Raw genomic sequence first — 56509 nt, 5'->3', positions numbered from 1 at the left:
AGCGTAACCTGTACATCAACATCAATCGGCACCTCTACGGCCGCGACCACCGTCACCACAGCACCGACAGGGGCTGTTCCTTCCCCTCTTCCATCCATGGTCGGATCAATATGCTGCTGCACCGCCTCCACAATGGAAGGTGCCGGCGCTCTCATTTCGTTACCCAGCAGCACCACCTTGACCGTGCCCGCTCCATCCCATAGCGGAAATGCTCGAGCCTTGCCAACCCCGGGCATCTCTCTTGCCCACAATTCGTATTGATTCCGGTTCGCGCTCGTAATAGGACGGGATATTTTCTCCCGATAGCGGTCATACAAGGCCTCGTCAGATTCCGTATCTTCACCTGGAACCCTGAGCTCAATCAGCTCAGCGGTGACCAAACCTTCAATATATTCAAGCGGGAGCAGTGAACCAAAACGCCGGTTTCCTTCTCTGCCGCTCGTTTCACATTCCAGCAAGTAGAGACCTTCATCCTCGCGGGCAACCACCGAATAATTCAAGGAATCCAAGGAATAGCGGCTGCCAATGGGAACCTCCAGCGGAGCGCCGCCGTTTCCGGTGAATCGTCCCAGAAGCAATGCATGGGTCGCCTCCTTGCGTGTAATTCCCGACCAGGCAATGCTCCGATCCAGGTACTCTCCAGACGCTGTGGCCGCGAATTTATATTGAATAGAGTAGCCCAGCTCGATATACATCTGAGCAAGCTCGGCAGCGGCCGGGGCCAGCGCGTCATAGATAATGCTGCCCTCTCTTTTGTCCATCCCATCCGGAACGCGGTCCAGCATCCGTCCGAGAATGGCTTCAAACGTCTGCTCTTCATACATCCTCCCTCACCTCCCTGGTCATATCAAATGCGCCGAATATGCAGCGAACGGTAAATTCAACCCGCCCCTGATCGCCTGTAAATGTCATGTTCATATTCTCCACCGCCACAATCCGATCATCCTGCAGCAGCGCTTCCTTGATGTGCCGCTCGATTTCAGCGTATGCCCACAGCGGGTCACGCCCGATGACCGAGTGCAGCTCATGACCGTAATCGCTGCTGTAGATGAGATGTGCAAAACGACGGGTTTGCAGGATTTTGCTCACTGCCTGCTTGACCGCCTCCAGTCCATCGATGTGCCCGGATATCGTTCCGGCTTCATGGTCCAGCCTATACGTCAGGCTTGGTTGATCCATAATCTCTACGGTCTCACCGTCCGGTATCATCATGCCGCCTTGCGGGATCATGACGACTTCACCAGCCGATCCAGGACAAGATAAGTCTGGCCGCCTTGGTATCGAAGGAGCACCACGGTATCCCCGGTTTGCAGCCCCTTTCGTATCACCACTTCTTCTCCGGCAATGTTCCGCTTATATTCAGTCAAAGACTCGCCCACAACTAAAAAATCCTCCGTCAGGCTGAAACGCTGATCCACGTTCACCTCCAGAGGATGGGTATTGGTTACCGTGCCGTACAGCACCGTTACCGGATTCGTGCTTCCGACGGCGCTGAGGCTAGCTTTTTTAATAATATCCAGCATTGTTCTTACACCACCTTCATTTTCAGAGACATCGTATGGGCACCGCCGGACAAGCTATGCGAACACTCATCGATCAGATAAGGCTTCAGCCCTTCACCTGGAAGGTTCACGTAAATCGTATATCCAGCCCGAACCCGTGCATCCCCGATTGCATCAATGCTCAGGGTCTGCTCCTCCCGGTTCTTCAGAGCAAGCAGATTGCTCGCCAGCTGATTCAGTTGGGCGGGGTTCATGTTCTCATCGGCAACTTCGTAGAGCTGAAGCAGCCCCCATTTGGCAATGGACTGCCCATCCTTGTGAATGTACACGTCTCGCTTGCCAGTCTCCTTATTGTCGCGGACCACCTTAATCCGGTTATACGTTTCGTTATCAATGCTTGTCTTATACGAGAAATCCGTCATCAGACTTTCTTCCCCAACCGCAAAGTTCAGCCGCATTTCGTTGATGTTCTTCAAGGTAAGGGCACCAAAATGGTCATAAAACATATAATATTGCTTTGTCGCCATCAGCGTTGCATCAAGCGCCTTGCTGATCATATCGATCAGCTTCGTATCCGCCTCAAGCAACGCTGGTATCGTATGACCGGTATTCGCCAGCTGCCCTACCTTCAATTGATAATCCTTGGCGATTTTGCGGATGATGTCTTCGACCCTCGTATTGGTGAACCGGTACGTATCTTTATTAGAAAGATAACGGAGCTGGTCATAAGCCAGCAGTTTCATCTGGCCGTCCGCCCCCCATTCCTTGGAGAACACATAACCGTAGAACAAATCCTGTCCATCCTTCCGGAACCGCACGATATCTCCGTTGTTAACTGCGAACGTTGTGCTCTGTGCCAAGCCGTCATTCACAATGGTAAAGTCGAGGCTTGCAGGCTTCGCCTGGCGGGCTGTCTTCCAGGTTATGTCCGTTACAATCTGCCCGATATCCCAGACGTTTCCGTTTTTGTTATCCACCATGAACTCGATCATCAGGATAGGCCTCCTCGTTATGGAATTCGGAGCACTCGTCCGATGGCCAGCTTGCGGACTTCATGGTCCTTGATTCCATTCAGCTTCTGGATTTCCGTATGGCGTGAGCCGCTGCCCAGCAGCTTTTGCGCAATGCTCCAGAGTGTGTCGCCTTTGACAACCGTATAGGTAGCAGGCTTTTGGCGATCATCTGGGCGGCTGTTCGTTTTGGCGGCTGCGGGCTGGGCATTCTTGACTGGCACTACCTTCTTCGCTCCATAAAATCTATAACGCTTAAGCGTGATTGAGAACTCCACATCCTCCGGCGAGCCGGACATCGTATTCCAATCAAAGCTCTCGATGGACGCCGCCATGTTGAGGGCGAAGGTCTTCGTTCCGTCCGCCTGTGTACCGCCCGCTGCCTGGGCCGGATCAGGAACAAGGCCGGTCACAACCAACCGCACGGGCCTACGCGTCTCCATCCAGCCTTTAATCGTATTGATGTAATCGATCGGAGGCAGCAGCTCATCCGTATGGACAAAAGGGTACATGCGACCGGGAAAAAAGCTTTTAAACGAAATTTCCGTCAGCTTTGGATACAGGATCGTATTGATCTCGCCCAGACCGACAATCGTATACCCCTTCCCGTTTCCGCCTTCCTTCACTTCAATCCGCTCCGGATTGACAGGAAAACGAAAAACCTCCTCCTGATTGTTAAAGCTCAGAAACAACCCATACTCACTCATGCTACAGATACACCCCTTCCGCACTGGAGACAAATTCTTCTTCCAGCGTCCGGTTAATTCTGGAGATAATCGTATCCAGATCGGCACCGGAGTTAATATCGCCTGTTGTCATTTGAACTGTCGGCGTCAGTGTAATCATATTGCTGATCGCTTGAATCTCAGCCAAGTCTCGCATCACCTTCAGATCCTCGCTCGCCACGTCCACCGTTTTGTTCACTTTGTCGACCGTATCAATGCTGCCTCCCATAGGCGCTACCGGCATCGGCGTCGTTGGCATGGACGGCATGGAAGGAGAGGGAGATGGTGCGGAATAGGCGACATCTAGCCCTGTAGTGCCCATATTATGCTGATTGAGAATATCTTCGAAATCGTTCCCCACATCAGGGATGAATTGCTGCTTGAAATTGTCCATTGAGAAATTCTCAATAAAGTCCTGTCCCTTATCTCTAAAATCGGTAAAATCCGCCCTGTACTCGATCTCGGCAATCTCCTTGGTGTCCACGCCCAGAATACGGCCAAAGAAGCCGGCTACCGCATTAACTCCCTTAATAATTCCGTTAATGAGACCGATGACGGCGTTCACTGTGCTCTGCGCGAGATCCACGATGAATCCGAAGACGTTGCTGAATACCTGCTTGAGACCTTGAGTTACTATACTCCAGACACCAAAAGCGGAAATAGCGGCTGTAATTAAGCTAATTAGAAGCATAATTGGATTTGCTTTAATAACCATATTCAAAATCCTCATAGCAGCAGCGGCAAGCCTTGTTGCATTTGCTACAATGTTCGTATAAACGGCTACTAACGCTTGTGCTGCAGCATAGCCAAATGCAGCAATCCTCCCAAAAATGAAGCCAGCATTTAATGTTGCTATTAACACTCCAACAAAAGTTAACACAGGCAACAAACCAAAGAAGATGCTAATCAGATTCCAGATCACCGTACCCACGCCTAGAATTGCGCCTTTAACAAACTCCCACGCTGGCGGAACCAATTGGGCAACCCATAGGAATAACTCAGAGATAAACATCAGCCCAATAGATAAAGCATCAATAAAAGGCTGAAAGGTCCCGTTCTCAAAAGCCTCATTCAGCATCTGCAGGATCGGAGTCAGCGCCGCAAGTGCTCCGGTTCCGATCTGAATGAATGAGTTATTCACATTGCCAAGCAGCGTCTGCCATTGATTGACTGGTGAATCCAGCATGGTGTTCAACCCTTCCTGGGTCATGCCTGCCCGATTCAACAGCTCATCCATCGAGGCCAGGAAGGACTCAAAATTGCCTTTAGCATCGACAATCTCGCTGTTGAATTGTGCAATTTCTCCTGCCGGGATGTGAAATTCCTTTGCCAACGAATCGGTGTTCCCTCGCATAGCATTCATAATGGCTGCAGCGGCATCGGCCGAGCTTTTCCCTCCCGGCGACAGTGTGCTGAGCCTTGCTGCAAAATTGTTCAGCTCCGCAATCTGATCAGAGTTTTGCGTCATGGACATAAAGGATAACGAATTCTTTAAAGATTGGGTCACATCTGCGCCTGTTTTCAACGCCTCCCGTTTAACCTGATCGAACATAGCTGAACTTACTTCGACATCACCGATATGAATGTTAAACAACTCTCGGAACTCATTTTCCTTAGCTGCTGGCACAACGGTCATGGTAGCCGGTCCTACAATCATTCTGTTGGCGTAATCTTCAAATTTCTTGTACATGGCTTGAGATTTCGCTAAAGAACCTAGTAGATTGATCATCCCTTCACCCCCTTTTGCATCAAAATCATCTCGGCTTCCGAACTCGCTCCCGCTTCTCCTTCTCCACCCGCAGTGCAATCATGGCATAGATGGCGGCCCGTTCCCGGACCGACATCGCCATGAGCTGGTGTGGAAGAATGTGCAGCTCGTGGAGGGCGTAGTAAGCGAAATTCGCTTCACCATCGCCCTCTTTAATCAGTTTTTTACTTCATCAACCAATTCGTTGATGTCACGGTCGAATCCGTTCAGTGCTTGCACACGCTCACCCAGTGCAGCAAATTCGCCGGGGAGGAGCATTTTTCGAAGCAGAGCTTCTGCACCCAGCACGCCGTAGGATTTTTGCAGCTCGCTGTTCTTCAGATCCGGATAGATCACACTGGCCACCATCAGCTTGGACATGTACTCATTCGCGTCAATTTCAGGAGTGAACACGCCGTTCTTGCCTTTGATTTTACGGGTGGCTGCTTTGCGGCATTCCTGGTTCTCCTCCTCCGTAATGCTGCGGAGCTTCCATGGTACAGGATGACCTTCGGCATCCTTAAAACGAACAGAGACCACGAATTCCTCCGTGATCTCCGCAGTCGAATGTTCTGCAAAAAACATACTAAAATCGCTCATTGTTGATCCTCCTCTTTATTACTCAGATAATTAAGCCAGCGGACTAAACGGTGTCTCCATCCGCACATTCTCAAACGTAAAGGCCACTTCTTCCTCCAGCGCCTCCGCTTCAGTGTCGAGAGACGCCATAATCACACTGTCCAGGTTAACCCCTTCCAAAATCACCGTTTGGCGTCCGGCATCCGAGCCCGGATCCTCGTTGCGTACTTCAATCATGAAATAAGCATCCTTGCCGGTCTGCATATATTCCAGCATCAATTCACGGAAAAGGGATGTCACATAATAGATGGTCATCGTACCGGTGCCCTTCCATCCGATCGCTTTATGCTGAACGCCGCGATGGCCCATCGTTTTGAGCTCGGCCTTCTCTTTTTCCACCGTAGCCTCCAGTGTTTTAATGTAGAACATTTCTTCCATGCGATCGCCAATCTTGATGAATGCCTTGCCTTCTTGTCCGGAAATGGTGTCACTTGCGCGCAAAAATGCCATCTTAGACCACCTTCACTTTCATGTATACTTTTTCAATTGCATCGACAGGCTGAACCTGAATATCCACGAACAGCACATCGCCTTTCGTACCAGGCGTCACCACAATATCCTCATTCGCATCAAAATTCTGAATTGCCCCGATATTCTGGAGCGATGCAAAATAGGCTGCACACTCCGCCCAAAACAGGGTACGGCCATCCACATTGTTGTCTACTTTGCCGATGTAGGACTGCTCGAAGATCAGCTTCAGATCATTGGCGATGCCATCCAGGACACGGACGACACGGTTTTTGGAAAAATGGCGCGCCTTGGCCGGCTCAAACGACGTAAAGCTGTTAATATCCTGCTCCACGATCGCTTTGCTGCCGCTGAAGCTGAACAGAAACTCACCGTTGGTGAGCGCGGCCTCAATCTCGGAATGACTCAGTCGAACATCGGTATCCACCGCTTCGTCATAAGCGGTATAGGTGAGGGACTCATTCACGTTAGCTGCAGCCGTCGCCCCTGCTACCCAGGCAACTGCTTGAACCTTGTCCACCACGGTGCCATTAGCCAGAACCACACCATTCTTCACACTGATGATGCCTTCATAATCCGCCGCCGGGTAATCAGCCAGCACAGCTTGCACCTTCTTGCCCTCCTGCTCGCGAAGGCGTTTGATGAATGCGGTATACAGCGATTTCAGTGTTGGATCCGCAGACAGAAGCCCGACGGTCTGGAAGTTATGCACCTCAAGCGCTGCCAGGAAATCAACATGATCCTGGTTCGTGACTGTACCGTTCGCACCACCTGATAGTGCAAAACCAGCAGTAGCTGCCAGATCATCTGCATCTGGAGCAAAGGTCACATAAAGATTCGGCTTCAGCTCCTGTGCATCGGATACCAGTTGTTTGTCTACCGATCTACCACTCAGCAGTGTGCTGACCTCGAATTTGCCCGGCTCATCCACCGAGTCTTCAATAACAATCTGAATGTCATTTCCCCGCTCACCGCCATAGCGGGCGGTAACGTTAAGTCCGGCTGCTGCACCCGATGCCTTCACGCCGCTGTTCAACCGGTACAGCAGCAGTGTGCCTGCGCGCTTAAGGGCTTCTTTTACAGACAGCAGCTCCGGTGCAGTGATGTCATAACCCAGTACCTCAACCAGATTGGTTCCCGGGGTAACGGTTAGAATGCGATGCGGGTCGCCCCATGGAAGCGACAAGCCGAGTGCTGCGATCCCTCGCTCTCCGACGCGCCCTAGCGGCTGCTCCTGGGATGAGATTTGTGTGTATACGCCTGGTCTGATTTTGTTAGGTGTTGTCCAAATTCCTCCGGCCATGTTACATGACCTCCTTTTTCAAAAATGTGGTTAGCAGTTCAACTGCTTGTTCTTTCGTGTATTGCTTGTCTTCTTGCAGGATCGCCTTCAGCACATCCTTCTCTTGATTCAAGAACTGCTTGGACTCCATCAGCTGATGTTTGCTGAATGCGGGTGCGGCGTTTTGTGTCTTCTTGCTCATTTCAAATGGCCTCCTTGTTGTAAAATTTGCATCTTCACACCTTCTTCTGTTTGTTCGTTTAACAGTTGAAGAACGTATTCGGTGCGAAAATATCCTTCCCGCTCCGTGCCTCCCTCTCCCTCCGGCCTCTCCCAGGCAACGGATACCGCCCGGCATGGTCGGCCATCCACTGCCAGCACGGTGAGTGCCTCCAGCATCTCGTCCATGATCTCAGCCGCGGACTGACCCACCGCAGGCACATAGCCGATGTGGAAACGAAAACGAGCCGCATATCGTCGCTGCGATACGGGCTCGATTTCGGCTAGCGTTAGCTCGGTATGGAAGTAGGGTGGTTCTGATATAGGAACGGCATCCTTCCTGAATATAAGGGGGATGCCGGGGAATGAACTGTTTAGTCGGAATGCCAGGGCATCCGTGATGTATTGTGTGGGCATGGCAGGCTCCTTTCATTAACTAATCATGTACCAACCAGTTAATCTAAAGTCGCTTCGATTAAATTCTGGGCGACCCGTATAGAATGTTGATTGAATTGAAAATCCGTAATCAGTTAAATTAACTGTGAAATTATACCTACTAGACATATCAGAAAACTCATAGCTTCTGTTTGAAGTAATTTCAAGAAAGTAAGGAACATAAATTCCCTCTGACCCATCGCTATAACTTGATACAAATACACTGAATAATAAAAGAATTTTAGATGGTCTAAAGTCAACCCTGTTAAAGACAAGCGGTGCTCTTCCAGCATTCCCTCTTAATGAGTAGTTTTCGCTACCATTCACTACCTTTTTTTCGGTAGTCAATGGAACTAGCGTCCCTTGAACTCCGAAGATACTGTAACCAGATCTAATATTACTGGGGACAAATGCAGGGTCCCCTATAATTATTGATCCATAACCTCTGCTATTCTTACCTTGTTCATAAAACCCAGTGGAGGGTTCTACAACTAAGTTCCCTACTCCATCACCCTTCGCACTTATAGCTGACTTGTATTCTTCTCTCAACACAGAACGGGAATAGTTAGGCATCCCCCCCGTCAATCCATTTCCGCTCGCATTGCTAAATGTCTTTCCAGCAAGAACATCACCCGGAGTCGCATTCCCCGTCGCCCTAATAACCCCAGCCATTTTCGCCACCAGCTGCGCCCAGGTTTCACTCGTGGATGCCGCTACTCCGATGGAGTTGAGCGCGGCAACCACATTCGCTTTCTGCTCAACTCCAAGCTGCTTTCCCGCGAGCGCCTCGTCATACGCCGCCTTGACAGCCTTCTCGGTTGCGGCCACATCCTCCCGCGTACCGTTCGTGGCATTCGATAACTGCACGATCCCTTTCTCCGTTAGGGATGCATTCGGAATGTCCACATCGACATTCTCCAGTTCCTCTCGTACCTGCCCCACTGCTTCATCGATCTTGTCCCAGTTATCATTCAGCATCGTCTCAATGTTAAAGGTCTCGTTGCCATCGGCAAGCGGGTCTTTCTTCAACAGTCCTAAATTGGGTGTGTGTTCAGCCAATTTCAGGCACCTCCTGCAAATTTGTTTAGTTGTATTTGTCCAAGCTCATCGAGTGTCATGGCACCGTGAACCTCGCGAATAAGCAAGTATTTGAACGCATACTCCACCAACATATGAGCCGGCTTGATCTCCTCGAGCGCTGCCTTCAAATCCTCCAGGTTGGGAGGGATACCAAGCGTGTCCACAAAACGAACGGTGAAGCTCCACTCCTCCGGTTGGAAGGTGACATCGACGGTGCCGCCATCATAAGCCTCGGCCACACTCTTCACAAGGCGTCCCGAGAAGTTCCCTGCTCCGCGGAGCTTTGACTCGATCACGGCCCGGCGCTGCCCTATGGGCTTCGATCGGTCTGTCGGAATACCGAGCTCGGCTTCCCAGCGGTCTAGTCCCCAAGTCGCTGTACGGACAAAGAACTGATCAGCAGCAGCATTCAGTGCCTCATACAGCGCATCCAGTTCGCTTCCTTTCGCATCCATATCCGAACGCATCACCCGGGAGGCTTCGTAATAGGAGGGAAGATAAGATAACAGCTCACGTCCCCGCAAGCTGTTCATATTCGGCCTATTCACTTACGCTCACCGTCCCCAGAACCGCCACCTGACCGGAGCCAATCTCGATGTTTTGCTGCTCGGCGCTTCCGTTGATGACTAGTTCCGAATAGTCCACAATAATCGGAATATCCAGCAGAACAGAAGCAATTCGCGTATACCGAACGAGCGGATCCTTTCGGTTAAAGGCGATCTGCTGCAGATAGGCACGCACGCCATCCTCGATCAACGTTCGGATTTCCTCCAGCGTAGACGGCTGCTCCTGGGTGCGCTGCACCTTGACCGAGATATGGATCTCAATCTCCTCAGCCGGCATTACCGTAACGACCGGGCCTGCCGGAGCCATGCCCTCTCCCTGCCCATCCTGGGTAGGATCAATATGCTGCTGCACTGCTTCCACAATCTCCGGGCTGGCTGCGCGTTTGTCCGTATCGATCAGATACAACCCGACGGTTCCCGGACCCTGCCATAAAGGAACAACCTCAACACCGCCAACGCCGGCAATTTCATTCGCCCATTGCATATACTGGGACTTATTCCCGCTGGTTCCCTGACTGCGAACCTTCGCATAGAATCGCTCCAGCAAGGACTGGTCCGTCTCCGTGTCTGCACCGCTGCGCGTTGGCTCTGGATTGGTCACTGACATAACGCCACCGATGGAAGACATCATCAGCTGAATGACATCGGCGGGTACATTGCCTTGCTTCCCGGGCACAACAGCCCGAATAGGTGCAGTTCCTGTGCCCGAATCCGAGAGTGTTACGGCAGCTGTCGTTACATACTCCACCGAGGACTCACCGGAGACTTCATCTGCAGGTGTAGCCACCGTGGTGCCGGCGGGGATTACGGTTCCCGGTCTGCCCGTAAACAAGACTGTGCCTGAGGAAGCCACAGCCGCACGTCTTGTAACTCCGTGCTCAGCTGCTCTCAGGTCCAGCTCTGGAGAACGGATATCGGCCACATCACTCGCCGCCGTGCTGGCGAAACCGCGCCGCAGCAGCTCCTGCGCCCATAAGGCCGCTTCGGACAGCATAAATGCCACCGGCGCCTGCGCATCCCAAATAAAAGAACCTTCGGATTTGTCGATATCCGAAGGCACCTTCGCTAACATGCGATTCATAATGTTCTCTTCTGTCTGTTCCTGCAAATACATCGGCACATCGGCCATCAGGTCATCACCACACTTTCAATCAATTCCGTTTCATCCCGAACACTCGTAATCCGGCAGCTGAATCGGCAGGCCTCGCCTTCCCATTCAAACTGGAACTGGTCCACACTCTCCGTCCGCGCATCCGCCATCAATGCTTCGGTCACCATCCGCCGAATTTCGCTTTCCAGCAGCGGGCGCCCATGCCCCTTGCCGATCAGGTCCTCAAGCTCGCTGCCATAGTCTCGAGAATAAATGAGATGACGGTAGCGCGGAGTGCGAATCGTTTTCTCACACCAGGTCACCCATGCTTCCTTCTCATCCGAGACAGCCAATTTCCGGGTAGGGGTCATCACGAACTCACCCGCTTCATAATCAAACCGCCAGCTTCGCCCAAATACAGCCCCGCGATCTTCGTTCGTGTCAAGCTCACCCGCATCTTCCCAGATCATATCTTCCGTTTCTGGAAACAGATTAGCCATGTGCACTCACCACCTTACACACCACCACGACATCATTGCCGCCGTTGACACGGACTGCCAGCACACGGTCACCAGGTTGTAGTCCTTGATTCAGCTTCAGTAGGGTATCCTCCAGCTCCGCTTCCTCCAATTCCAGAGAGACTGCTGACTGTCCACCCTCCCAGCTCATGGCTCCTTCTACGGTTCGGCGGGAGAGCGATAACAGACCCGGAAGCTCAGCCACCATATACTCCTGCAGTTCATGCTTGAAATCATCCAGCTTAATTCCCGTCGAGGTTATCGTGCCAAGTACGGCTCCTACCCCGCTGAGCGCTTGACGGGTTTGCTTATGGAAAGAAGAGAACAGGGAAGACGCCAATTGTCCATAGGGGTCTTTATTCAAGATAAAACCTCCTTTTCACATCGTCATAAGTCCCAAGCTCCAGCGTCATGCTTCCAGGATTGCCAAGCTCCCGGCTAACCGAAATAACAAGCAGCTTCATCGTACCAAGCTGAACCGCATCTCCTGCACGTATTGTATTGATGTCCGGGGCGTTTACGGTGATCGTCTCCTGGACTCCCCGAAGCTTGCTTCGAGCCAGCTCACGGGCTGCCGCTGGAGATTTCGCTTCATCATCCTGAATGATGGCTTGCAGCTGTCCATACTTGGCAACGTCCTTCTCCTCAATGGCCATGACCTTCGAAGGAACTTCCTTCCCGCTCTCGCTGGCCGATGTCGCCAGCACCTTCACCTTGGTAGCCGCTCCCTCCAGCGTCCGCCGCTGGGTCGTGTCCGTTAAAGTCTCCAGGACATACACTTCACGATTCGTCCCAAGTTCATACAGCTCCAGTCCCACAGGGAGCATGCGCGGATGATATAGCTTGCCGCCAGCCTTGGCCGTTTCCCGCAAATCAGCGAACATGCTGGCATAAATCGACTGCGTCCGGTAAACGGAGCGGCCAAGCTGCTTTTCGGTATCGGGCAAGTGTGCAATCTTGATATTCCAGTCGGCGGCATACCTTTTAAACCGCTGTGTTGCGGTCTGTTTCGCCGGAAACAAATATTCCTCCTCAGACTTATCCAGATATACAGTTCGGTCATAAAGAGTCAGTGTCATCTTCTTCACACCATTGTTCGCGGTTTCGACTTCCCACACGACGGCTGGATGCAGCAAGGGAACATAATCCTTCATTCCATAAGGAATGCCGCTGATCCGAATCGCCATACCTGGCGAGAGCGGCGGCAAGTCCGGTGTCACCACAAGGTTCACCGTGCCTTGATAAGCTACCTGTTCCAACGAATCCCTTAAACTAATAGACTCCACTAAAGGCGATAAATCATACTTATCTTGCAAAATCACTTTATAGCTCATGGCAGCACCAGCTTCTGACCGGGTCTAATGGCATTCGGATTGTTGCCGATCACCTGCCGGTTGAGCTTGTAGATCTGGCTCCATTTCGAGCTGTCCCCGAGCTCCAGCTTGGCTATTTTGGAGAGAGAGTCCCCCTGTTTGACCGTGTATGACTTGTTCTTCTCCTTCAGATCGACCCGAGGGTTTTTATTGATTCCCGTAGCACTGTCGGTTCTCGCTACTTTCATCTCGCGCCACGTCCTAAGAGTCAGGTCAAAATATACATCCCCGTTCTCCCCGCCGCGAAACGTTGTCTGGTGAGAGGCCACAAACACCGGCACATTGACAGCCGTCTCCGTAATGATAAATTGAAGCGGCGTTTGGGATACCAGAAACTGATTGAGCATATTCATGGCTGTTTGCGGTTTCGGATGTGTATCCTTGCTGCCTTTACAGTACGAATCATCGAACGCTTTCGGGAAAAAAGAAGAGAAGGAAATTTCTTTGATTTTGTCTCCCTGCGGGAAATCAAACTCACCAAAGGTTAGAACCGTCGCGGTTTCATACCCCTTTTGGCGCGAGATCGTCACTTCCTCGGGATTGACCGGGAATAGAAACTCCTTCCCTTTGCCGCTTTTCAACACAAATTCCATCGCCGGCCCCTCCTTTCCGTTTAAAATACGGTAAAGCTCTAGAAGTTTTAATATTTCCAAGTATTAATACGGCATTGCTTGATTCGGCTTCCGGTTCTGAGCCGCTCTATGGAATTCAGTCCTCAGTCGCTGCCCGATCTGTAATATTAATCCTTCCACATCGACCGGGTGATGTTCATGCACCGTTACCTGAACGGCTCCCGACGGCAGATTATAGTTGGTGGTTGTCTCCATTTGGATATCCCTGAAATATCCCGACAATACATTCATCTGCTCTGGACTAATCTGAACGACCTGCGGAGACAGCTGATTGCCGGAATACGCCTGGGTGCGGGCAGGATCGCTGAAGGCCGGAGGACCGAACGATCCCCTGCTTCCGGAATACGAATGGCCGCCAGGCGTGGCATTCCCGTATGTTGGAGCGCCGGGACTGGCGAGCGCATAGCTCGGTGGAGGTGCCGGTACCACGGGCTTCGGAACAGGAGGAGGCTGGGCGATATCCTTTTCTTTTTTGCCAAAGGAGAAGGTTTTGGAGAACCATTTCGTTACATTCTCCTTGCCTGCCTTGAACGTCTCCGTTATCCCGGTGACAGCCCCGCCAATTTTTTCGCCTACATAGCTTCCAACGGCACCGCCTGCAACCGAGCCAACCAAAGTGCCTGCGCCTGGAATAACGGAACCGACCATCCCGCCGATGGTTGCGCCAATGCCTCCACCGATTGCGGAGCCAATCGCCTTATTACGCTCTATGCCAGGCTCTGCCTGTGCAATCGCTTTGGCGTCCGCCAAAAAGCTCAACGGACCCAGGAGGCGTTTGCTGGCACCTTTCAATAGACCAGAAGCTCCCCCGCTTTTGACCGCGGTCTTTGCCGGATTGACCGCTGTCTTAGCGGCACCCGTATTACCGGCAACTACGCCAAGTCCACCGCCGCCGCCACCAAAGAGATTGGAGCCAATCTCCCACGTTTTTTTAGCCACGGTGAGACCTGCCTTTGTCAGATTGCCTACAGTTTCAAGGAAGTCCCCGCCAACCGCCATTCTGCGCAAAGTTTTTCCTTTCCCAACGGGTTTCTTCGGCTTGGTACTAGGGACTTTGTCATTGGTTGGGGTACCTTTGCTTTGGGTTTGCGCGGCTTTGCTTTCAGTTTGTGCGGCTTTAGTTTGGGTTTGTGCAGCTTTTTTGGGGTTGGACTTGCCTTGCCCACCGGTGCCATTATTCAAATCCGGCTTAGCATCGGGGGTATTGCCTTTCTGCGATGGTTTTCTCTTTCCTGGCAGCACTTCCCGAAGAGACTTCGTTTTATCCTTGATCTCACCTATCCCTTTCATCGCAACTGCAGCAAGTAAAACACTTTCAACACCGTTCAACGCTTTATCCATAAATGAGCTGGACTCCTGTCCTCCTCCAATTTGCAGGTTCCCAAGTGCATCGGACAGCCCATGCAAGGCATCGGTGTTCGCCTGAAGAGCATTAACGACAGGGTTAAAGTCCAGTCCCTGAACGACATGGAGGACGTTCACATTTACAAGGGTGTCAATCTGTCTGTGAACATGAAGCTTCACACTGGCCGAGGCGTTAATCACCTCAGATTTCACGCGTTTGATTTTCTCCAGCAGGCCATCCAGCGCTTTCGAAGCACTATCCTTCAGCACGATCTCCGGCGCCATCCGGGTTCTGCCGATCCGCATCACTCGCCCTTCGATGCGTTCGAAGTATCGCTCCATTGCTCTGAGCTCGCGGTTCGCCTTCACCACATTTTTCGGATCGATGACAAGATTCATCCGATAGCTCAATGATTCAGCCATGGATCATTCACCTCCTTTTCAACTTCTGGTTTGACCTGCAGCTGCCAGCTGATCCAATTCCGTCTCGGAAAAGGCCAGCAGCAGCAGTCGTTCGCCCCGTGGCAGACGCCAAAAATCTCCGGGACGGAGATGGTGCCGCGCCCACATGTGGTACAGCATCGTGGTCATTCCCCCGGAGTTGATCAGTTTTTTAGGTCGGAAATCTCAACACCGAAACCGGACAGCTCCAGCACTTTATCGCCGACGGCATCCAGTTCCCCTGCCAGCAGCATGCGGCGAACCGCCTGCTCTCCGCCCGACAGCTTCAACCGGCTGGTAATGCGCGGATCGCCCCATCCGTTCAGCGTCAGTCCTTTCACGGTCAAGCTGCCCGTCGCTTCGGAAATCAGGAGCGCATTAAACGTCTCCGTGTCCACCTTCTCCTCTACCGAGCCCTTCACGCTCCGGCGGACCGTGCAGCGTTCACGAATGCTGTCCACCTTGCTTGAAGTTAATCCATGCAGCGTAATCTGCATGTCCAGCCGCTGGATGCGAACGGTTTCCTCCGGCAGCTTCTCCGCTGCCTCGAACAACTGATCCAGAATTTGTTCTTCGCTTAAATGCTCAAGTTGACTCATGTCTCACTGCTCCTTATGAAAAATATAGAGTTCTTTTATCTGCCTATAGACCCGAGTGACTGTCGTCCCTCATCCGACTGAAGAGAGACGACAACCGCCGGTTAGGGTTCCCCATTTTATGCGTTGAACTGCCTAATTCGCTACAATCGGATCAAGCAGCTCATACCCTTCAAAAGTAAAAGTTGTTTCCTCCTGTATCTCTTCACCAGCGGTCCAATTGGCCAGCTGGATTTTATCCGGCATGCAGCGGATCAGGCGAACGCGTTCATGACCGTATGCTTCCGGGTCGTCCAGCTTCGAAATAATATCGAATTTCGTGAAGCCACGGGCGATCATATCCGAAGTAACCTTGTAACCGCTCATCGTCCCCGTTCCCTTTTTGGAGCCGTTCTTATGCACCGTCCATTCCTGACCGACCAGCTTCAGTTCGCGCTTCTCCAGCTCCACACTGGCCTCCAAGTGATTGATATGCGTCTGCCAGACCCCATCGATATATGCCTGGCCATATGTCCCCGAAATGACTCTTGAAGCATCCAACATGTTGTTTCCTCCTCTACGAAATTAAATATTATTGAACGTAAAAAGTACCGTACAGCTGCTCCATCACATCGGTCAGCTTCACATTCCATTGCAGGAATACCTGATCCGGATCCGGTGTGTTCACAGCCGAGTCGCCATAATACGCCGGGTCAAGAATAACGTCATATCCGTCCGTTTCAATCACCTGACTTAGCGACAATTGACCCAAATACTCCTTGACAGCACCAATAAGCGCTAGTCTTCCTTCTTCCGTATTGTTCACCTTGCCGATATAGGTTTGCTCCGCTGCCTGCTGAAGATCAGCCTGAATCGCATCCATGACGCGAATGGAACGGATTTTTTTCCAAGCGTTGTTTTGGCCTTCGGCCGGGCTAACCAGCGTGTTGATCCCGCGCAGCGCCTTAACTTGGCGTCCGTCAAAGAAGAGCAAGAATACCCCGTTATTCACGGCCGACTCCTGCTCCGAGCGAGTCCAGCGACGGGTAACATCCTCGAATGGTGTCACGGCATACGTTGCTGATTGATTCAAACGCTGCCCTGCAATCAGTCCTGCAACATACGCAGCTGTCAGAGCCGAGCTGTAATCATTTCCGGCTAGACGCACGCCTGTGCCGACATTAATAATTCCTTCATGATTGAGTGCCAGGGATCTAGCTGCTGCCAAATCAGCTGCATTCTTGGCTGTATCGTCCGCTTTGCTTCCGCCAAAAACAGCCATCACGCCGCGGCCTTCACCACGAAGACGCTTCACCCAAGCGGAAAAGCTCTGCAGCAGAGCCATGTCGGCAGCATAGTCAAGTGCAAGCACGTTAAACTCCTGACCTTCCGCTGCATCCTGCATGGCAATATAATCAGCATTGGTCAATCCGCTAATGCCGCTTTCCCCACCGGACAGTCCAGCGCCGCTTACCTCCTCGAGGGACGTGTTGCCGTCCCCTACGACCGAGGCCGTAATCCACTGGTTATTGCTGTCACGATTAACCTGTTCGGCAAGCGATGCGGCTGTACCGTCCGTGCCAGTGTAGGTCCCAAGAAGTTTAGCTCCTTCATATAGCCGAAGCTCCTGTACGGATGGATCAGCCAGCGATGGCTGGACGGTTACTGAGAATTGATTTCCTCTTCTTCCAGGGTACTTCGCCTCCAGCTTGAGTGTATCCTCAGGTTGGCTGGCACTGTTCTGAAGCGTAACGGAAGCCGGGGCTGCGCTGCTGTCTGCAAGACGGTAAGCAAGCAGCTTCTTAGGTCCGCCCAGCAATGCCAGATACAAAGCGTCATAAGCGGTAACACCATTCTCCCTACTGAGGGAATACCTGTCGTCAATCGCCTGCTCGTTTCCAATTTCCACAAACTCCCGCACCGGCCCCCAATCGGCCTTCACGGGTATGATCACTGTACCGCGCGCGCCTCCTTGAATTGCTGAAGCAGCCTGCGCTTTGAAATTCATATACAATCCCGGCAGTACCGGTTTATTAGTGCTTTCCCATGTTCCTCCCGCCATGCTTAGACCACCTTCACTTTCATGAATTGATTAATTTTTTCTTTGACTTCTGCTACCGTATAACGTTCATTGCCGCTCCCATATAGAGCGCCATCTACAACCTCCGGCCGAACGCCAAACAACGCCTTTGCATGCGCCTTCAGTTCCGCGACCTCATAACGGGCATTCAGGGTATCCGATTTCGATTTCACTGTTTTCTTGATCGCCACTCCATGTCCACCTCACTTCATATTGGGATGAATGTGTACACGGCGAATCCACGCCGCATCCTCTACAGCGCGCATTTTTCGCTGCATTAGCTTAAGCTTTACTTGTCCGTCCAGGACAGGATCAGCTTGCAGATTGGCCGTCACGTCCACGACCGTCATATACCGGCGCTCCCCGGCGTCGATCGGAATCATCGCCTTGTCACCAAGCTCCCCGGCGAGCGCTATGGCAGTTTGAAGCTCCATATCCGCCGTGGGCGAAACAACATGGCCAGTAAAGCTTTTTCTCACTTCAACCATGGAGGCTGACGAATTTAACACTTCACAGTCAGTCAACCGCCACATTACCGCATACTCTTCCCGAGATGATGGCCAGCGGGATTGATAGATCTGCCATCGGCTTCCTAGGAATTGTCCTGTCCAAGCCGCCAAATGGCTGAGCCATTCATCCGGCTCCTCGTCAGCCCCTCCCCCATTTACCTCCGGTAAATAGATGCCAAAACGGAGCAATCGAGCAGTTTTCCCCGTCATCGGATCCACCTTGTCTGCCTCCGGCACCCCCAGATAATGAAGTGTGAATGCCTTTCCCTCATCGCTAACGATCCGGCGTCGATGCAGCTCTTGGATCAGCTGTTCAGACCACATATCAAGCTCGTGGAGCATCGGTCTATCCGTATAGAGCAGTAAGCGAATCACTTGCCGATACCCCGCCCAAGCGGATTTCCACACTTCTTCCCCGAGCATGATGACAGCATAATTGCTCTCCATTGTCCCTGCGGGCGGATGCAGATCATACACATGCCCTTCAAGCTCCGGGATGATGCTCGATACCATCTGGCTAATTTCACGTCTCATGGACCCAGCAGCCGAATGTTGGTTGCCTCCACGATTTCCCCATACAACCTCGGCCCCTCCTTTCTCTCCGATATTGGAACCGGGAATGACCAACAGGCTTGACCGCATGAAAAAACCGGCCCTGTTGGCCGGCTGACAGTTCATTACTGTGTTGTTCGGTGCCTCTTGCTTCATTCCCGATGCTATAATCTTACCTTGTTTAAACCCAAGCGGAGACGGTGAAAGGGAGAGGATTCTGCGAAGTTCGGGATGATTATGGGCGGTAAAAAGACGAGTGCCTGATTTCAGCGTGCAGTAACTGCCGTGATGGGCTTGCTGACTGCACAAGGAAGCGAATTGTTCCTGACCCTACCTATGGGACATTCTTTCCGAATGGCTATGATCCGAAGCCGGATTCGTCACCGGAGGCCATTTCCTGTGATTCCATCTCAGTCAGTGCCTGAATACTCTCCATGACAAGTTCCGGGTGCAGCTGCGGAATCATGTGGCCAACTCCCGGATAGAGAATCAGCCTGGAGTGAGGAATGTCCCGATGCAGCCATGTGCTGTGCACCAGGGTCGGGAAGGGATCGGCTTCACCGGCAGCGATGACGACAGGGGCTGCTACTTCGCCATATCGGCTCGATATTTCATCGCAAGCCGGAGCGAACTGGAGCACATCCTCCCGGTTCGCCCGGAATTGTCCGGGCCTGAACCACAAGGCTCGAACCGCTCGGCCGTAAGCCTCGGGAACCCGTTCAGGAGTGAAGGTCGCGTGCATCATGCTTCGGGAGGCTAGATAAGCAAACGGAACGAGAAGCGTATGCAGAAGCAGGCTTCCGAGGATCGGCATCGTTACCAGACGCGACAATCCATCCCCATCGGCAGCAGGATAATTGTCCCTGTACATTCCCCCGCCCACGGTAACCAAGCCTGACACGTCCTCGGGATAATCCAGCGCATAGGTCAGCGCCAACACCCCGCTCCATGAGTGGGCAACCACTATCGAACGCTCGATGCCAAGCTTCCGCAGTGCACCATGCAGCAGTCTTGCCTGGTCTCGTGGCGACATGTTCCGACTCGGCAATCTTTCACTGTATCCATATCCCGGCCGATCAAAGGCCAATGCCCGATAGCCTTGCTTGGCTGCCAATGTCATGACTTCTTTAAAATCCCCACCCCACAGCACCCCGCCATGAAGCAATACAACCGGTTTGCCCTCTCCTTCATCTTGATAATGCAGCCGAATTCCATCCACCTCGACAAACGATCCGGAAGGCGGGTACTTCTTCTCCGCACGGCGCACTGCGATATCACTGCATATATATAGAAGAAACACAACTGCTGCTATCCCCAGCACAACCTCCATTGGGACAACTCCTCCATTCTAATAGGTATTACTTTCGCGTACTAATTAGTATGTCAATTACAAAAGAAAAACGCCAATCGACGTTTCTCCCAGCCTCCAGAGCATAGGCAACTTTCTACAGGATATTCGTTCATTCGTTACTCTCCCCTCGGTTCCTCTGCAGGACGAGGATACAGGCCGTTCCACAGCATGCTTGCCACATCGTCCATCATCACATCCAGCTTAATCTCCTCCCGATGAATGACCGACGTCACCAGCATGCCATGCATGACCGATTGAATGTACACCGATATCGCCTTTGCATCCGGCTCGCCCCACAATCGCCCGCTGCGTTGAAGCTCTGCCAGCATCAGTGCTACCTGATGGTGCAGCTCCTCGAACAGCCCCGCCAGCTTGGACCGGATCCCCGGCTCACGGCTGGATACCAGAAACTCCAGAAACAGAAGCGCGGCATCGGGATTCTCCAGACAGGATGCGCACTGGCCCCGCAGCCAGGAAGAAAGCGCGCGAACCGGATCATCCGCCTCCAGCACGGCCTGGGCCTGCTGTGGAATGAGCCGCTTCTGGGCCGCCATATTGGACTCAAGCAGCGCCACATATAGGTCCTGCTTGCTGGCAAAGTGCCAATACACGGCCCCTTTGGTCATGCCGGCCTCCGCTGCCACTTGGTCGAGCGAGGCTCCGCTGTAACCGAGTCGTGCGAACACCGTACGTGCTGCCTCGATTATTTTGGAGCGGGTATCCCCATGGGACGGCTCCTTCCCCCGATCCCGCATCCATTCTGCAATGTGCGTTCTCATGCGCTCCTTGCTTCCCAGATGGCGTCTGACCGTCGTCCAGTGCACACCCGCCGCGTCCGCAATATCAGCGTAATTGATTTTATCGAGAGGCATCTGCTCGGCTAGTTTTAGCGCCACCTCCATCATTTTCGATTTGGAATCCATAAGGGCCACCATCCTTGATTGTATGATGCAATGTAATAATTACATACTAATAAGTACGTATATATAATATAATTTAGGTCTGGCTTATGTCAATCCGAGGCTATTATCGCCTTATCCGAGTGACAGGAACTGAAATGAAAGGGCATGATGAGCAGCCCCATTATTGACCTGCCCCTACTGCCTGGGCTTCCTCACTCTTTTTCAAGCGGGTGATTGGTTTAACGAGTGTGTCAAGAGACAGCAGTCCGAGCTCGGCCAACACCAGCGCCAGCTTGTAGAACGCCTTGCTCCGAATTTTCACATAGGTGTCCTTGCTTACCGGCGGATCGAAAATATAATTGTACACTTTGTAGTCAAACACATCATCCTGCTTCATGTACCGCTCCCGGATGAGCAGCTGCTCGCGCTCCCCGAGCCGCTCTACAATCGACTCGATCATCTCGCAGTACCGCTGTCTGGCTGCCGGCATGTCTACATTATAGACAGCCACCTGTGCAGTCTGATCCGAGGTTACATTCGTCGGACCATGGAAACGCTCGGTATAGGATGCCGTGATGCTGGCCTCCCTAACCTCGAAGGTAATCGTTTTGTAGATCCGGTATTTTTCAAATATCGCTTCAACGGCACGCTGGGTTTTTCGACGGTCCAGTTCTGGCAACACATGATTCATACGACTTCACTCTCCTGTTCATCATTTGCAGTAACTACCAAGCCCTATTCTTGTCCAACAGCAGTGTTTGTTCCCATTTGGCATCGTTGTCTTTCATGTTTCGTTCGTATGTTTGTTCGTATTTTTCATTAATATACCACTATTTGGTGAAAGCCGTAAAACTCCGTCTCCATCAATTTTGGGTCATATTTCGGAGTCTAGCTTCAATTTCCTTGCCTTTTGGCAATATAACTCTTTTTTGTTTTACCTGTTGGCAAAGACAGGAATTCTGTTTATACTTGAAGCATAGAGGATTTCAGACGGACAAAATGGTGAGGAGTGGCCGGACCGTGGACCAGGAATTTGGTGTATATCTGAAGCAGATCAGGGAAGAGAAGGGCTGGAGCATCAGCAGGCTGGCACAGGCTGCTGAGATCAGCGGCTCCCAAATTTCCAGAATTGAAAACGGGTTAAGAGGCGTGCCCAAGCCGCAAACCCTTCGTAAAATCGCGGATGCGCTGGACGTTCCTTACGAGGAATTGATGAGCCAGGCGGGATATCTGGAAACTGAAGCCGTCCCTGCAGCGGAACTGTCCGTTCCGGTCTGGGCAACGGCCAAGGACAAGCGGGATTTCAAAAAAATGCTGGAGGATGACGGAGAGCTGATGTTTGACGGCATTCCACTCAATCAGGAGGACAAGCAGCGAATCAAGGATGTGCTGACTGGCCTGTTCTGGGAAGCCAAGAAGATGAATAAACGGAAGAAGTAAACCGATGACATTATTGCAAAATTCCGATGCTAAAGGAGCTTTCCGAGCGATTATTAGAATCAATCAACCAATATCATTATTGCAGGTGAACCGGCATGGATGATTATGTACAGGCTTTAATCCGCAAGCTGATCCGAAAATATCATACCAACTGCCCGTTTGAGTTAGCATCCTCTCTGGGAATACATATCCGTTTTGCCGATTTGGGGCAGACGACCAAAGGGCTCTATTTTCGCAAGCTGAGACGGAGATTTATCGTGATCCATAATCAGCTTCCAGCGGAATGGCAGCGTTTTGTGTGCGCCCATGAACTCGGACATGATCGTTTGCACAAAGGAATCAGCCGATTCTTTTTGGAGGAACACTCCTATTTTAGTCCAGGCAAGCTGGAGAGGCAGGCCAATCGCTTCGCCATTGCTCTCTTGACCGCCGACCTTGCAGCATCACCGGGTGAATCCTTGCATGAGTACTACCGACGCGCCGGGGTTCCGCAGGAAATGCTATATTTTTTTTGAAATCAACAGAACATGCGTTCCTGTATAGCTGTTATAATCTGGGGATTGGAAGGCTGGCGCGGTCTCCAGCCTGTTCTATGGATGTATCAGCCCTTCGGCTCGAGAATCGCCACCTGTCTTTTGCCCACCTTGAACCCTTGTATTTTGGTGAAGCGGTCATGTCTTAATTTCTGACTTTTATCGGCGATGACCGCTACTACGGCACGGCCAGGCTCCAGTAAACGATAGACATGCTCAAAAAAATCATGCACAGGATCCGCTCTATCCCCGTTCCAGCTGACGATCTGTCCATAAGGAAGGTCGGTCAGCACAAGGTTTGCCTTATGGGGAAGGTCAAATGGCTCCTGCCAATTCGTAATATCCCCTTGAAAGCAGCGGACCTCCTCAATGGCTGACCGATCCAGCAGCTGCTCCAGGCGGGCAACACTTTGAAGCGCTTCATGGTGCGAGGGCTTATCATAGAGCTGGATCAGCTCCTTGATCTGCTTCTCGCGTCGCTGCATGCCTTCGGGCGTAAGCAAGGACAGATTGTTCCCCGCCAATTCCAGCACGCCGGCGTTCACATCCGAGCCGATGACCTGCTTGAAGCGCTGGCCGTGCAGCAGCCCCGCGACCGTCAACAGGTAGCCGCCCCCGCAGCATGGATCGAATAAGGTATAGGGACCCTCGTTCCCCCTGTCTTCAAGCATGCGTAAACAGCGCTGCACAATCTCGCTGGCAAGCCTCACCGGAAACGAGGTCGTTCCGCGCGCATTGTACAGCACCCGGCCGCTCGCGAAATCCTCGTAGCTGCGCTGTGCCGATTCATATATGTATTCCATTGCCGTTACCTGCCTTTAGTTGATAGTGGATGATTATTGATCCATTGCCGTTTAGATCTGTCTTTACCATTAGTATTATATCCGAGCCGCATATCGCGAGCCAAACAGAAGAAGCAGAAAGCCCGCCCCCACAGGACTGGCTTTCTGCTTCTCACTTAATTGAACCGGACATCGCCGATGCCAAACCACGGATAATAGCTTGCCCCCGCATAAGCACAGCAGACGGCCGCAGCCAGCAAGCCGACCGTCAGCACATCATACCGGGAATACTGAGACGGATAGTAGTACGTTCGCGCCTGACTCCGGTCCCCGTCGAACTGCTTCGCCTCCATCGCCGCAGCCACGCGGTGAGCCCGGCGAATGCTTTGCGCCAGCAGCGGAACTACATATAATCCGGCGCGCACGACCAGCCTGCGCGGGCCGCGAGCCGGCTGTACCCCGCGCACCTTCAGCGCCTGCCGACGAATAAGGAATTCCTCCCACACCATCGGCAGCAGACGGATGGATGCCATGAAGCTGTACGCATACTTGGGCCGAAGCTTAAGCTTCTGCATTAACGCATAGAACAAGTCGACCGATTGCGTTGTGGTTACAAGCAGCAGGCCTTCGGCTGCGAAGGCGATGCCTTTGAACCCGAGGTGCAGACCGCGGTAGAAGCTTTCCTCCGATATTTTGAACAGGCCCCATTGCCACCAGATGGTATCCCCTTTACCGAACAGCATCATCGACGAAGCAGAAGCGAGGAACGCCATCATGAACGGAATGAGAAACAGCAGCATTTTCCAGGGCTGAATGCCGCTTAGAAGCAGCAAGCAAACCGTGAAGATCATCGCTTGATAGATGATGACATCAAGATCATGAGTGAGCACGGTCATGAAGAACAACAGACAGATGACACCCAGCTTCACAACCGGATTCGTCCGATGCAGCCAGGTGTGACGGACAGGTCCCCAGAAGCTCATGAACTCACCTCCGCCAAGGCCATGTCCGATTCTGCCGCATGTAATCTTGGCGACACCTTCTGGGACACCACCCTGCCCTCGCGAATCTCCCATATATGCGTGGCGGCCATCTCAGCGATCTGCAGCTCATGTGTCACCATCAGGATCGCGGTTCCGCTGCGCCGAAGCTGCTCGCACATCTCCAGGATCGCAAACGTATTGCGGGCATCCTGCCCGAAGGTGGGTTCATCCAGCAGCAGAACCGAAGGCTGTCTCGCCATGGCCGTAGCGACACTGAGCCTGCGCTTCTGACCGGTTGACAGCTGATACGGATGCCTTCCTTCCAGCCCATGCAGACCGAAGCGCTCCAGAATGCTGCGAGATGCTTCCTCCGCTTCACTGGCAGGCATACCGTCCACCAGCAAGGAATAAGCAACCTCATCTCCCACACGCTCCGTGACAAACTGAAGCTCCGGATTCTGGAACACAAACCCGATCTGGCGAAGCTGCTGTTCCCTGCGTTTGCGAAGCTTCTTCCGCTTTCCCTTAACCACATGCTCGCCGCCAAGAATGTAGGTCCCTTCAGATGGCAGTAAGCCCATCAGGCTTAGCAGAAGCGAGCTTTTGCCAGCTCCGTTCGGGCCGAGGATCGCCACATAATCACCCGGGAATACCTCCGCATGATCCAATGCGATCACAGGCTGACTGCGCCGCTGGCCTGCGAAGCTCTGCAGCGTGATCTGCGGCTCACGGCTGCAGCGATTCGCGTTCACGCTCGCGTTCGGATTCACGACTTCATTCTCCTGATCCGGACGCCCCCTCCCTTCACCGGAGGAGGCCACCACCGGTTCCAGGGAGGATAACGATCCAGCCGCGCTGCTCGAAGCGATGCGGGGGAACCACTGCTGCCCCGCGCGCGAAGCTGCATAGTCCTCCCACACGCCGGGATACCAGATGCCGTAGGACTTCAGCTCCGATTCATAACGAGCGAACACTTCCTTCGGCGGGCCTTCGCCCAATATCACGCCATCCGGTCCGAACAGCACGATCCGGTCCACATAGTCTGCCATCTCTTCGATCCGGTGCTCCACGATGATCAGGGTACGTCCGGCGGACACTCGCTTCACCGCTTCCCAGATCTGACGCCGGCCTTCCGGATCAAGCAGAGCCGAAGGCTCATCCAGGAACAGCACCTCCGGTTCCAGCAGCAGTGCCGATGCCAGTGCCAGCCGTTGCTTCATTCCTTGTGACAAGTGGCTGATCGGCATATGCAGCTCCTTGAGATGCAGGCCGACCGCATCCAGCGCTTCGCGCATTCTCGCTTTCATCTCGTCCCGGGGGACCGCAAGATTCTCCAGAACGAAAGCCAGCTCCTCATCCACATACGGCATGCAAAACTGCGTGTCCGGATCCTGGAACACGTAAGCCCATGAACGGGGAAGCTGCCGGTTCTCACATTTCATCGGCACCTCGGTCGCCTTCGGAATCATGCCGCTGAGCACCTGCAGCAGCGTCGATTTTCCGCATCCGCTCGGCCCGAGCAGCAGCACTTTTTCACCCGGCGCGGCCTTAAAGGATACATCCTTGAACGTCAGCCGCTCTTCCCCGGGGTATTTCAGCCGGAGCCCCTCCACGGATACTGCCTGCTCCCTAGGCTCTCGAAGCCCTTCCGCCGCCATCGGCTCCCAAGCGGCACTGCGCCCAGTTCCCTGATCAGCCATGGCGCGGATCGTCCAATGCTTCGTAATCCTTCGATGAAGCCGGGCGGAGCAGCGCCGTTACGCCTGTACGCTCAAGCGCCTTCGCCAGCAGCACCATGAGCAGACCGGCGATGACCGCGCCGCTGAGGATACGCATGCCGTATTTGGCAATGAACAGCCAGGATTCCAAATCATCCGTGTAGCTGTAGTAGAAATCGAGCACCATCGAGCCAAGCGCTGCCACAGCTCCTGCCGCTGCAGCAACCCACACGCTGTAGTTCCGGTAGCGGAATGCCGCAAAGACCAGCTCGGCTCCAAGTCCTTGAATCAGCCCGTACATAAGCAGGGTCAGACCCCAGCCGCTGCCAAACAGCACTTCCACGTGCGCGGCCGCCAACTCTGCAATAATCGCGACGCCCGGCTTACGGATCAGCAGAAAAGCAAGCGTTGCCGCTGCAAACCACATCCCGTACAGCAGCTCATCCGCCTGAAACGGCTTGAGCAAGCTATATACCGATCCCCAAAAGTGATACACAATCCCAAACACCAGTGACACCAATACGGTAACCAAAATATCGCTGACTCGCAGTCCTTTCCGGGACTGTAATTCCAAATTTTCTTTAACTGGAACTCCCATAAACCTTCATACCCCTCTCAACCTTTATTTCGTGGCGAACAGGATTGGCAAGATTCGCGCCGGCCGGCTGCTCATTCATTCCAAATCCACACAACAAAAAACCGTCTGGAAAAATGCGCAGACGGAAAATAGGCCCTAGTATAGGCAGGGTCGGATATTCTCTACGCTGGCATTACCCAGTTCAGATTAACGGTCAGCAGCGGGATAACAGCTGCAATCTCAGCCTGATTCACTCAAGCCCCCGTACTCCCTATTCGGTTTTATGCTAATCTAAAAATACACAGCCCATCGCAAATTTGCAAGAACCATTTTACAAATTGACCGATTTATTGATTTCGAATCAAAACTGTGTCAATATCAGATTGTACTTACCATGCGTCTATCAACCGGTGATATGAAACCGCCATCAAGATCCTATAGACACATGCAGGAAAAGGAGAATTTCATGGCTAAACATTTGCTGCGGCTAATGACCGAACTGTCTTCCCGAAAGTGGCTTTCCAAGCTGATGGGGCGCTTCTCTCACAGTGGAGTCAGCCGTTATCTTATACCGACATTCATTCGGGTATATCAAATTCCCGCCCACGAAGCGGAGAAGGAAATTCACGAATACCGCTCGCTGAACGAGTTCTTCTCCCGCAGACTGAAAATCGGCATGCGCTCCATCGATGATACACAGAGCGCCATGGTCAGTCCGGTCGATGCCACCATTACCGCGCAGGGTTTGATTCAGGCAGGCACCATTGTCAATGTGAAGGGGCAAGACTACACGATTGCCGAGCTGCTGAACCACTCCCCGCGAATTGAGCATTATATCAACGGGTATGTATTTGTGCTGTATCTAAGTCCGACGGATTACCACCGCATTCACTCCCCGGTTACCGGCGTGCAGACGGAAAGCGAGCATCTGAAGGGCAAGGTGTACCCGGTCAATGATTTTGCAATGACCCATATCCGGTCCGTGCTGAGCCGGAACGAACGGCTGATTACATACATTGCGCATGAATTCGGCGAGGTCGCTGTTGTGAAGGTTGGCGCGATGAACGTCAGCAGCATTCAATATGTGAGCGACGAGGTCAAGCAGTGGCAGATCGGCGATGAGCTGGCTTACTTCGAATTCGGCTCCACCGTCGTGCTTCTGACCGAAAGCGGCACATTCACGCCACGCGGAGATTTAGAGACCGGCTCAAGGGTCAAAATGGGCGAGCTTCTGGGAGTCCTTCATCCGAATGAAAAAGCAAACTAGTCCCCTGTTCTTGCGTCAGCGTTATTCCCTGCCTGCGTCCTTCTGACGCAGCAGCCTCATGACGATGCGCTGGAACAGCCGGTCCGGCAGCAGAAGCTTCACCCAGGCCGACCACTGGGTCGAACGGGGCAGGCGATAACGAAACTTCGGTTTACGCATAGTGGCAATCCGTGTCACCAGCCTGGCGACCTCCATCGGGTCTCCGGCCTGCTCGGCTGTCCGCTTGGAATAGGCCAGCACGCCGGTTAATACCTCGCGGTACGGGGAATGCTCCCCGCTCTGGATCGCCCCAAAGCTCTTGCGCCAGATCGGGGTGCCATAAGCGCCCGGCTGGACCAGCACCACATCGACACCCCAAGGGGCCAGCTCCATCGACAGGCTTTCACTAAACCCTTCTACCGCGAATTTGGATGCGGCATACGGCCCGTATCCCGGAAAGCCAACCACACCGCTGATGCTGCTGAGCATGATGATTTTGGCGCGCCCGGTTGTACGCAGCAGAGGAAGCATCGCCTGTGTCACCGCCAGCGTGCCAAAAAAGTTCGTCTCCATCTGCCTTCTCCAATCCACAAGCGGCACTTCCTCCACCATGCCCCCGACCGCTTCACCGGCATTATTCACCAGCACGTCGAGACGGCCGTAGGTATCTTCGATGTATGCCGAGGCCTGCTCAATGTGCTCCAGGCGGCAAATGTCCAGCCGCAGCGGATGAATCAACCCGCAAGCCCCTTCCTGTTCCGCACGCAAACGCAGCTCATCTTCTGCCTCCGGTCTCCGAACACCCGCAACTACAATGTATCCGGCTTGGGCCAGCGCCAAGCTGATCAGCATGCCGAAGCCGCTGGAAGCACCTGTGACCAGGGCCACCCGCTGTTCCTCTATCTTTGTCATTCCCCTTCCTCCTTTTGGTTACAGCCAAAAAAAGCGCAGATGATCCCGCAACCGGGTTCAGTCCGGAGCAGGGTGTAATCTGCGCTTTCTGATGCCATGAATCTCTGACAGCGAACGGTGTCGGCGCTTCGTTTAAGCGGTTCAAGCGGAGCGGAGCCCGCAATACCAGCGGGGCCTCGCTCCACCCAGTGCACAAGGACGCCCCAGCGCGCGGGATCCGCACTTCGCCGCCTCATGGCGAAATGACCCAATCGGAATGTTCGAAATTGACGCATCAACGGATTTCGGAAGGGCTTTTCCCCGTGTACTGCTTAAACTGCCGACTGAAGAAAAAGATGTCCCGGTAGCCCAGCGCATCAGCCACCTCGGTCACATTCATCCCCTGATGCAGCAGCAAATGCTGCGCCCGCTCAATGCGCATCCGGATAATATACGACTGCACTGGCGTCCCGATCAGTTCTTTGAACTTGATGGAGAAGTAGCGCGGTGATAATCCGGCTCTGGCAGCCAAATCCTCCACCCGATGCGGGATGCCTGGATGCTGGCGGACATAATTGGCGATTTCGTGGATGGCTTCCGATAGCTGATTGCTCGCTTTTTTTACAACCGGCTCAGCCAGATCGGCACGCAGAAGATGAATCATTAGCTGTTTCAGAATCAGCTGTCCCTCTTCCTCCCCCCCGAAGGGCTTGTCCAGATACAGCCTGACGTACCTTGCCAGCAAATTCTCGAACTCCATCGTCTCGGAGAGCTGCCGGTATGGAGCGGGAACCTCCGTTACCGGCTCCGTAACGTCAAAATGGATATATGTCAAAACCAACGGCTTTTGCGGATTATGCGTCGCGCTCGTATGATCGCCCGGACGAAACAGGAAGCAGCTCCCTTTCCCGACCGTATATGGCTCATCATTCAGCTCGACAATCCCTTCCCCGCTCCAGACATAAAACAAATCGTAATTCTGCATCGGTTTTTCACGCTTTTGCCACTTCCATCCCGGTTCGCAGACGATCTTCGCCAGCGCGGGCTTGATTACAAAAGAAGACGGCGATGCGTTCAGCATCACTCATTCCCCCTCATCTATGTCAAAAAATTGATCCTCCACCATCATACCTGTTTTTCAGCATGTCTGTCCACGCAGCAGCCAGCCGGCGAACCCCCTCTTCAATCTGACTGTCGTTCAGATGGGCAAATGCAAAGCAGGCCGCCGGAGGAGCGAAAGTATAATGATACACGGACGCATTGCGGAACACAACCCCGCGGTCGCGCGCCGCCTGTCTGAACCTGTTATAGGCCTCGCCGGATTTCAGCCAGCTCGCGTATACGAGCAGTCCGGAATCCCCTCGTTCGAGACGAAACACTTCCGGAACCTGCCGGTTCATATGCTCGCAAAAGGCTTCGTACCTCGCCCCGAACACCTTCGTCATTCGCCGCAGATGACGCGCATACCCGCCCGTCTGCATAAACCGGGCCAGCGCCCGCTGCTCCAGGGAAGCCGGGGATATCGGCTCATAGATCGCTTTAGCGGCCACGACGGGCGATACCAAGGCTGGCGGGAGCACGGCATAGCCTAGCCGAAGGCCGTTAAACATCGTTTTCGAGAACGAACCGATGTAGATGACCCTCTGCTCATGATCCAGCACCTTCAGCGGCTCAATCGGCCGCCCTCCCCAGCGGAATTCGCTGTCATAGTCATCCTCGATGACCCAGGCATTGCGTCTGCCAGCCCAGTTCAGGAGCGCCCTTCTTCGTTCAAGCGGCAGCACCTTTCCCGTGGGGTATTGGCGGCTGGGTGATACGACAAGCAGTTTAGCCTCCCATTCCGAAGGCACGAGGCCCTGTGCATCCACAGGTGAAGGCAGCGGAATGCCGCCGCTGGCAGATACCGCTTGATAGATGCCCGGGAATCCGGGATCCTCAAGCACAACAGGCTCCCCCTCATCAACCAGAAGCTGGAATAACAGCATCAGGCCCTGCATCGAGCCGCTGAACACAACGATCTGCTCCGGGTCGGCTTCAATGCCGCGTTTGAATCGCAGATGACCGGCGATCGCCTTTCGCAGTTCCATGTCTCCGGCAGGAGGTGGCCCGCTTTCCAGCAATCGGCCGCCGATGCCGCCTGCAAAGGCTAAAGCGCTGCGCCACTCCGCATAAGGAAACAGCTCCATCGGGATATTCACACTTGTAAAAGAGATCATCCCCTCTTCAAGCCGGTCAGCATCCCCGCTCTCATTCTCATTGTCCCCTGCGGAGATGGCATCCATAAGCCGCTTCCCCCAGACCGATAGCACCGGCTCCCGGGAGGTGGGCAGCATGTCAGAGCGTTTCGTCATCCCTTGGGCGACATACGTTCCGCTGCCAACCCGGGTCTCCACATAGCCTTCTGACAGCAGCATGTCGTAGCTCTGGGCGGCCGCTCCCCTCGATATGCCGTACATCCTGGCGAGCTCGCGCGTAGCCGGAAGGCGGACACCTACCGGCAGATTTCCGCTCAGAATGGCTTCGCGTAGAGCCTGGTAAAGCGCCAGATACTTGTATTTATATTTTGCTACATAGGTTTCAAACGGCAGCCCCAGTTCCATCGAACCCCTCCTGTATCCACAACTGAAATTGGCCTATATAAATCACTGTAAATTGGCGCTTTTGATGTGTCAATCTGAAGCGTATGCTGTTCACATGGGATGAAATCATATATGAGGTGATACGAATGAGAAGAGATGAATTTATGATGGACGACCCGGCGGAGATTGAAGCCTTTATGCATCAGGCGAGCTTCGGCTTTCTCGGCACGGTAGGTGAAGACGGCATTCCACGGGTGACCCCGCTGAACTTTGTGTATGCGAACCAGGCCTTTTATTTTCATGGCAGCCGCATGGGCGAGAAGATGGAGCATCTTCGGCGCACCTCCGCGGTCTGCTTTACTGTGGCGGATGAATATTCTCTGATTCCGTCCTATTATTCCGATCCGGTCCTGGCCTGTCCCGCAACCGCATATTTCAAAAGCGTAACCGCTGTCGGGGAAGCGGTGCTCGTAGATGACCTCGAAGAAAAAGCGCTGGCAATGGAAGCGCTGATGCGTAAGCTTCAGCCGGAAGGCGGCTATGCTACGATTGATGCACAGGACCCGAAGTATGCCAAAAGGCTGAAAGGGGTCGCCGTCATCAAGCTGGTGCCCCATCGGCTGAGCGCAAAATTCAAATTCGGGCAAAATCTGACACCGGAGCGTCTGGAGAGCATCGCGCAGGCGCTCGAAAGCCGGGATCAGGAGCAGGATCGCGAAACCGCAAAACTAATGCGAAAATATTTCACGGGATCGCATTAAAGCGACGCGAATTGATCGTGACGGTTGATGTGCAAGGTGGTATAATGTTAGGCAATGAATCGGAGACATTACATCCAATGTCGTCATAATATCCAATAGAATTGCGGAAGGAAGGAGCCAATTCATGAACCCATTGGCCGGACAATTGAATGAGAAGCTGCAAGCCGGTAACCCGCATGTATTTGACATGCTCTCCACACTCGGCAAGGAGCTCTATTTCCCGAAGGAAGGCATTCTGAGCCAATCCGCTGAGGCAGCAGCCCATGCGAAAAAATATAATGCAACGATTGGAATCGCAACCGAAGGCGGCATTCCTATGCATCTGGGGGTCATTCAGGAGAAGCTGTCGGCTTTCGCTCCGAAGGACCTGTACCCGTACGCCCCTCCAGCCGGCAAGCCGGAGCTGCGCTCTCTATGGCGGGACAAGATGCTGGAAGAGAACCCTTCGCTGCAAGGGAAGAGCTTCGGCAATCCGATTGCAACCAATGCACTGACCCACGGTCTCAGCATCGTCGCTGACCTGTTCGTAGATGAAGGCGATGCCGTCATCTATCCCGACAAGAACTGGGAAAACTATGACCTGACATTCGGCGTCCGCCGCCATGGGGTGAACGTGAATTTCCCTCTTTTCACATCGGAGATGACCTTTAATGCCGCAGGTTTGCGCGACGCCCTTCTGGCCCAGAAGGATAAGGGGAAAGCCGTGGTTATCCTCAACTTCCCGAACAACCCGACAGGCTACACACCTGGGGCAGCCGAGGGAGACGCCATCGTCGCAGCGATCAAGGATGCGGCCGAAGCGGGAATCAATGTCGTTGTGGTTACGGATGATGCGTATTTCGGCCTGTTCTTTGAAGATTCGCTCAAGGAATCGCTGTTTGGCCGCCTGGCCGATCTGCATCCGCGCGTGCTGGCGGTGAAGGTGGATGGAGCCACGAAGGAGGAATTCGTCTGGGGATTCCGTGTCGGCTTCATTACCTATGCTTCGGAGAACAAGGACGTGCTGGATGCCCTGGAGCAGAAGACGCTCGGCATCATCCGCGCAACCATCTCCAGCGGTCCCCACCCTTCGCAGACCTTTGTGCTGGATGCGTTGAAGGCACCGGGATTCAAGGAGCAGAAGGAAGAGAAGCTTCAGATTATGAAAGGCCGCGCCAATAAAGTGAAGGACATTCTGGACAGCGGCAAATATAGCGAAGCATGGGACTACTACCCGTTCAACTCCGGATACTTCATGTGTCTGAAGCTCAAGACGGTCCAGGCTGAAGCGCTCCGCTCCCATCTGATTCACGAGTACGGGATCGGCACCATTGCCTTGGGCGAACATGATCTGCGGATCGCATTCTCTTGCATTGAGGAGCCATATTTGGAGGATCTGTTTGATTTGATTCACCAGGGTGTTCAGGATCTGCAGCAGGCGTAATCACGCAGTGACCGGACACACGCGGTGATGATCGATAGGAGAAGCCGCTCTCTACAAGCCTTGTAGAGAGCGGCTTTCTTGTATACCTGGGACAGGCTCAGGCATTTCACCTAATTTCTTCCGTCAAAAATCAACGCTCGCCCATACCTAAAAACCATTGCATACATACAATACCGTGTACCAACCAACAAGTGAAAGGGGAATGAACAATGGGTGCAGTTGAAGAAGTAAGAGGTTGCGGTGGATACGGTGGCGGCTTCGGATACGGTCATGGCGTAGGAGCCATTCTGGTTCTGTTTATCCTGCTCGTTATCATCACTCGTTCTTTCTGGGTGTAATTGAATCTGCCCATCCGGCCTTTGCCGGCAGATGCATCGCGATGGCATCACGGTCACGCGACTGACGCACAGCGGATGCAGACGGCTGCCTGCAAAGGTAAGGCCGGAACGCTAACGTCCCGGCCTGTCGATACCATAATGTAACGATCAATCTTCATCTTCGTCTTCCCGGCGGTCCCTTCGCAGCGCAGCATGACGAAACATCCACACGAGCGCGAACCCGGCCACGGCCGTACCGAGTGTCAGACCCGGGGCCGCCGCAACGGAAGCGAGCATAGGGAGCCACATCACGAGCGCCCACAGCAGTTGAACCCGAAACAGCAGATATGCTTCATTCAGGCGCCGGGTTCCTTCCGGAAGCGGATATACATGAAGCCAGAACGATTCCCGATGCATTTTCCGGAGCGAGGAAAGCTGCAGCCCCACGATCATCAGACTGGCTAAATATACGACCGTGCCGACCAGACTGTCTCGGCTGATCCATACAAGGAACGTCCCAAGTACACCCACCCGCATCAGAATGCCGAGCATATCACTTCGAGCCAGACTTTTGATCAGCAAGTAGCGGTAGGCTGCGTCTTTCCTCCACGGAACTCCTTTGCCCCAGCTTGATAACCATTTCCGTGCATGAACCCGCTGTTCAAGCTGCGGCACATTGACGAACCAGCTCAGGATCTGCATTACGCGGCTTGCCTGACGGCGCTCGACAGCGATGAGCCGCTCCCAGGGAACAAGATGTCTGACCGGATAAGCCGCTGCTGCAGCGTAGGTCAGTCCAATCAGGGCGATGAATATGAGACCGCGGCCTGACGGCTGCCACAGCCATGCGGCAAGCGCGAGTGCGGCCACGCCCCAGCGAAGGCACCGGAAGCATGCCGCCATGCTCCTGGACACCATCTCCTGCTCTCTCCAGCTGCCATAGCTGGCCAGCAGCTTCAGCCCCGCCAGCACCACGATGGTGAGCAAGAGCGGTTTCGCAGCAGCATCGCTGCGTACATATAGCGGCCACAAAATCATCAAGGCGATCATTAAGCCGATGATTTTGTAAATGACGCCGCGAATCCAGCCCTGGACGAAGTAGCGGCTCATCCTTGCTTCCTGTGGAAGCAGAAACACGGTATCCGCTGGCCTTAGATAAGTGCGAACACTGCTGTTGATGACCAGCGGCGCGAGCACGGCCAGCATGATCCAGCGAATCGGCAGATCCGGCGGCAGATTCATGATGAAGCTTGTGTACCAGGCGGCAAACACAATTAATAAAAACAGAAACACAAACGCTACGCCGCTCTGGATCACATAGCCAAAATAAGGGACAACCTCTCCCCAAAATTGATTGCGCCTCTTGAGATACAGCTCCCGTAAATTCATGCCTGATTCCCGCCTTGGATCAGGATATTAAACAGCTCCTCCAGCGATTTGCCCGGCTTTCCGGCCTGTTCTCCAATCTGCTGCAGCGTCCCTTGAGCTACCACCCTGCCGCGATTCATCACAATAAAGCGGTCACAGTAATTCTCGATCGTCGACAGAATATGAGAGCTGAGCAGCACCGAAGAACCGGCTGCCTTGACCTCCAGCATGAAATCCAGCAGGGAGCGAATGCCGAGCGGGTCGAGCCCCAAGAACGGCTCGTCAATGATATACAGCCCCGGTCTGGCTACAAAAGCACACATGATCATCACCTTTTGCCGCATCCCCTTGGACAGATGGATGGACAGGCTGTCCATCTTCTCCTCCATCCGGAACAGACGGGACAGATGAGCAGCTCTCGCCTCATAATCTTCTCGGGACACGCCGTAGGAGCGGGCGGCAAACTCCACATGCTCGCGGACGGTCATCTCGTCATAGAGCAGCGGCGACTCGGGCACAAACGCCAGGGAGCTGTGATACAGCTCTGTATCCTCCTCCCGGCGTTTGCCCTGCACCTTGATTTCCCCTTTCTGGGGATGCATCAGCCCCAGGATATGCTTCATAGTCGTACTCTTCCCTGCCCCGTTCAGACCGATCAGACCGACCAGCTCGCCAGGCTGAACCTGAAAGGAGATATCGTGCAGCACCGGCCGGTTAATGCTGTAACCGCCGCTCAAGTCCTGAACAGAAAGTACCGGTTGTTCACTCATTATCTTCACCTCTTGTCTTCATTCCTGCGGTATGCCCGTGCCGTGCCGGGCTTATAGACCTGGAAACATCGAATGAAATGCCGCCTATTCGCGCGACTTGTCCTTTAACCACCGCGGCGCACCCTTATTCTTTCTCGTGCGCTCCCGTTCACTTTGCCGCTCTGCGGCCGCCTTGCCGGTGCTCGCCCGGCCCTTGCCGCTGACCGCTGCCGGCTTGCGAGCCTGACGGGCTTTCCCGGAACCCGAGCCGCTGCCTCCTGAACGCTGCGGTGAACCTGATGCAGTTCTGGGCGCTCTTACCTTCCCGGCGTAGAAAGCCCGCTCCTCAATCGTAATTCCAAGCTCCCGATTGAACTTGCGCATAATAAAGGTCTGGCGATCTGTAATCAGTGAGATGACCATCCCGCTTCGTCCCATCCGTCCTGTCCGTCCGGCCCGGTGCGTGTAATGTTCCGCATCCAGCGGCGGGTCGAAGTTGATCACCATGCCCAGCCCCTCGATATCAAGTCCCCGTGCGGCTACGTCACTGGCCACAAGCAGGCGCGTCCGGCCTTCGCGGAAAGCATTCAGCACCCGGCTGCGTGTCAGCTTGTCCGCATCGCCGTAGATAGCGGCAGCATTCAGGCCCAGATAGTTCAGCTTCGCCTCCACCTCGCCAAGATCGTCCGTATTGTTCACAAATACGATAGCCCGTTCCGGGTTATAGTGGCGAACGACTCGGCGGAGCATGTCCAGCTTGTCACGTTCCTCGGACACAAAATAATAGTGCTCCAGTGAGGACGGCGTTTTCATGTCAGGATCAATGCCCACCTCAACCGGGCGATCCATCTCCTGCTTGACGAGATCCGCCGTCTGCTGGCTGACGGTGGCCGATAGAAAGACAAGCTGCCGGTCGCGCAGGGCGCTTTTCAGTATCCGGTCAACATCACCGCCCGCGCCAAGCTGGAACACCTGATCCACTTCGTCAATGACAATCGTTTTTACCAAATGCATTTTCAGCTTGCGGACCTCGATCAGTTCCCGGATGCGGCCTGGCGTACCGATCACCAGCTCCGGATGCTGCTTCAGCTTCTCGATCTGGCGCTTAACCGCAGCCCCCCCGATCAGTCCGAGAACGCCGATGCCCCGAGGCTCTCCGTATCGCTCCGCCTCGCGAACGATCTGCAGCGCCAGCTCCTGGGTCGGTGCCAGAATGACCTTCTGCGTCCCTTTCACCTCCGGATCAATCGTTTGGAGAACAGGCAGCAAATAAGCCAGCGTTTTTCCCGTTCCGGTCTGGGAAGTGGCCAGCACATCCCTGCCCTCAAGGATATGGGGGATGGCTTCGCTCTGAACTGGTGACGGAGACTCGATGCCAAATTCAGCCAACCTTTCGGTGAAGTCCTGTGCGATTCCTAATGTATGGAAATTGGTTGCGTTCATAGATTTCGTCCATCCTTTGTTATTCGTGTACGGTTCACTCTTCCCATTATATGCGAAAACAGGAGCCCTCACCAAATACAACCTGGAGAACGATGACCGGGTTACATAACCTTACGATATTCAGGGGATTAAAATTGGGAATGTTACAGTGTGTGGAGAGAGGTATGAAGGATGTATTCATCTTATACATCTATCGGTTTGTGGAAGCTGAGGCTGCCCGCGCCAAACGGACCGAACGAGAGAACCTGTTCACGTCTCGGTACATTTGGCGCGTCTCGTACAGGTGATTCCTTCGCCGAGGAATCGGCTGATGTCACACGCCTCCGCTGTTACTTTTTGTTCATCCATCTGTGCAATGCCCGATCCAGAAACCGTGGGCACAGCTGATAGAGCTTGATGCCAAATGCGGCCAGACGCGGCAGGTTCAGCTCCTCCTTGCGTTTAAGCACAAGGGTCACCACCCGCCGGGCCACATCATCCGGCTTCAGCATCAGCGCACCCAGATTTTTCATGTATCCGCCTGACGGATCGGCAATCTCCAGAAACGGGGTGTCTATCGGGCCCGGATTTACCGTCGAAATCGTAATTCCGGTGCGGTGGAGCTCCTGCCTCAGCGAATTGCTGAAGCCCAGCAGGGCATGCTTGGTCGCGGAATACGCCGTGGACTTGGAGGTTCCGATTTTACCGGCCATTGAAGCGACGTTGACGATTTGCCCGTCTCCCTGCTCGAGCATGCTTGGAAGAACGGCCTGCGTGCAGCGTACAACCCCTAGATAATTGACATTCATCATATCTTCGAACTCGGTTAACGACATATCCAAAAAAGGGCTGAACTTGCCGTAGCCGGCATTGTTAATCAGTACGTCGATTTTGCCGTGCTTGGCTAGAGCCGCCTTAAATATCGCCTGGACCTGTTCATCATCCCGGACATCCATCATCGCAATCTCGTGCGGCCCGGGCATGCGCTTGCTTACCTCCTGCAGCCGCTCCTCCGAGCGTCCGATAAGGATCACATACGCGCCTTCCGCCGACAACCGTTGCGCAATCAACGCTCCGATTCCGCTTGAAGCGCCCGTAACGGCAACGATTTTGTGTTGTAACATGATTCGGACTCCCTCCATGGTTCCCCTTCATCGGTGTTCGATCTGATTCCTTCTTGTACCAGGCACCACCAGATCAAGGGCCGCTGAACGGATAAATAGATCGTATGTATCTATTTTATGAAATCATGACTTGAATATCCAGTTCTCCGATGCCATCCATGTGGAGTGGAATGCTCAGCGCTTTTTTCTGAATGAGATCCGATGCACTGTCGGCCTTCACGACCTTCGGCGGCGTAATATCAACACTGACACCTTGTCCGGCCAAAATCGTGCTTGCATTGCCGCTGATCATATTGCCCAGCTCGGAGATGGCGCTCTGCCCCATTTCATTCATTTCAGTGAGCACGTAGCCTCCCATCATGACGGACACCAGCCGCAGGGCAACCTCCTCTTGGATACCGAATACAATTTCACCGTTCATCTGTCCGGTCATGCCGATCAGAATCCAGATATGATTCTCCAGATAGCCGATCTCCTTGACGCCCAGATTGCCTGTAGAAGGTGAAACCTGTACCACTTGTTGAATCACGTTTCTTGCGGACTCTATGAAAGGATTAATAACCTCCGCCTTCATTGTCTAATCGCGCCCCTTTCGCCGGGTTATTGGGCAAGGGTTCCTTAAAGCCTGAGAAGTTCATCCCCACTTATGGATACCCCGCACTGAATCATCGTAAAATAACTTGTATGCTTGCTTATTATCCAGACATCATGATAGGTAAGATTTATAAGGTCCTTCATTTCATATGGTCGAATAATTCAGGCCTTTAGTCTTATTCATTTCCATGTCTACTTTACTATTATCGGATGCATTCGCAATCTTTTAATAATAATTATTTGGAAATCGTGATGTTTTTGCTCATTTTGCTGCAAAATCCTCGGTTTCAGGCGATTGATTGCCCCCTTCGGAAGAATAACCTATAATTTAAACAATAAGAGGCACACAACCATAGCGCGGAAGAACGAAATCATGTCAGGAGGAAGGCTATGAATATCAGCCAGTTGGAAACGCTTATCACCATCTCCAAAACGATGAGCTTTCGCAAAGCGGGGGAGCTCCTTAATCTGACGCAGCCGGCCGTATCCGCACAGATCAAAAGTCTGGAGGATGAGTTCAAGACCGTGCTCGTCGACCGCAGCCAGCCGGTCACCCTCACAGATCGGGGCCAGGTGTTTGTGGAACATGCCGAACAAATTCTGAGCATCGTGGATGAGCTGAAGCAGCGGCTGTCAGACCTCGACCAGACGCCGCAGGGACATATTCAATTAGGAACAACCACTTCGATTGCGATTCAAATTTTGCCTCGGGTTCTATCCTATTTTCAAGATCAGTTCCCACATATCAAAACCACTATCCAGTCCATGGCTTCTTCGCAAATTTATCACAGTGTAGAGAACGGCCTGATCGATATCGGCATCGGCTATCTCATTGAACGAAACCCTAACCTGAGCACATCCATACTGTACTACGACACCTTTGAACTCGTGGTGTCTCCGCAGCATCCGCTGGCCAGCATGCCGAAGGTAAACATCAACTCACTGGGCGGCATTCCGCTCATCCTGCTCACCCGGGATACGGTCGGCCGAAGATTCGCCGATGACGTCATGCGGGCGCACGGCATCGAGCCGCAAGTGGTGATGGAGCTGTCGAGCAGCGAGGAGATCAAACGAATGGTCGAGATCAATCTGGGCGCGGCCATTATCTCCAAGCAATCGGTCGCCCCCGAGCTGCGCAATGGCACGCTGCAGATCGTCCCGCTTCCGGAGCTGGAGGTTAGCCATCCGGTGGGCGTGATATACAAGAACAGCCGCTATGTCAGCTCCGCCATGAGACAATTTATCAGTGACCTGAAGGGAATGCCGGAAACCCAGTTTATCAGCAGTGAATGAACATTAGACCAGCCCCTCGGGGGTTGTCCGGCGCATCCGATAGATCAGAGAAAGAGAAAACCATACGATTTAAGGAGGAACACATGAAATTCGATATGCACACTCACCATTTCCGCTGCGGGCATGCCGACGGCACGATCCGGGACTACATCGAAGCCGGCATTGATGCGGGCCTGCAGGTGATCGGCATCTCCGATCATACGCCATACTTTGGCATCCCGGAGGAACAGCCTTTCCCGGGGATCGCCATGGCCAAATCGGAGATCGCTAGTTATGTGGACGAAGTTCTCCGCCTGAAAAAAGAATATGAAGGAAAGATCAAGGTGCTGCTCGGCATCGAGTCCGATTTCTTCCCCGAAGTCGCCGAGGTGTACCGGAAAGCGCTGGCCGCCTATCCGTTCGATTATATAATCGGCTCGGTCCATCAGGTGAACGGTGTCAGCATCTTCAACAAGAACCGCTGGAACAAACTGTCCCCGGCGCAGAAGGTAGCGGATAAGGAAGCCTACTTCGATTTAATCCGGCAGTCTGCCAGAAGCGGAATGTTCCAGATTATCGGACATATGGACGCCATGAAGGGAAATTATCCTGCCTTTTCGGAGATTATCGCCGATGAAGCAATTGAGGAGACTTTGAAGGTCATTGCCGAGTGTGGGCTGACCATCGAGATTAACACTTCAGGCAAAACGAAGCTGTGCGGAGGCTGGTACCCGTCCAACGCCATACTGGAAGTAGCGCATTTCCACGGCGTCCAGGTTACCTTTGGCTCGGATGCTCATACGCCGTCACGTGTGGGTGACGAGTTTGAGGAAGTGTCCCGAGTGCTGAAGGAGATCGGTTACACCGAGTGGGTATACTTTGAACAGAAGCAAAAAGTGGCGGTCCCTCTCTGATCGTTTTTGCAGGGAGGATTTTGTTACAAAAATGAAATATATCTGTTATGAAACTCTAACAGCGGCAGGTTACACTTATCACATGACCCCCTTTTGAGAATATATATATGGTGTTGGGACCCGGAAGCTCGGGTCCTCTTTTTTTTTACCTAGCTGTGTTCTTCAGATGAAGATTTCTTCTCGTTGCCTGACTCGGATTCCTCTTCCGCTCGCTTGTTCACCTGGTCCTCTCCGCGAGTTTCCAGCTCTTCATCGGAGCCGGGACTCATCATCAGCCGCAGCGTACCCAGCATGGACAAGGCATAGCCAACTGTAATAAAACTGAAAGCCATCTGCATGATGACTACGAGCCGCGCCGTATTATCCACCGCTACAATGTCGCCGTAGCCCACCATCACAAATGTGGCCACACTGAAATACAGAAAGGCAACCCCCTGGCTCAGCAGGTCATCACCGATCGGTGAGCCTGAGAACGAGCTGCTGCCAAACAATTTATAGATCGACGTATAGACGACGGCAAAAAACAAAACGCACATCACCGCTGCCATGCTGATCCGCTCCACGACCGTTCTGAGCCGGACCTCCTGGTGGGCAGATTCGGAAATCTTCTTGAATATGTACAGGACATAGAACACCACCGAGCCGAGCGAGAACAATACAATCGTTGCCCGAAGTCCTCCTGGCCCGTGAAATACAGCTGTCAGATCAATCCATTCCAGCAAATCCTCCACCGATATGAGCACATAAATCAGCAGCGGTGCAAGCAGTAGAGGTCTGCTGGACCACGCTTTATCCGCTTTGTAAAAAAGATATACCAGCACTGCCAGCCCGGCGATATTAAGGCACCACATCCACCAAGTCACATTGATTCCCTCCTCAAGCGGGCCATCCCGGGCCCACTCCTTACGGGGTTATTACCCGTTGACGGGGGATGATGTAACCGGGAGATATTCCTAGATTCGATATCGGGAGCCACGCTAACCAATCAAATCCTCCCACCGGACAGATGATAGCACGGTGATGCGAAGGCTTGATGCACCAGCATCGGCGGCGGGAATGCCCCGGCTCCCGGACATGCAGCTTGCGAACAGAGAGACATGCGGGGGTACTCCCAGCTACGGTGTAGGCCGCTCGGCCTTCCGATGCGCCTTCAACCAATTCACGGCATAATCAACCATCTTCGGCTGCGCAGCCAGCAAACTCGGGGCGTTTCCAATCTGACCCCGGGACCAGGCATCCGGATATGCGGCCTCGAAAGCCATACCCAGCTGCTCAAAATCATCGGAATAAAAGTTGATATCTTCAAATGTGACCCATTCCGTCCTTTCCCCTGCTCTTCGGATCGGAGCGCAGGAGGTAATGACCTTCTTGCCCTCCCAGTCGGCTCTGTATTCAGCCAGGTGGAACGATGTATTCGTGGCATGCCCCGTTCCGAGATGAAGCACGTAAGCGCCTGTTTCATATAGCCGGGCAAGCGGGGACGGATCCCCCAGCCCGAAATCCAGCTCATGTGGACACATGAGCTGCTTAGCCAGAGGGCCGCGCGCGGCAAAGGATAGTTGCGGATGGCTGCTGCGAACAACGCCAGCCTGTTTACGAAACGTCTCCGCAATGACACCCATGCCAGTTGTCACCGTTAAATCGGGATCATATGGCGGCATTTCATCCCGGATGAGCTGCCACCACGCCTCGGCAGCCGGCGGGTTTCTCCACGTTGCCGGGTCCGTCAAGTTGGACGATTGAGTCGGCATTACCAATGTGCCCTCCCTGCCGATCGCCTCCTCCAGCGCCAGAATGACCGCCTCGGGGCCGCCCGGAATCCAACCCCCTATGCTTTTCAGAGAAGAATGCACCAATAGCGTCATTCCCTCCGTCACCCCGAGCACCTTCAGATCACGCACCATATCGTTCATAGTAATGGGTCTCTCGATAATCAATCCGATTCCTCCTCCCTCTTCATGCGACAAGCACCCGACCAGTCAGAAGCCCGGTCGGGTGCTTGAAGAATACGCTGCTATAGCAGCGATTATTGGTTCGCGGGCTGGCAGCCTCGTTATACGCTGAGCCAGCGTTTGAACATGTGCTTGGTTGTTTCCTTGTTCATCTCGGCGATGGAGGTGGTCAGCGGAATGCCTTTCGGGCAGGCACGCACACAGTTCTGCGAGTTGCCGCAGCCCTCGATGCCGCCATCCTGCATCAACGCCTCCAGACGCTCTTCCTTGTTCATCTCGCCTGTTGGGTGCGCGTTGAACAAACGCACCTGGGAGATTGCTGCCGGACCGATGAAATCCGTCTTTTCGTTAACGTTCGGGCAAGCCTCCAGGCACACCCCGCAGGTCATGCACTTGGACAGCTCGTAGGCCCACTGACGCTTGCTCTCAGCCATCCTCGGCCCCGGACCAAGGTCATAGGTGCCGTCGATCGGAATCCATGCTTTTACGCGCTTCAACGCCGTGAACATGCGGCTGCGGTCGATGATCAGGTCGCGCACAACCGGGAACGTCTTCATCGGCTGAATGCGAATCGGCTGCTCCAGCTTGTCAATCAAGGCAGCGCACGCTTGACGCGGCTTGCCGTTGATGACCATCGAGCATGCGCCGCATACTTCCTCCAGACAGTTGGAGTCCCAGCATACCGGAGCCGTTGTCTGGCCTTGCGCATTTTTCGGATTGCGCTGAATTTCCATCAGCGCGCTGATTACGTTCATACCCGGACGGTAGGGAACCTCAAACTCCTCGGTGTACGATTTGGATTCCGGGCTGTCCTGGCGGGTTATAATAAACTTCACGCTTTTAGACGCGGTTGCTGTTTGAGCCATGTTAAATCCCCCTTTACTTATCTTTCGAATAGTCGCGAACACGCGGCGGGATTAGGGAAACATCCACTTCTTCATATGAGATTTCCGGTCCGTCCGGCGTCCATTTCGCCTTCGTTGTTTTCAGGAAATTCTCGTCATCCCGGTTCGGGAACTCTGGTTTATAATGAGCGCCGCGGCTTTCATCGCGGAGCAGTGCGCCCAGCGTCATGGCCTCAGCGAGCTCCAGCATGTTCCACAGCTGTCTCGTAAACGCCACACCCTGGTTGTTCCAGCGGGATGTATCGGTCATGTTGATGTTGCGGTAGCGCTGCTTCAGCTCTTTAATTTTGTCAATCGTAGCCTGGAGCTTGTCATTGTAGCGAACAACGGTCATGTTGTTGGTCATCCACTCGCCGAGCTCCTTGTGAATCACATAGGCATTTTCGGTGCCTTCCATCTTGAGCAGATCCTCATACTTGGTGGTTTGCTCTTTCGCGAACCGATCGAATACGGAGGAGGAAATGTCCTCGGAGGATTTCTTCAATCCCTTCACATATTCAATCGCTTTCGGTCCAGCGACCATGCCGCCATAGATGGCGGATACAAGCGAGTTCGCGCCCAGACGGTTCGCACCATGATATTGGTACTCACACTCGCCGGCTGCAAACAGCCCCGGAATGTTCGTCATCTGATTGTAATCTACCCACATGCCGCCCATGGAGTAATGGACCGCCGGGAAGATTTTCATCGGAATTTTGCGCGGGTCATCGCCCATGAACTTCTCGTAAATTTCGATGATGCCGCCGAGCTTGACGTCCAGCTCCTTCGGATCCTTGTGGGACAGGTCGAGGTATACCATGTTCTCGCCGTTAATGCCAAGCCCCATATCGACGCAGACGGAGAAGATTTCTCGCGTCGCGATATCGCGTGGAACAAGGTTTCCGTAAGCCGGATATTTCTCCTCAAGGAAATACCAAGGCTTGCCGTCTTTATAAGTCCAGATCCGTCCGCCCTCACCGCGTGCCGATTCAGACATCAGACGCAGCTTGTCGTCACCCGGAATGGCAGTAGGGTGAATCTGGATGAACTCACCGTTGGCGTAGTGTACCCCTTGCTGGTATACGGCGCTGGCTGCCGTTCCTGTATTAATAACGGAGTTGGTCGTTTTGCCAAAAATAATGCCCGGGCCGCCGCTGGCCAGAATGACCGCCTCGGCCTTGAACGCGCGAATCTCCATCGTGCGCAGATCCTGGGCAGTAATGCCCCGGCACACGCCCTCATCATCGATGATGGCCTGGAGGAATTCCCAGTTCTCGTATTTGGTAACGAGACCGGCCGTTTCCCACCGGCGCACCTGCTCATCGAGTGCATACAGCAGCTGCTGGCCTGTCGTTGCTCCGGCAAAGGCCGTACGGTGACGCTTCGTACCGCCGAAACGACGGAAGTCAAGCAGCCCCTCAGGCGTCCGGTTAAACATAACGCCCATGCGGTCCATCAGGTGGATAATGCCCGGAGCCGCTTCACACATCGCTTTCACCGGCGGCTGATTCGCCAGGAAGTCCCCGCCGTACACGGTATCGTCAAAGTGCTCCCAAGGAGAGTCGCCCTCCCCTTTGGTATTTACTGCTCCGTTAATGCCGCCTTGTGCGCAGACGGAGTGAGAACGTTTTACGGGTACAAGTGAGAACAGATGAACATGGGCTCCTGCTTCCGCCGCCTTGATGGTTGCCATCAAGCCTGCAAGACCGCCGCCCACTACAATAATATTAGATGCCATAATAGGTTCACTCCCTTTAACTCAAGACTGTCTTAGCTATATCGATCACGGCGTTTGCCGCTTGGAACTCGGCGTCTCTGAATCCGGTCATAGCCAGAATGAACATGACGCTCATTACAACGAACAGGCCCATGCAGATGTACGTCGATATGCGTTGAGCACGCGGACCGACGGTGATGCCCCAGCTGACCAGAAATGCCCACAGACCGTTTGCAAAGTGGAACGTAGCGGATAACACGCCGACCACATACAGCGCGAACAGTACTGGATTGCTGACGATCCCGTGCATAACGGCTCCCAGCTCATCATGCGTGATCTTGCCGATCATGATCTGGAAGCGCGTATCGTACATATGCCAGATTACGAATACAAACGTAATGACGCCGGTGATCCGCTGAATCATGAAGCGAATGTTGCGCTCATAATTGAAATTGCCTACGTTATTGTTCGCCTGGTAAGCGATATACAGTCCATAGACGCCGTGGTACAACAGCGGCAGCCAGATCAGGAACAGCTCCAGGAAGAAGACGAGCGGCATGCTGTTCAGGAAATGCACCGCCCCCATAAAGCCTTCCTTTCCACCCTCGAAAGCCTTATAGTTGGATATCATATGGCTGATCAGGAATCCTCCAAGCGGTATGACACCAAGTAATGAATGCAGCTTTCTGGAATAATACCCTTTCATCAGTTGACGTTCCCCTTTCCGATGTACAGCGTTTTCAATTTCATACTTTCGAACGAATTCATTTCATTTGGAACTGCTTACGCAATACATTGAAACTCGCGTTTTTTCAACGACAAATTGTTCTCTATTTCCCTAATCTGTGAACAACCTGTGTCACATTTCATGTTACTCCTTTTTTTCTTATAATGGAATTGCAATATAATTATTAAACGTTATAATTTATACGCATAAGCAAAATGTCCGGTATGGTTGCCTGTGCAGATCGGCCGCAGCTTCGCGGAAGCGGTCTCACCTTACGAGCCGGACAGGCTTGGCGCATAGCCGCAAACTTGCGTTTCTTCAGCAAATCTTCATATTCACTACCTAATATACACTACCATATAACAGGAGGATGTAGCCATGTTCGAAGAGCTGGACGTCTTTGCCGTCGTCGTTGAGCAATCCAGCATCAACAAAGCTTCCAAGCTGCTCAACCTGTCCCAGCCGGCGGTCTCCCGCAAAATCGCCAAGCTGGAGGACGAGCTTGGGCTGCAGCTGTTCAACCGTCGGGGCAAGCGACTGGAGCTGACCTCGATCGGACAGATCGTTTATACCTTCGCCCTGGAGCAGCGGCAGCAGCAGTTGAAGTTTATGCAGACGCTGGCGCATTACCGCGAAGGCGAGCAAATCTCCATTACGCTTGGCGCCAGTCTGACCACGCTGCAGACGACGCTGCCTCCGCTTGTGAATGCTTTTATGGAGAAGCATCCGGCAGCGGAAATTAAACTGGTCACTGGCAAGACTCATGAAATCGTATCTTATGTAAGGGAACGACGCGTGGATATCGGCATCGTTGCTTCCTCCATCAATCAGCCGGGGCTAAAGTGCATTCCGCTCTTTGACGATCATCTTGAGCTGGTCATCCCGCTCGGCCATCCGCTGGCGGAGCTTGAAGCGGTCAGCATCGAGCATCTGCAAGGACTGCCGATGATTATTTTCTCCACCGGCACCTGGTACCGCAAGCTGACCGATGATCTGTTTCATCGCTGGGGCATTATGCCCGACATCCGGATGGAGATCGATTCCTTCGAGGCGATCGTCCGCCTCATTCCAACCTGCAAAGCGGCGGCGCTGCTGCCCAAATCCTATTTGCGCCCGCAGCTGCTGTCCGATAACGGTCTGCTCGACATCCATATCCCCGCTTTGATAGAGACCCGGCGGACCACTTCGCTCGTCTATGACGAGTCCTCGGATTTGAGCAGTGCGGCCAGACGCTGGATCGCCGAGACCGAGGTGCTGTTCACTGAGCTGCGCAAGCTGAAGGCATAGGGGCAGGCTTGCAACCCACAGTAGCCGCCTAGCCTTATGACAACAAAGCGATCATCTATACACCGCATGTTCCGTGTACGCATGATCGCTTCTTCCTATTATATAAGTGCGGATTAACCTTCCTGCGAGTTGACAACCTCATTCTCAAATCGTTCCACGTTCTCATTCGAACCGATAACCACCATAATGTCACCGGCATGCAGCACATCCATCGCCGTTGGCGCCACAATGATGCCGGAAGGCTTGTTGACCGCCACGACGGTAACCCCATAACGAACCCGGGTGTTAAGCTCGCTTAATGTTTTTCCATCCATGCAGTCCGTCACCGTCAGCTCAACGACCAGATAGTCTTTGGACAGCTCGATATAATCGAGAAGGTTAGGGGTAACGAGCTGATGAGCCACACGAATGCCCATATCTCTTTCCGGGAAGATCACCCGGTCTACGCCCAGCTTCTCCAGCGCTCTGCCGTGCAGCACCGATATCGCTTTGGCCACGACCGTGCCCACACCAAGCTCCTTCAGCAATATGGCTGAAAGAATGCTCATCTGGATATCGTCGCCGATCGCCACAATGCCGCAGTCGAAGTTGCGGACGCCAAGCGACTTCAGCACTCCCTCATCCGTAGCATCCGCCACGACGGTATGCGTCAGCAGCTCGCTCATATCCTCCACAACCTCTTCGTCCCGGTCGATGCCCAGAACTTCATACCCCTGCTCCATCAGTTCAATGGCGAGGCTCGATCCGAACCGCCCTAGACCGATCACTACAAACTGTTTTGGTTTCATGTTTCCCGTCATGCTCCTTACCCAATAATCATTTTGCCTTCCGGATAACGGTACAATTCTTTGTTTTTATTCGGACCCAGTGCATACACGAGCGTCAGCAGTCCAAGCCGTCCCGCAAACATCGTGAAACAGATCAGCACCTTGCCGAAGGCCGTCAAATGAGGTGTCAGTCCCATCGACAGCCCAACGGTGCCGAAGGCCGATGTCGCCTCAAACAAGATCTCCAGAAAATGTCCATCCTCCGTAGTAGATAAAATCATCGCAACGGTCAGCACAAGCAGCACCGCGAGCAAGGCAATCGTCAATGCCTTCAGAATCCGCTCCTGAGCCAGCCGGTAGTGGAACAGCACAATGTCCTGACGTCCGCGCATCATGGCGACCACCGCCCCGATCATCACCGTAAAAGTCGTCGTTTTGATCCCGCCCCCGGTCGATCCCGGAGAGGCGCCGATAAACATCAGAATGACGATGAAAAATTGTGTCGCCTGCCTCATTCCTGTAATGTCAATCGTGTTCACTCCGGCCGTTCGGGGCGTGACCGACTGGAGCAGGGCCGCCAGCGTTTTGCCGCCGCCATCCAGGGTACCGAGCGTTCTCGGATTCGTGAACTCGAACACCATAATGACAACGGCTCCGACCAATATGAGCGCTCCGCTCATGGACAGAACGACCTTCGAATGCAGGGACAGCTTCCGTTTCTGGCGAAAATCAATCAGATCCGACAATACCACAAATCCAAGTCCCCCGGAAACGATTAAAAATATGGAAACGATGTTGATCAGCGGGTCACTCACGTACCCCGTAAAGCTGTGAAATTGTCCAAACAGATCAAAGCCCGCGTTATTAAACAGCGATATGGCATGAAAAATCCCGAAATAAACGGCCTGCCCGGCCGGCATGTCAAACGCCCAGCGTATCGAGAACAACGTGGCACATACGGCTTCAATAACAAATGTATAAATAATTACCCTCCGGATCAGCCGTACAATCCCTTCCACTGATGTCTGGTTCATGGCCTCCTGCAGCACCAGCCGGTCCTTGAACGAGATGCGCCGCTTGAACATCAGCGCGAACAGCGTTGCCATCGTCATAAAGCCTAATCCGCTAATCTGGATGAGCAGCATGATCACAAGCTCGCCAAAGGTGCTGTAGGTTGTCGCCGTATCAACGACGACTAGCCCTGTCAGACATACAGCCGATGTCGCGGTAAACAAGGCGTCAATCGCTCCAAGCGGCTCCCTGCCGGCTGTTGCCACCGGCAACATCAGCAGCATTGTCCCGATCCCGATGAGCGCTGCGAAGCCAAGCGTCAGGATTTGCGGCGGGGACAACTTGAGCCAAAATAATTTCGGGTTCAACTTGTTCACCTTCTGTTGATAAAAGTCAAAGAAAAAAAGACACTGGAAATCCAATGCCCCTTTCGGTTCTGGTTCCTGTGCTGCAGCCTACGAGGTTAGCTGACGGGTTCGGGCTTTCACAGGTTGCCCTATTCCTCCTCATTCATGATGAATCATGAATGACTTAGGAAATTCACCCCAATTACATGGTTCCCCCATTTTCTGGTCGAAATTCGGCTGTCTTATTTTCTTTGCTGAAAGCATGATGTGATTATAACGCAATCGCCTCACGAACCCAATGCTGTTTTTGCTGCAAAATATCTTTAAAAACGTCCGATTTGGGCATATTCAAGAATACGAGTACCTGCTTCTCTTGCATTTTCGTAAGCTTTCATTCGTTTTCATCGATTATTTAAAAAAATGACAGAGGGATAAGCTCCGTGAAGGGCACATATCTATGTTATATTGACTTATAGTTGTTTGAACTCTTCCACATCCGATACTTTCATACTGACGATAGGTATCTAATTTGCAGCAGTTATCCATCTCGAGGAGGAATTTCATGAATCGAATTCAAGAACCGCTGAAACTCAAAGCTAATTTCAGAACATTAATGATTCCAGCCATCGTCGGCCTCGTCTTGTTTCTGCTTCTGCAGATCGTGCTGCCCACCGCCGCCGATCCGGAGCTTCAGACGTCTGTTGTGATCACCAAGGAGGAAGCCTCACTGGCTGCCTCGAAATTTGCCAAGGACCAGTTAGGCTTCCCTGTAGAAGAAGCGACAGAAACGCTGGTGACTTATCAGTCGAATTCTGCGTTGTATGGATATTTGACCAAAGAGAAGAAGCTCGACGAGTACAATAAAACCTATGAGCAACAATATCCCTATGACGTATTCCGTGTTCGCTTCACGCTTCCGGGCCTGGACGCGCTGCTGGTGGATGTACATATGCAGACCGCGGCGGTTATCAGCTATACCCTTGATGCCGCGCACTCGAGCTATGACCGGATTGAGCTGAATACCGGCGCGGTACGGCGGGAAATGCTGCTGCTAGCCGAAGGCAACATGACCTTGTCCGAGAAACAGGCACTGGCAGAGCCCTGGCTCCAAAGGTCCGGCTATGATCCAGCCAGCCTGGAGCTGCTTACGCAGGAGGGCGAGCCCAAGCTGGAATATGCCGATCCGTCAAAATCCGTTCTGGATGCTCAGCTGAAATTGGAGTTCACGTTCGAAGACCGCCAGCTGCGCTCGTATCAGCAGGCCTTCGATGTTCCGGAGCAGCATACCGCCTATGTGGAGAAGCAGACGCAAAACGCGCTTATGCTTACGCTGATCGGGTACGGTTTGTTCACCCTCGTGCTCGGAATTCTCGCGATTGTATACAGCGTGAAAACACGTGCCCACACTTCTTTTAAACGCGGAGTGTTTCTGGCGCTGCTGCTGTTTGTCATCCAGATGCTGAACACCTACAATTTGATGCCAGTGTTCAAAGCCCAGGGGATGTCCAGTTTCGGAATTGCATTCATGATGATCTTTTATGTAATATATTCCCTCATCTTCTCGGCCCTTCTGTACTTCTCGCTGGTGGGCGGAGACGGGCTGTGGCGCAAGGAGGACGGGCTCAATGTGTGGCCGCGGGCGAAGGAACCGGGTTATGGGCCGTATGTGCTCGACAGCATGAAGCTCGGCTATCTGTGGGCATTCATCTTGCTTGGCATTCAGTCGATCATCTTCATCATACTGAGCCTTACGCTGAATACCTGGGCAACGACGGATTCGGAGCAATCGCCATACAACATGCTGTATCCGTGGCTGTTTCCTTTGATGGCCTGGTTCGCTGGCATATCGGAAGAGGCCGTTTACCGGCTGTTCGGGATTAAAATGGTCAAAAAAATCGTGCGCAGCACCTTTGTCGCCAGCTTGATCACTTCGATCATTTGGGCTCTCGGACATACGCTGTATCCGATCTATCCGATTATTTCCCGACCCATCGAGCTGGTAATCATCGGCCTGCTGTTCAGTTATATCTTCCTGCGATACGGTTATTTGACCGCCATGTTCGCCCACGTCATCTTCAACAGCACCCTGATGGGAATCAGCCTGATCCTGCTGAGAGACGCAACCAACGTGGTGATGGGGGCCTTCTATATCGCGCTTCCAGCACTGGTCGCTTACGTCATTTACCGATTTAACCCGCAAAAAAAGGAGAAGCCGTATACTACGACTCCTCCCGAAGCGCTTTAAGAATATCATTCGCTAATTTTTCACCGATAGAAAGGGGCCGGAAGTCTTCGACACTGGCCTCTTTTATTTTTTTGACCGAGCCAAAATGCTTGAGCAGCATCTTCCGGCGCTTCTCCCCGATGCCCGGAATAGCGTCCAGCTTGGAGGAAACCATCGATTTGCCCCGCTGCTCGCGGTGGAACGAAATGGCGAACCGGTGCACTTCATCCTGTATGCGCTGAAGCAGGTAGAATTCCTGGCTGTCCCTTGGCAGCGCCACCGGCTCAGGCGGATCGCCCACCATGAGCTGCGCCGTCCGGTGCTTGGCGTCCTTCACCAGGCCGCAGACCGGGATGAACAGTCCCAGCTCGTTCTCCAGCACATCGACCGCTGCCGAGATTTGGCCGCGTCCGCCGTCGACCACGATCAGATCCGGCAGCGGCAGGTTCTCCTTGAGCACCCGCTCATACCGGCGGCGAATAACCTCGCGCATCGTCTCATAATCATCCGGTCCCGATACGGACCGGATTTTATATTTGCGGTATTCCTTCTTGTCCGGCTTGCCATCGGTAAATACCACCATTGCCGATACCGGGTTGCTTCCTTGAATGTTGGAGTTGTCAAATGCCTCAATCCGGTGCAAAGACTCCAGACCGATAATCTCGCCCAGATTAGCTGCCGCAATCGAGGTGCGCTCTTCATCGCGTTCAATCAGGCGGAACTTCTCATCAAGCGACACTTTGGCATTATCGGAAGCCATGCCAACCATCTGACGCTTCAAGCCCCGACGCGGAACCAGAACCTTGATACCGAGCCACTCCTGCAGCGCCTCCGCTCCGCCTGCCGCATCAACGAGCCCGGCCGCTTCAGCCGCTGCTTCGGCCTTCGCCTCAGCCGCAGTAGGTTCGGCTCTGTCTGTCAGAACAGTTGGCTCGGTCGTTGCCACATCTGCACCAGCAGGCGGCTTGGCTGCGGCTTCACCAGCTTCCTCGCTGTCCGCATCGGCTGCTGCGCCGGACAACTGCGGGCCCGGCAGCAGAATTTCCTGCGGCAGCGCCGGATTGCTGCTGTAATACTGTGCGACAAAGGACAGAAAGTCGCTGTGGGGGTCGCCGTAGAACGGAAATACGGAGGCGTTGCGCTGCACCATTTTTCCCTGGCGCATATATAGAATCTGCACGCACATCCAGCCCTTGTCCACCGCATAACCGAACACGTCCCGGTCCTTCTTGTCGGTAGTCGTGATCTTCTGCTTCTCCATCAGAGCGTCAATATGCATGATCTGATCACGCAGCTCCTTGGCCCGCTCAAAATAGAGCTCCTCCGCAGCCTCGTGCATTTTCCGCTCGAGCTCCTTCCGGATCTCCTCATGCCCGCCGCTGAGGAATGACTGGATTTCGCTCGTAATCTGCTCATAGTCCTCCCGGGGAACCTCCTTCACACAAGGGGCCAGACATTGCCCGATGTGATAATAGAGGCAGACCTCCTTCGGCATGACACCGCATTTGCGCAGCGGATACATGCGATCCAGCAGCTTCTTCGTTTGCTGGGCGGCCGAGGCGTTCGGATACGGGCCAAAGTATTTCGCTTTATCTTTCAGCACCCGCCGGGTCACTTCCAGCCGGGGATGCTCTTCATTCGTTATTTTTATATATGGATACGTTTTATCGTCTTTCAGCAATACATTGAAGCGAGGCTGATGGGTTTTGATCAGGTTGCACTCCAGAATGAGTGCCTCCATATTGCTGCCGGTCACAATATATTCAAAATCACGGATTTCGGAAACCATCAGCTGGGTCTTGCCATTGTGGCTTCCCGTAAAGTAAGAGCGTACCCGGTTCTTCAGCACCTTGGCCTTGCCGACGTAGATGATGGTGCCTTCCCCGTTCTTCATCAGGTAGCAGCCCGGCTGATCAGGCAGCAGCGCCAGCTTGTGCCGGATATTCTCCAGAGCCTTCTCCTGCTCCTGAACCCGCTTGGCGAAATCGTTCATACCCTTCCCCCTCTCCTAGGAGACATTATACTACGAATAAACCGCACAAAGCGCCCCCGGATTATTCCGAAGGCGCTTATAACGTTGCTTGCTGCTTGGAGCGTCAAGCTTGAATTATTGATGTTTCGCAATGATGCCCTTCAAGGCTTCTTTGGAATTCAAACCAACCACTTTGTCGACAGGCTGGCCGTCTTTAAAGAAGATCATTGTCGGGATGCTCATAACGCCGAAACGAGCTGCAGACTCAGGATTCTCGTCCACATTCACCTTAGCGATTTTCACATCATCGCCCACTTCCTGAGCCAGTTCGTCCAGGATTGGCGCAAGCATTTTGCAAGGTCCGCACCAAGGCGCCCAGAAATCAACAACAACCGTTCCTGTGCTTTCCACTTCGTTAGCAAAGGTTTGGTCGGTAACATTTACAATTGCCATATTGTATTCTCCTCCTTACAGGATAAGTATATCTTTAACAAAGATGCCGATTTTAATGTCGACGAAAATAGTATACCACATTTTTCAGGAAAAAGTGAAATATACTCACCTAAAGAAAGGTAGTAATTCACCTCCCTTATTCTTTACAAATGATTTGCCAATTGGGTATACTACTAATAACAAGTCCGGTGAATGTCAAGGAAATGGATCACAGGCATGTTCACCTTTTAGGAGGCTAGCACCATGGATGTAAACGTTCACGTTAACGATCCACGGGAGCACGTGAATGAAGAACCGCGGAATGACTTTGGCGATTTGATGGCTGGCTTTATCGGCATGTTCGGTTTCATGACCATCATTTTCTTCGGCTTTGTCATTATCAAGTATCTGGTCGGTTAATCGGCGGCTCCTTGTGCTCTAACATGAAAAGTCTGATCCTGTTCACAGCTTAAGCTGCGATCGGGATCAGACTTTTTCTATTGTCATCTTCCGTTTCACTAATCAGAACTTGCCCCGCTGATTCTCCCCGAACAGCTGCACCACATCGACAAAAGGCGCAATCCGGTTCATCAGCCGCTGACCCTTGTGAAGCTCCTCCCCATCCTTGCTCGTAAAGCTCAGATGGCGCTCCAGCCCGTCCAGCGGATAATTGGAGGTATAGAAGGTCGGTTTGCGATTCATCCGGTAGTTCAGAATCGAGCCGAGGACGTGATCCCGAACCCAGGGATTCAGGTTTTCCGCACCGATATCATCAAAGATGAGCAGGTCGCATTCCTTCATCGTCTCCGTCATTTCCTTCAGCTTCTGCCCTTCCTGCATCATCGATTTCAGATCCTCGACGAAGTCCGGCATGTACACGATGACGCCGGTATAGCCAACCATCGCCAGCTCATGCAGCAGATAGCACATCAAATATGTCTTTCCCGTCCCGAATGCCCCAGTTAAATACAGGCCGCGCGGTGACAGACCATTCTCCTTGACGTCCTGAATATAACGGAAGATCTGATGAACAGCGGGAGCGCGCAGCCTGTCCTTGGCCATAATCTCCATGTTGTTATAACCTTCGTTAAGCGCGTGATCATCCACGTAGAAGCTGCGGATCCGTTTGCGGATCATCTCTGCGTTGGTCTTGGCCACCTGTAGATGACAAGGCGCTTTCCGTTCATAGATCTCCACGGTCCCGTTCACACGCTCGATATCAAGCTTGCTGAAATGTCCCTGGAAATCATTTGGGCAATGCTCCAGCCCCGGGCATTGCTCACAGTGCTTATGGTCTCCGGCATACTGATACAGCTTGCTCAGATTCAGCCGGATCACCCGATCATCGATCTCGGGGTATTCGCTGCGGAGTGCGCGAATTAACGGATTCTGCAGCAGTTCCTCTGTAATGCTCTCCGTCCGGCGGCGAATATCCGGATTCTTCAAATGGTCCAGC

The 56509-nt window shown here is 53.2% G+C and carries 61 protein-coding genes and 2 riboswitches (2 of these 63 running past the window's edge); of the genes, 11 read left to right on the top strand and 50 right to left on the bottom strand.

Translation table 11 applies throughout. The annotated features are described in order from the left end of the window. The 28 genes from MKX64_RS14870 to MKX64_RS14735 all read right to left on the bottom strand — a co-directional run. Positions 1 to 824 carry the 5' portion of a baseplate J/gp47 family protein gene (locus MKX64_RS14870; protein ID WP_095264731.1) on the bottom strand. It extends 235 nt beyond the left edge of the window, so 824 of the gene's 1059 nt are visible here — the first part of the coding sequence; the start codon lies at positions 822 to 824; its stop codon lies off the left edge, out of view. Further along, a complete protein-coding gene (locus MKX64_RS14865) occupies positions 817 to 1230 on the bottom strand; it encodes a DUF2634 domain-containing protein (protein WP_095264730.1) in 414 nt (137 codons plus the stop codon). Before MKX64_RS14865 ends, MKX64_RS14870 begins: the two co-directional genes overlap by 8 nt. Beyond that, complete coding sequence (locus MKX64_RS14860) at positions 1227 to 1523, bottom strand: DUF2577 domain-containing protein (protein ID WP_095264729.1); 297 nt, start codon at positions 1521 to 1523, stop codon at positions 1227 to 1229. Before MKX64_RS14860 ends, MKX64_RS14865 begins: the two co-directional genes overlap by 4 nt. A 5-nt stretch (positions 1524 to 1528) precedes the next feature. Beyond that, positions 1529 to 2494: an XkdQ/YqbQ family protein gene (locus MKX64_RS14855; protein WP_095398141.1), complete on the bottom strand. Its 966-nt coding sequence runs from the start codon at positions 2492 to 2494 to the stop codon at positions 1529 to 1531. A gap of 17 nt (positions 2495 to 2511) precedes the next feature. Then, complete coding sequence (locus MKX64_RS14850; protein WP_095264727.1) at positions 2512 to 3219, bottom strand: LysM peptidoglycan-binding domain-containing protein; 708 nt, start codon at positions 3217 to 3219, stop codon at positions 2512 to 2514. A gap of 1 nt (position 3220) precedes the next feature. Beyond that, on the bottom strand, positions 3221 to 4966 hold the full coding sequence (locus MKX64_RS14845; protein WP_341036425.1) for a hypothetical protein: 1746 nt from the start codon (positions 4964 to 4966) through the stop codon (positions 3221 to 3223). A 195-nt stretch (positions 4967 to 5161) separates the two neighbouring features. Beyond that, positions 5162 to 5584 carry a phage tail assembly chaperone gene (locus MKX64_RS14840; protein WP_095264726.1) on the bottom strand — a complete coding sequence of 141 codons (423 nt, stop codon included), beginning with the start codon at positions 5582 to 5584 and terminating at the stop codon, positions 5162 to 5164. Between the two features lie 30 nt (positions 5585 to 5614). Beyond that, entirely contained in the window at positions 5615 to 6073 is a 459-nt protein-coding gene (locus MKX64_RS14835) for a phage tail tube protein (RefSeq protein WP_095264725.1), read from the bottom strand. Between the two features lies 1 nt (position 6074). Continuing rightward, complete coding sequence (locus MKX64_RS14830; RefSeq protein ID WP_341036423.1) at positions 6075 to 7394, bottom strand: phage tail sheath family protein; 1320 nt, start codon at positions 7392 to 7394, stop codon at positions 6075 to 6077. Position 7395: 1 nt separating this feature from the next. Beyond that, the gene (locus MKX64_RS14825) at positions 7396 to 7575 is read right to left on the bottom strand and encodes a hypothetical protein (RefSeq protein WP_341036421.1); all 180 of its coding nucleotides are present in this window, start codon (positions 7573 to 7575) and stop codon (positions 7396 to 7398) included. Then, positions 7572 to 8009 (bottom strand): phage tail terminator family protein, encoded by a 438-nt coding sequence (locus MKX64_RS14820; protein WP_341036419.1) that lies wholly within the window; start codon positions 8007 to 8009, stop codon positions 7572 to 7574. The genes MKX64_RS14825 and MKX64_RS14820 overlap by 4 nt, the downstream gene beginning before the upstream one ends. 15 nt (positions 8010 to 8024) lie before the next feature. Then, positions 8025 to 9086 (bottom strand): tail fiber protein, encoded by a 1062-nt coding sequence (locus tag MKX64_RS14815; protein WP_230875689.1) that lies wholly within the window; start codon positions 9084 to 9086, stop codon positions 8025 to 8027. A gap of 2 nt (positions 9087 to 9088) precedes the next feature. Next, positions 9089 to 9640 carry a YmfQ family protein gene (locus MKX64_RS14810; RefSeq protein ID WP_341037755.1) on the bottom strand — a complete coding sequence of 184 codons (552 nt, stop codon included), beginning with the start codon at positions 9638 to 9640 and terminating at the stop codon, positions 9089 to 9091. A 7-nt stretch (positions 9641 to 9647) separates the two neighbouring features. Continuing rightward, positions 9648 to 10802, bottom strand: a complete 1155-nt coding sequence (locus MKX64_RS14805) for a baseplate J/gp47 family protein (RefSeq protein WP_095398147.1) — start codon at positions 10800 to 10802, stop codon at positions 9648 to 9650. Next, positions 10802 to 11263 carry a DUF2634 domain-containing protein gene (locus MKX64_RS14800; protein WP_095398148.1) on the bottom strand — a complete coding sequence of 154 codons (462 nt, stop codon included), beginning with the start codon at positions 11261 to 11263 and terminating at the stop codon, positions 10802 to 10804. The genes MKX64_RS14805 and MKX64_RS14800 overlap by 1 nt, the downstream gene beginning before the upstream one ends. After that, positions 11256 to 11645: a hypothetical protein gene (locus tag MKX64_RS14795; protein WP_095398149.1), complete on the bottom strand. Its 390-nt coding sequence runs from the start codon at positions 11643 to 11645 to the stop codon at positions 11256 to 11258. Before MKX64_RS14795 ends, MKX64_RS14800 begins: the two co-directional genes overlap by 8 nt. Beyond that, on the bottom strand, positions 11638 to 12615 hold the full coding sequence (locus tag MKX64_RS14790) for an XkdQ/YqbQ family protein (protein ID WP_341036415.1): 978 nt from the start codon (positions 12613 to 12615) through the stop codon (positions 11638 to 11640). Before MKX64_RS14790 ends, MKX64_RS14795 begins: the two co-directional genes overlap by 8 nt. Further along, positions 12612 to 13247, bottom strand: a complete 636-nt coding sequence (locus MKX64_RS14785; protein WP_095398151.1) for a LysM peptidoglycan-binding domain-containing protein — start codon at positions 13245 to 13247, stop codon at positions 12612 to 12614. The genes MKX64_RS14790 and MKX64_RS14785 overlap by 4 nt, the downstream gene beginning before the upstream one ends. Positions 13248 to 13310: 63 nt before the next feature. Beyond that, positions 13311 to 15053: a hypothetical protein gene (locus MKX64_RS14780; protein WP_341036412.1), complete on the bottom strand. Its 1743-nt coding sequence runs from the start codon at positions 15051 to 15053 to the stop codon at positions 13311 to 13313. A gap of 18 nt (positions 15054 to 15071) precedes the next feature. Further along, on the bottom strand, positions 15072 to 15212 hold the full coding sequence (locus MKX64_RS14775; RefSeq protein WP_176475526.1) for a hypothetical protein: 141 nt from the start codon (positions 15210 to 15212) through the stop codon (positions 15072 to 15074). Positions 15213 to 15235: 23 nt separating this feature from the next. Continuing rightward, entirely contained in the window at positions 15236 to 15670 is a 435-nt protein-coding gene (locus MKX64_RS14770; protein WP_095264715.1) for a phage tail assembly chaperone, read from the bottom strand. A gap of 132 nt (positions 15671 to 15802) precedes the next feature. Beyond that, positions 15803 to 16210, bottom strand: a complete 408-nt coding sequence (locus MKX64_RS14765) for a phage tail tube protein (RefSeq protein WP_095264714.1) — start codon at positions 16208 to 16210, stop codon at positions 15803 to 15805. 28 nt (positions 16211 to 16238) lie between these two features. Continuing rightward, positions 16239 to 17708: a phage tail sheath family protein gene (locus MKX64_RS14760; RefSeq protein WP_341036409.1), complete on the bottom strand. Its 1470-nt coding sequence runs from the start codon at positions 17706 to 17708 to the stop codon at positions 16239 to 16241. A 2-nt stretch (positions 17709 to 17710) separates the two neighbouring features. Then, positions 17711 to 17917 carry a hypothetical protein gene (locus tag MKX64_RS14755; RefSeq protein ID WP_095264712.1) on the bottom strand — a complete coding sequence of 69 codons (207 nt, stop codon included), beginning with the start codon at positions 17915 to 17917 and terminating at the stop codon, positions 17711 to 17713. A gap of 12 nt (positions 17918 to 17929) precedes the next feature. Continuing rightward, positions 17930 to 18769 carry a hypothetical protein gene (locus MKX64_RS14750; RefSeq protein WP_341036408.1) on the bottom strand — a complete coding sequence of 280 codons (840 nt, stop codon included), beginning with the start codon at positions 18767 to 18769 and terminating at the stop codon, positions 17930 to 17932. 376 nt (positions 18770 to 19145) lie between these two features. After that, positions 19146 to 20117, bottom strand: coding sequence for an alpha/beta fold hydrolase (locus MKX64_RS14745; protein ID WP_095398154.1), 972 nt, complete (start codon positions 20115 to 20117; stop codon positions 19146 to 19148). A 137-nt stretch (positions 20118 to 20254) separates the two neighbouring features. Continuing rightward, positions 20255 to 21061, bottom strand: a complete 807-nt coding sequence (locus MKX64_RS14740; protein WP_341036406.1) for a TetR/AcrR family transcriptional regulator — start codon at positions 21059 to 21061, stop codon at positions 20255 to 20257. A gap of 160 nt (positions 21062 to 21221) precedes the next feature. Further along, entirely contained in the window at positions 21222 to 21731 is a 510-nt protein-coding gene (locus MKX64_RS14735; protein ID WP_095264709.1) for an ArpU family phage packaging/lysis transcriptional regulator, read from the bottom strand. A 329-nt stretch (positions 21732 to 22060) separates the two neighbouring features. Between MKX64_RS14735 and MKX64_RS14730 the strand changes: the two genes are divergently transcribed. Beyond that, on the top strand, positions 22061 to 22480 hold the full coding sequence (locus MKX64_RS14730; protein ID WP_095264708.1) for a helix-turn-helix domain-containing protein: 420 nt from the start codon (positions 22061 to 22063) through the stop codon (positions 22478 to 22480). A gap of 95 nt (positions 22481 to 22575) precedes the next feature. Beyond that, positions 22576 to 22995 (top strand): ImmA/IrrE family metallo-endopeptidase, encoded by a 420-nt coding sequence (locus tag MKX64_RS14725; protein ID WP_095398156.1) that lies wholly within the window; start codon positions 22576 to 22578, stop codon positions 22993 to 22995. A gap of 86 nt (positions 22996 to 23081) precedes the next feature. On the opposite strand, the gene MKX64_RS14720 is transcribed toward MKX64_RS14725, so the two are convergent. The 4 genes from MKX64_RS14720 to MKX64_RS14705 form a co-directional block, all read right to left on the bottom strand. Then, positions 23082 to 23816 (bottom strand): hypothetical protein, encoded by a 735-nt coding sequence (locus tag MKX64_RS14720; protein ID WP_155618040.1) that lies wholly within the window; start codon positions 23814 to 23816, stop codon positions 23082 to 23084. A 155-nt stretch (positions 23817 to 23971) separates the two neighbouring features. Next, the gene (locus tag MKX64_RS14715) at positions 23972 to 24778 is read right to left on the bottom strand and encodes an energy-coupling factor transporter transmembrane component T family protein (RefSeq protein ID WP_095264705.1); all 807 of its coding nucleotides are present in this window, start codon (positions 24776 to 24778) and stop codon (positions 23972 to 23974) included. Next, positions 24775 to 26436, bottom strand: a complete 1662-nt coding sequence (locus MKX64_RS14710) for an ABC transporter ATP-binding protein (RefSeq protein ID WP_095264755.1) — start codon at positions 26434 to 26436, stop codon at positions 24775 to 24777. Before MKX64_RS14710 ends, MKX64_RS14715 begins: the two co-directional genes overlap by 4 nt. Positions 26437 to 26470: 34 nt before the next feature. After that, entirely contained in the window at positions 26471 to 27094 is a 624-nt protein-coding gene (locus tag MKX64_RS14705) for an ECF transporter S component (RefSeq protein ID WP_095264704.1), read from the bottom strand. A 141-nt stretch (positions 27095 to 27235) separates the two neighbouring features. Next, positions 27236 to 27349, bottom strand: a riboswitch (TPP riboswitch). Positions 27350 to 27539: 190 nt separating this feature from the next. Between MKX64_RS14705 and asd the strand changes: the two genes are divergently transcribed. Continuing rightward, the gene (asd, locus tag MKX64_RS14700; protein WP_095264703.1) at positions 27540 to 28340 is read left to right on the top strand and encodes an archaetidylserine decarboxylase; all 801 of its coding nucleotides are present in this window, start codon (positions 27540 to 27542) and stop codon (positions 28338 to 28340) included. Between the two features lie 21 nt (positions 28341 to 28361). Here asd and MKX64_RS14695 read toward each other — a convergent pair whose 3' ends face one another. The 3 genes from MKX64_RS14695 to pdxR all read right to left on the bottom strand — a co-directional run bounded on the left by MKX64_RS14695 (position 28362) and on the right by pdxR (position 31810). Then, complete coding sequence (locus tag MKX64_RS14695) at positions 28362 to 29231, bottom strand: SDR family oxidoreductase (protein ID WP_155618039.1); 870 nt, start codon at positions 29229 to 29231, stop codon at positions 28362 to 28364. Between the two features lie 274 nt (positions 29232 to 29505). After that, positions 29506 to 30291, bottom strand: coding sequence for a helix-turn-helix domain-containing protein (locus MKX64_RS14690; RefSeq protein WP_155618038.1), 786 nt, complete (start codon positions 30289 to 30291; stop codon positions 29506 to 29508). Between the two features lie 22 nt (positions 30292 to 30313). Further along, entirely contained in the window at positions 30314 to 31810 is a 1497-nt protein-coding gene (gene pdxR, locus MKX64_RS14685; protein ID WP_155618037.1) for a MocR-like pyridoxine biosynthesis transcription factor PdxR, read from the bottom strand. Positions 31811 to 31935: 125 nt separating this feature from the next. On the opposite strand from pdxR, the gene MKX64_RS14680 reads away from it, so the two are divergent. From MKX64_RS14680 to MKX64_RS14670, 3 genes are all read left to right on the top strand, one after another. After that, positions 31936 to 32550, top strand: coding sequence for a pyridoxamine 5'-phosphate oxidase family protein (locus tag MKX64_RS14680; RefSeq protein ID WP_095264699.1), 615 nt, complete (start codon positions 31936 to 31938; stop codon positions 32548 to 32550). Between the two features lie 124 nt (positions 32551 to 32674). Next, the gene (locus MKX64_RS14675) at positions 32675 to 33973 is read left to right on the top strand and encodes an aminotransferase class I/II-fold pyridoxal phosphate-dependent enzyme (RefSeq protein ID WP_155618036.1); all 1299 of its coding nucleotides are present in this window, start codon (positions 32675 to 32677) and stop codon (positions 33971 to 33973) included. Between the two features lie 209 nt (positions 33974 to 34182). After that, complete coding sequence (locus MKX64_RS14670; protein ID WP_095264697.1) at positions 34183 to 34311, top strand: sporulation protein YjcZ; 129 nt, start codon at positions 34183 to 34185, stop codon at positions 34309 to 34311. Positions 34312 to 34458: 147 nt separating this feature from the next. On the opposite strand, the gene MKX64_RS14665 is transcribed toward MKX64_RS14670, so the two are convergent. The 5 genes from MKX64_RS14665 to MKX64_RS14645 form a co-directional block, all read right to left on the bottom strand. Continuing rightward, positions 34459 to 35679, bottom strand: a complete 1221-nt coding sequence (locus MKX64_RS14665; protein ID WP_341036400.1) for an ABC transporter permease — start codon at positions 35677 to 35679, stop codon at positions 34459 to 34461. Next, positions 35676 to 36428: an ABC transporter ATP-binding protein gene (locus MKX64_RS14660; protein ID WP_155618035.1), complete on the bottom strand. Its 753-nt coding sequence runs from the start codon at positions 36426 to 36428 to the stop codon at positions 35676 to 35678. Before MKX64_RS14660 ends, MKX64_RS14665 begins: the two co-directional genes overlap by 4 nt. An 84-nt stretch (positions 36429 to 36512) precedes the next feature. Further along, positions 36513 to 37850 (bottom strand): DEAD/DEAH box helicase, encoded by a 1338-nt coding sequence (locus tag MKX64_RS14655; protein WP_341036397.1) that lies wholly within the window; start codon positions 37848 to 37850, stop codon positions 36513 to 36515. A gap of 329 nt (positions 37851 to 38179) precedes the next feature. Then, positions 38180 to 38953 carry an SDR family NAD(P)-dependent oxidoreductase gene (locus tag MKX64_RS14650; RefSeq protein WP_341036395.1) on the bottom strand — a complete coding sequence of 258 codons (774 nt, stop codon included), beginning with the start codon at positions 38951 to 38953 and terminating at the stop codon, positions 38180 to 38182. A 115-nt stretch (positions 38954 to 39068) separates the two neighbouring features. Then, on the bottom strand, positions 39069 to 39527 hold the full coding sequence (locus MKX64_RS14645) for a chemotaxis protein CheX (RefSeq protein WP_095398163.1): 459 nt from the start codon (positions 39525 to 39527) through the stop codon (positions 39069 to 39071). A gap of 410 nt (positions 39528 to 39937) precedes the next feature. On the opposite strand from MKX64_RS14645, the gene MKX64_RS14640 reads away from it, so the two are divergent. Both MKX64_RS14640 and MKX64_RS14635 read left to right on the top strand, forming a co-directional pair. Continuing rightward, the gene (locus MKX64_RS14640; protein ID WP_095264690.1) at positions 39938 to 40840 is read left to right on the top strand and encodes a LysR family transcriptional regulator; all 903 of its coding nucleotides are present in this window, start codon (positions 39938 to 39940) and stop codon (positions 40838 to 40840) included. Between the two features lie 83 nt (positions 40841 to 40923). Further along, complete coding sequence (locus MKX64_RS14635) at positions 40924 to 41733, top strand: histidinol-phosphatase (protein WP_341036392.1); 810 nt, start codon at positions 40924 to 40926, stop codon at positions 41731 to 41733. 149 nt (positions 41734 to 41882) lie between these two features. On the opposite strand, the gene MKX64_RS14630 is transcribed toward MKX64_RS14635, so the two are convergent. From MKX64_RS14630 to MKX64_RS14610, 5 genes are all read right to left on the bottom strand, one after another. Then, the gene (locus tag MKX64_RS14630) at positions 41883 to 42596 is read right to left on the bottom strand and encodes a potassium channel family protein (RefSeq protein ID WP_095398165.1); all 714 of its coding nucleotides are present in this window, start codon (positions 42594 to 42596) and stop codon (positions 41883 to 41885) included. 252 nt (positions 42597 to 42848) lie between these two features. Beyond that, a complete protein-coding gene (locus MKX64_RS14625) occupies positions 42849 to 43670 on the bottom strand; it encodes an aminoglycoside N(3)-acetyltransferase (protein WP_095264687.1) in 822 nt (273 codons plus the stop codon). A 116-nt stretch (positions 43671 to 43786) separates the two neighbouring features. Further along, positions 43787 to 44551 (bottom strand): succinate dehydrogenase iron-sulfur subunit, encoded by a 765-nt coding sequence (gene sdhB / locus MKX64_RS14620; protein WP_095264686.1) that lies wholly within the window; start codon positions 44549 to 44551, stop codon positions 43787 to 43789. 13 nt (positions 44552 to 44564) lie between these two features. After that, the gene (gene sdhA, locus MKX64_RS14615) at positions 44565 to 46310 is read right to left on the bottom strand and encodes a succinate dehydrogenase flavoprotein subunit (RefSeq protein ID WP_176475536.1); all 1746 of its coding nucleotides are present in this window, start codon (positions 46308 to 46310) and stop codon (positions 44565 to 44567) included. Positions 46311 to 46323: 13 nt separating this feature from the next. Beyond that, a complete protein-coding gene (locus tag MKX64_RS14610; protein WP_095264684.1) occupies positions 46324 to 46992 on the bottom strand; it encodes a succinate dehydrogenase cytochrome b558 subunit in 669 nt (222 codons plus the stop codon). Between the two features lie 399 nt (positions 46993 to 47391). Between MKX64_RS14610 and MKX64_RS14605 the strand changes: the two genes are divergently transcribed. Beyond that, positions 47392 to 48300, top strand: coding sequence for a LysR family transcriptional regulator (locus MKX64_RS14605; protein ID WP_095264683.1), 909 nt, complete (start codon positions 47392 to 47394; stop codon positions 48298 to 48300). Between the two features lie 113 nt (positions 48301 to 48413). On the opposite strand, the gene MKX64_RS14600 is transcribed toward MKX64_RS14605, so the two are convergent. Beyond that, positions 48414 to 49088 carry a potassium channel family protein gene (locus tag MKX64_RS14600; protein WP_095264682.1) on the bottom strand — a complete coding sequence of 225 codons (675 nt, stop codon included), beginning with the start codon at positions 49086 to 49088 and terminating at the stop codon, positions 48414 to 48416. A 17-nt stretch (positions 49089 to 49105) separates the two neighbouring features. Next, complete coding sequence (locus MKX64_RS14595; RefSeq protein WP_341036391.1) at positions 49106 to 50446, bottom strand: TrkH family potassium uptake protein; 1341 nt, start codon at positions 50444 to 50446, stop codon at positions 49106 to 49108. 69 nt (positions 50447 to 50515) lie between these two features. Then, a riboswitch (cyclic di-AMP (ydaO/yuaA leader) is annotated at positions 50516 to 50674 on the bottom strand. 313 nt (positions 50675 to 50987) lie between these two features. Here MKX64_RS14595 and MKX64_RS14590 point away from each other — a divergent pair. Continuing rightward, positions 50988 to 52670, top strand: coding sequence for a CPBP family intramembrane glutamic endopeptidase (locus MKX64_RS14590; RefSeq protein WP_341036390.1), 1683 nt, complete (start codon positions 50988 to 50990; stop codon positions 52668 to 52670). Here the strand turns inward: MKX64_RS14590 and uvrC are convergent. After that, the gene (gene uvrC / locus MKX64_RS14585) at positions 52645 to 54642 is read right to left on the bottom strand and encodes an excinuclease ABC subunit UvrC (protein ID WP_341036389.1); all 1998 of its coding nucleotides are present in this window, start codon (positions 54640 to 54642) and stop codon (positions 52645 to 52647) included. The genes MKX64_RS14590 and uvrC overlap by 26 nt on opposite strands. Before the next feature lie 114 nt (positions 54643 to 54756). Continuing rightward, positions 54757 to 55074, bottom strand: a complete 318-nt coding sequence (gene trxA, locus MKX64_RS14580) for a thioredoxin (RefSeq protein WP_095264678.1) — start codon at positions 55072 to 55074, stop codon at positions 54757 to 54759. 243 nt (positions 55075 to 55317) lie between these two features. On the opposite strand from trxA, the gene MKX64_RS14575 reads away from it, so the two are divergent. Further along, complete coding sequence (locus MKX64_RS14575) at positions 55318 to 55473, top strand: YqzM family protein (protein ID WP_095264677.1); 156 nt, start codon at positions 55318 to 55320, stop codon at positions 55471 to 55473. Between the two features lie 102 nt (positions 55474 to 55575). On the opposite strand, the gene dnaI is transcribed toward MKX64_RS14575, so the two are convergent. Continuing rightward, on the bottom strand, positions 55576 to 56509 hold the 3' portion of the coding sequence (dnaI, locus tag MKX64_RS14570; protein ID WP_095264676.1) for a primosomal protein DnaI. The gene runs 20 nt beyond the window's last position; only the last 934 of its 954 coding nucleotides appear in the window; the start codon falls outside the window, past its right edge; the stop codon is at positions 55576 to 55578.

It is taken from the genome of Paenibacillus sp. FSL M8-0334 (genome assembly GCF_038000405.1).
In the GTDB taxonomy this organism is placed as follows: domain Bacteria; phylum Bacillota; class Bacilli; order Paenibacillales; family Paenibacillaceae; genus Paenibacillus_AQ; species Paenibacillus_AQ campinasensis.
This window is presented reverse-complemented; position numbering and strand designations above follow the sequence as displayed.

Coding starts and splice junctions, on each gene's coding strand:
- trxA (WP_095264678.1), bottom strand. CDS start 55,074: ATGGCAATTGTAAATGTTACCGACCAAACCTTTGCTAACGAAGTGGAA.
- MKX64_RS14715 (WP_095264705.1), bottom strand. CDS start 24,778: ATGAGCTTCTGGGGACCTGTCCGTCACACCTGGCTGCATCGGACGAAT.
- uvrC (WP_341036389.1), bottom strand. CDS start 54,642: ATGAACGATTTCGCCAAGCGGGTTCAGGAGCAGGAGAAGGCTCTGGAG.
- MKX64_RS14805 (WP_095398147.1), bottom strand. CDS start 10,802: ATGGCCGATGTGCCGATGTATTTGCAGGAACAGACAGAAGAGAACATT.
- MKX64_RS14705 (WP_095264704.1), bottom strand. CDS start 27,094: ATGGGAGTTCCAGTTAAAGAAAATTTGGAATTACAGTCCCGGAAAGGA.
- MKX64_RS14660 (WP_155618035.1), bottom strand. CDS start 36,428: ATGAGTGAACAACCGGTACTTTCTGTTCAGGACTTGAGCGGCGGTTAC.
- MKX64_RS14820 (WP_341036419.1), bottom strand. CDS start 8,009: ATGCCCACACAATACATCACGGATGCCCTGGCATTCCGACTAAACAGT.
- MKX64_RS14675 (WP_155618036.1), top strand. CDS start 32,675: ATGAACCCATTGGCCGGACAATTGAATGAGAAGCTGCAAGCCGGTAAC.
- MKX64_RS14605 (WP_095264683.1), top strand. CDS start 47,392: ATGTTCGAAGAGCTGGACGTCTTTGCCGTCGTCGTTGAGCAATCCAGC.
- MKX64_RS14655 (WP_341036397.1), bottom strand. CDS start 37,850: ATGAACGCAACCAATTTCCATACATTAGGAATCGCACAGGACTTCACC.
- MKX64_RS14825 (WP_341036421.1), bottom strand. CDS start 7,575: ATGAGCAAGAAGACACAAAACGCCGCACCCGCATTCAGCAAACATCAG.
- MKX64_RS14720 (WP_155618040.1), bottom strand. CDS start 23,816: ATGGAATACATATATGAATCGGCACAGCGCAGCTACGAGGATTTCGCG.
- asd (WP_095264703.1), top strand. CDS start 27,540: ATGGCTAAACATTTGCTGCGGCTAATGACCGAACTGTCTTCCCGAAAG.
- MKX64_RS14670 (WP_095264697.1), top strand. CDS start 34,183: ATGGGTGCAGTTGAAGAAGTAAGAGGTTGCGGTGGATACGGTGGCGGC.
- MKX64_RS14725 (WP_095398156.1), top strand. CDS start 22,576: ATGGATGATTATGTACAGGCTTTAATCCGCAAGCTGATCCGAAAATAT.
- MKX64_RS14830 (WP_341036423.1), bottom strand. CDS start 7,394: ATGGCCGGAGGAATTTGGACAACACCTAACAAAATCAGACCAGGCGTA.
- MKX64_RS14695 (WP_155618039.1), bottom strand. CDS start 29,231: ATGACAAAGATAGAGGAACAGCGGGTGGCCCTGGTCACAGGTGCTTCC.
- pdxR (WP_155618037.1), bottom strand. CDS start 31,810: ATGGAACTGGGGCTGCCGTTTGAAACCTATGTAGCAAAATATAAATAC.
- MKX64_RS14710 (WP_095264755.1), bottom strand. CDS start 26,436: ATGGCGGCGGAAGGGCTTCGAGAGCCTAGGGAGCAGGCAGTATCCGTG.
- MKX64_RS14600 (WP_095264682.1), bottom strand. CDS start 49,088: ATGAAACCAAAACAGTTTGTAGTGATCGGTCTAGGGCGGTTCGGATCG.
- MKX64_RS14760 (WP_341036409.1), bottom strand. CDS start 17,708: ATGGCGGGAGGAACATGGGAAAGCACTAATAAACCGGTACTGCCGGGA.
- MKX64_RS14770 (WP_095264715.1), bottom strand. CDS start 15,670: ATGAGTCAACTTGAGCATTTAAGCGAAGAACAAATTCTGGATCAGTTG.
- MKX64_RS14765 (WP_095264714.1), bottom strand. CDS start 16,210: ATGTTGGATGCTTCAAGAGTCATTTCGGGGACATATGGCCAGGCATAT.
- MKX64_RS14860 (WP_095264729.1), bottom strand. CDS start 1,523: ATGCTGGATATTATTAAAAAAGCTAGCCTCAGCGCCGTCGGAAGCACG.
- MKX64_RS14790 (WP_341036415.1), bottom strand. CDS start 12,615: ATGAGCTATAAAGTGATTTTGCAAGATAAGTATGATTTATCGCCTTTA.
- MKX64_RS14750 (WP_341036408.1), bottom strand. CDS start 18,769: ATGAGACGTGAAATTAGCCAGATGGTATCGAGCATCATCCCGGAGCTT.
- MKX64_RS14665 (WP_341036400.1), bottom strand. CDS start 35,679: ATGAATTTACGGGAGCTGTATCTCAAGAGGCGCAATCAATTTTGGGGA.
- MKX64_RS14840 (WP_095264726.1), bottom strand. CDS start 5,584: ATGAGCGATTTTAGTATGTTTTTTGCAGAACATTCGACTGCGGAGATC.
- MKX64_RS14780 (WP_341036412.1), bottom strand. CDS start 15,053: ATGGCTGAATCATTGAGCTATCGGATGAATCTTGTCATCGATCCGAAA.
- MKX64_RS14855 (WP_095398141.1), bottom strand. CDS start 2,494: ATGATCGAGTTCATGGTGGATAACAAAAACGGAAACGTCTGGGATATC.
- sdhB (WP_095264686.1), bottom strand. CDS start 44,551: ATGGCTCAAACAGCAACCGCGTCTAAAAGCGTGAAGTTTATTATAACC.
- MKX64_RS14800 (WP_095398148.1), bottom strand. CDS start 11,263: ATGGCTAATCTGTTTCCAGAAACGGAAGATATGATCTGGGAAGATGCG.
- MKX64_RS14650 (WP_341036395.1), bottom strand. CDS start 38,953: ATGTTACAACACAAAATCGTTGCCGTTACGGGCGCTTCAAGCGGAATC.
- MKX64_RS14810 (WP_341037755.1), bottom strand. CDS start 9,640: ATGAACAGCTTGCGGGGACGTGAGCTGTTATCTTATCTTCCCTCCTAT.
- MKX64_RS14680 (WP_095264699.1), top strand. CDS start 31,936: ATGAGAAGAGATGAATTTATGATGGACGACCCGGCGGAGATTGAAGCC.
- MKX64_RS14635 (WP_341036392.1), top strand. CDS start 40,924: ATGAAATTCGATATGCACACTCACCATTTCCGCTGCGGGCATGCCGAC.
- MKX64_RS14610 (WP_095264684.1), bottom strand. CDS start 46,992: ATGAAAGGGTATTATTCCAGAAAGCTGCATTCATTACTTGGTGTCATA.
- MKX64_RS14775 (WP_176475526.1), bottom strand. CDS start 15,212: ATGCTGTACCACATGTGGGCGCGGCACCATCTCCGTCCCGGAGATTTT.
- MKX64_RS14575 (WP_095264677.1), top strand. CDS start 55,318: ATGGATGTAAACGTTCACGTTAACGATCCACGGGAGCACGTGAATGAA.
- MKX64_RS14740 (WP_341036406.1), bottom strand. CDS start 21,061: ATGGATTCCAAATCGAAAATGATGGAGGTGGCGCTAAAACTAGCCGAG.
- MKX64_RS14735 (WP_095264709.1), bottom strand. CDS start 21,731: ATGAATCATGTGTTGCCAGAACTGGACCGTCGAAAAACCCAGCGTGCC.
- MKX64_RS14845 (WP_341036425.1), bottom strand. CDS start 4,966: ATGATCAATCTACTAGGTTCTTTAGCGAAATCTCAAGCCATGTACAAG.
- MKX64_RS14640 (WP_095264690.1), top strand. CDS start 39,938: ATGAATATCAGCCAGTTGGAAACGCTTATCACCATCTCCAAAACGATG.
- MKX64_RS14835 (WP_095264725.1), bottom strand. CDS start 6,073: ATGGCATTTTTGCGCGCAAGTGACACCATTTCCGGACAAGAAGGCAAG.
- MKX64_RS14745 (WP_095398154.1), bottom strand. CDS start 20,117: ATGGAGGTTGTGCTGGGGATAGCAGCAGTTGTGTTTCTTCTATATATA.
- MKX64_RS14785 (WP_095398151.1), bottom strand. CDS start 13,247: ATGGAATTTGTGTTGAAAAGCGGCAAAGGGAAGGAGTTTCTATTCCCG.
- MKX64_RS14850 (WP_095264727.1), bottom strand. CDS start 3,219: ATGAGTGAGTATGGGTTGTTTCTGAGCTTTAACAATCAGGAGGAGGTT.
- MKX64_RS14590 (WP_341036390.1), top strand. CDS start 50,988: ATGAATCGAATTCAAGAACCGCTGAAACTCAAAGCTAATTTCAGAACA.
- MKX64_RS14865 (WP_095264730.1), bottom strand. CDS start 1,230: ATGATCCCGCAAGGCGGCATGATGATACCGGACGGTGAGACCGTAGAG.
- MKX64_RS14690 (WP_155618038.1), bottom strand. CDS start 30,291: ATGCTGAACGCATCGCCGTCTTCTTTTGTAATCAAGCCCGCGCTGGCG.
- MKX64_RS14645 (WP_095398163.1), bottom strand. CDS start 39,527: ATGAAGGCGGAGGTTATTAATCCTTTCATAGAGTCCGCAAGAAACGTG.